General features: G+C 37.8%; 62 protein-coding genes and 2 pseudogenes (2 of these 64 cut by a window edge). 38 read left to right on the top strand and 26 right to left on the bottom strand.

All coding sequences use genetic code 11. The features are described from left to right. The 6 genes and pseudogenes from ACJ5H0_RS06440 to ACJ5H0_RS06415 form a co-directional block, all read left to right on the top strand. Window positions 1-172: pseudogene (locus ACJ5H0_RS06440) on the top strand (sterol desaturase family protein) (it extends 282 nt beyond the left edge of the window). Beyond that, entirely contained in the window at window positions 169-471 is a 303-nt protein-coding gene (locus ACJ5H0_RS06435) for a lycopene cyclase domain-containing protein (protein WP_411248241.1), read from the top strand. The pseudogene ACJ5H0_RS06440 and the gene ACJ5H0_RS06435 overlap by 4 nt, the downstream one beginning before the upstream one ends. Then, on the top strand, window positions 395-877 hold the full coding sequence (locus ACJ5H0_RS06430) for a lycopene cyclase domain-containing protein (RefSeq protein ID WP_411248238.1): 483 nt from the start codon (window positions 395-397) through the stop codon (window positions 875-877). Before ACJ5H0_RS06435 ends, ACJ5H0_RS06430 begins: the two co-directional genes overlap by 77 nt. Before the next feature lie 34 nt (window positions 878-911). Beyond that, a complete protein-coding gene (locus ACJ5H0_RS06425) occupies window positions 912-2195 on the top strand; it encodes a cryptochrome/photolyase family protein (RefSeq protein ID WP_411248236.1) in 1284 nt (427 codons plus the stop codon). Between the two features lie 10 nt (window positions 2196-2205). After that, a complete protein-coding gene (gene hemH / locus ACJ5H0_RS06420) occupies window positions 2206-3234 on the top strand; it encodes a ferrochelatase (RefSeq protein WP_306614648.1) in 1029 nt (342 codons plus the stop codon). 64 nt (window positions 3235-3298) lie between these two features. After that, entirely contained in the window at window positions 3299-3973 is a 675-nt protein-coding gene (locus tag ACJ5H0_RS06415) for a MarR family winged helix-turn-helix transcriptional regulator (RefSeq protein WP_411248231.1), read from the top strand. 582 nt (window positions 3974-4555) lie between these two features. Here the strand turns inward: ACJ5H0_RS06415 and ACJ5H0_RS06410 are convergent. The 8 genes from ACJ5H0_RS06410 to ACJ5H0_RS06375 form a co-directional block, all read right to left on the bottom strand. Further along, the gene (locus ACJ5H0_RS06410; RefSeq protein WP_411248228.1) at window positions 4556-5128 is read right to left on the bottom strand and encodes a YciE/YciF ferroxidase family protein; all 573 of its coding nucleotides are present in this window, start codon (window positions 5126-5128) and stop codon (window positions 4556-4558) included. A 75-nt stretch (window positions 5129-5203) separates the two neighbouring features. Continuing rightward, entirely contained in the window at window positions 5204-6043 is an 840-nt protein-coding gene (locus ACJ5H0_RS06405) for a stress-induced protein (RefSeq protein WP_411248226.1), read from the bottom strand. A 199-nt stretch (window positions 6044-6242) separates the two neighbouring features. Continuing rightward, a complete protein-coding gene (locus ACJ5H0_RS06400) occupies window positions 6243-6839 on the bottom strand; it encodes a Crp/Fnr family transcriptional regulator (RefSeq protein ID WP_306614640.1) in 597 nt (198 codons plus the stop codon). Window positions 6840-6923: 84 nt separating this feature from the next. Beyond that, complete coding sequence (locus tag ACJ5H0_RS06395; protein WP_306614638.1) at window positions 6924-7331, bottom strand: cytochrome C; 408 nt, start codon at window positions 7329-7331, stop codon at window positions 6924-6926. A 5-nt stretch (window positions 7332-7336) separates the two neighbouring features. Then, window positions 7337-7609 carry a hypothetical protein gene (locus tag ACJ5H0_RS06390; RefSeq protein WP_306614636.1) on the bottom strand — a complete coding sequence of 91 codons (273 nt, stop codon included), beginning with the start codon at window positions 7607-7609 and terminating at the stop codon, window positions 7337-7339. A 1-nt stretch (window position 7610) separates the two neighbouring features. Continuing rightward, window positions 7611-8609 (bottom strand): cbb3-type cytochrome c oxidase subunit II, encoded by a 999-nt coding sequence (locus ACJ5H0_RS06385; protein WP_306614634.1) that lies wholly within the window; start codon window positions 8607-8609, stop codon window positions 7611-7613. A 7-nt stretch (window positions 8610-8616) separates the two neighbouring features. Then, entirely contained in the window at window positions 8617-10200 is a 1584-nt protein-coding gene (locus ACJ5H0_RS06380; RefSeq protein ID WP_411248224.1) for a cbb3-type cytochrome c oxidase subunit I, read from the bottom strand. Window positions 10201-10506: 306 nt separating this feature from the next. Next, the gene (locus ACJ5H0_RS06375; RefSeq protein WP_411248223.1) at window positions 10507-10695 is read right to left on the bottom strand and encodes a hypothetical protein; all 189 of its coding nucleotides are present in this window, start codon (window positions 10693-10695) and stop codon (window positions 10507-10509) included. A gap of 220 nt (window positions 10696-10915) precedes the next feature. Here ACJ5H0_RS06375 and ACJ5H0_RS06370 point away from each other — a divergent pair, with 220 nt between their 5' ends. From ACJ5H0_RS06370 to ACJ5H0_RS06360, 3 genes are read left to right on the top strand one after another with little or no spacing between them, the layout of a single operon-like run. After that, complete coding sequence (locus ACJ5H0_RS06370) at window positions 10916-11104, top strand: hypothetical protein (protein WP_273648479.1); 189 nt, start codon at window positions 10916-10918, stop codon at window positions 11102-11104. Window positions 11105-11124: 20 nt separating this feature from the next. Beyond that, a complete protein-coding gene (locus ACJ5H0_RS06365) occupies window positions 11125-11922 on the top strand; it encodes a Type 1 glutamine amidotransferase-like domain-containing protein (protein WP_411248221.1) in 798 nt (265 codons plus the stop codon). Window positions 11923-11974: 52 nt separating this feature from the next. After that, entirely contained in the window at window positions 11975-12823 is an 849-nt protein-coding gene (locus ACJ5H0_RS06360; RefSeq protein ID WP_306614626.1) for a cyanophycinase, read from the top strand. A gap of 160 nt (window positions 12824-12983) precedes the next feature. On the opposite strand, the gene ACJ5H0_RS06355 is transcribed toward ACJ5H0_RS06360, so the two are convergent. Then, on the bottom strand, window positions 12984-13937 hold the full coding sequence (locus ACJ5H0_RS06355; RefSeq protein WP_411248219.1) for a beta-1,6-N-acetylglucosaminyltransferase: 954 nt from the start codon (window positions 13935-13937) through the stop codon (window positions 12984-12986). 303 nt (window positions 13938-14240) lie between these two features. On the opposite strand from ACJ5H0_RS06355, the pseudogene ACJ5H0_RS06350 reads away from it, so the two are divergent. The 3 genes and pseudogenes from ACJ5H0_RS06350 (at window position 14241) to ACJ5H0_RS06340 (ending at window position 16031) form a co-directional block, all read left to right on the top strand. Next, window positions 14241-15144, top strand: a pseudogene (locus ACJ5H0_RS06350) (cation:proton antiporter). Beyond that, the gene (locus ACJ5H0_RS06345; protein ID WP_411248217.1) at window positions 15101-15391 is read left to right on the top strand and encodes a cation:proton antiporter domain-containing protein; all 291 of its coding nucleotides are present in this window, start codon (window positions 15101-15103) and stop codon (window positions 15389-15391) included. Before ACJ5H0_RS06350 ends, ACJ5H0_RS06345 begins: the two are co-directional and overlap by 44 nt. A gap of 187 nt (window positions 15392-15578) precedes the next feature. Next, complete coding sequence (locus ACJ5H0_RS06340; protein ID WP_172279151.1) at window positions 15579-16031, top strand: Hsp20/alpha crystallin family protein; 453 nt, start codon at window positions 15579-15581, stop codon at window positions 16029-16031. Window positions 16032-16156: 125 nt separating this feature from the next. Here ACJ5H0_RS06340 and ACJ5H0_RS06335 read toward each other — a convergent pair whose 3' ends face one another. After that, window positions 16157-16474, bottom strand: coding sequence for a nuclear transport factor 2 family protein (locus ACJ5H0_RS06335; RefSeq protein WP_172279149.1), 318 nt, complete (start codon window positions 16472-16474; stop codon window positions 16157-16159). Window positions 16475-16494: 20 nt separating this feature from the next. Next, complete coding sequence (locus ACJ5H0_RS06330) at window positions 16495-17289, bottom strand: SDR family oxidoreductase (protein WP_172279147.1); 795 nt, start codon at window positions 17287-17289, stop codon at window positions 16495-16497. 123 nt (window positions 17290-17412) lie between these two features. On the opposite strand from ACJ5H0_RS06330, the gene ACJ5H0_RS06325 reads away from it, so the two are divergent. After that, entirely contained in the window at window positions 17413-17787 is a 375-nt protein-coding gene (locus tag ACJ5H0_RS06325; RefSeq protein ID WP_411248214.1) for a winged helix-turn-helix transcriptional regulator, read from the top strand. Window positions 17788-17864: 77 nt separating this feature from the next. Here the strand turns inward: ACJ5H0_RS06325 and ACJ5H0_RS06320 are convergent, their stop codons facing one another. After that, entirely contained in the window at window positions 17865-18338 is a 474-nt protein-coding gene (locus ACJ5H0_RS06320; RefSeq protein ID WP_411249487.1) for a Crp/Fnr family transcriptional regulator, read from the bottom strand. Between the two features lie 315 nt (window positions 18339-18653). Here ACJ5H0_RS06320 and ACJ5H0_RS06315 point away from each other — a divergent pair, with 315 nt between their 5' ends. The 15 genes from ACJ5H0_RS06315 (at window position 18654) to ACJ5H0_RS06245 (ending at window position 32567) form a co-directional block, all read left to right on the top strand. Continuing rightward, window positions 18654-19166 (top strand): YceI family protein, encoded by a 513-nt coding sequence (locus ACJ5H0_RS06315; protein WP_411248213.1) that lies wholly within the window; start codon window positions 18654-18656, stop codon window positions 19164-19166. 256 nt (window positions 19167-19422) lie between these two features. Next, entirely contained in the window at window positions 19423-20244 is an 822-nt protein-coding gene (locus ACJ5H0_RS06310; RefSeq protein WP_172279139.1) for an alpha/beta fold hydrolase, read from the top strand. 27 nt (window positions 20245-20271) lie between these two features. Beyond that, window positions 20272-20760 (top strand): MaoC family dehydratase, encoded by a 489-nt coding sequence (locus tag ACJ5H0_RS06305; RefSeq protein ID WP_172279137.1) that lies wholly within the window; start codon window positions 20272-20274, stop codon window positions 20758-20760. 127 nt (window positions 20761-20887) lie between these two features. Beyond that, a complete protein-coding gene (locus tag ACJ5H0_RS06300) occupies window positions 20888-21799 on the top strand; it encodes an alpha/beta fold hydrolase (protein WP_411248211.1) in 912 nt (303 codons plus the stop codon). A 32-nt stretch (window positions 21800-21831) separates the two neighbouring features. After that, a complete protein-coding gene (locus tag ACJ5H0_RS06295) occupies window positions 21832-22464 on the top strand; it encodes a hydrolase (RefSeq protein ID WP_411248209.1) in 633 nt (210 codons plus the stop codon). A gap of 20 nt (window positions 22465-22484) precedes the next feature. Next, window positions 22485-23873, top strand: a complete 1389-nt coding sequence (locus tag ACJ5H0_RS06290) for an alginate export family protein (RefSeq protein WP_411248208.1) — start codon at window positions 22485-22487, stop codon at window positions 23871-23873. Window positions 23874-23894: 21 nt separating this feature from the next. Beyond that, window positions 23895-24638, top strand: coding sequence for a M17 family peptidase N-terminal domain-containing protein (locus ACJ5H0_RS06285; RefSeq protein WP_411248206.1), 744 nt, complete (start codon window positions 23895-23897; stop codon window positions 24636-24638). A gap of 6 nt (window positions 24639-24644) precedes the next feature. Then, the gene (locus ACJ5H0_RS06280) at window positions 24645-26009 is read left to right on the top strand and encodes an amidohydrolase (RefSeq protein WP_411248204.1); all 1365 of its coding nucleotides are present in this window, start codon (window positions 24645-24647) and stop codon (window positions 26007-26009) included. Then, window positions 25921-26535 carry an amidohydrolase family protein gene (locus ACJ5H0_RS06275; RefSeq protein WP_411248202.1) on the top strand — a complete coding sequence of 205 codons (615 nt, stop codon included), beginning with the start codon at window positions 25921-25923 and terminating at the stop codon, window positions 26533-26535. Before ACJ5H0_RS06280 ends, ACJ5H0_RS06275 begins: the two co-directional genes overlap by 89 nt. Window positions 26536-26547: 12 nt before the next feature. Beyond that, a complete protein-coding gene (locus tag ACJ5H0_RS06270) occupies window positions 26548-26973 on the top strand; it encodes a DoxX family protein (protein ID WP_411248200.1) in 426 nt (141 codons plus the stop codon). A gap of 1 nt (window position 26974) precedes the next feature. Then, a complete protein-coding gene (locus ACJ5H0_RS06265) occupies window positions 26975-27448 on the top strand; it encodes a Dps family protein (protein ID WP_273648465.1) in 474 nt (157 codons plus the stop codon). Between the two features lie 4 nt (window positions 27449-27452). Next, entirely contained in the window at window positions 27453-28118 is a 666-nt protein-coding gene (locus tag ACJ5H0_RS06260) for a YoaK family protein (protein ID WP_172279121.1), read from the top strand. Between the two features lie 159 nt (window positions 28119-28277). Continuing rightward, window positions 28278-30431 (top strand): tetratricopeptide repeat-containing sensor histidine kinase, encoded by a 2154-nt coding sequence (locus ACJ5H0_RS06255; RefSeq protein WP_411248197.1) that lies wholly within the window; start codon window positions 28278-28280, stop codon window positions 30429-30431. A 12-nt stretch (window positions 30432-30443) separates the two neighbouring features. Beyond that, complete coding sequence (locus tag ACJ5H0_RS06250; RefSeq protein ID WP_411248195.1) at window positions 30444-31796, top strand: sigma-54-dependent transcriptional regulator; 1353 nt, start codon at window positions 30444-30446, stop codon at window positions 31794-31796. A 129-nt stretch (window positions 31797-31925) separates the two neighbouring features. Next, window positions 31926-32567 carry a TMEM175 family protein gene (locus ACJ5H0_RS06245; protein WP_411248193.1) on the top strand — a complete coding sequence of 214 codons (642 nt, stop codon included), beginning with the start codon at window positions 31926-31928 and terminating at the stop codon, window positions 32565-32567. On the opposite strand, the gene ACJ5H0_RS06240 is transcribed toward ACJ5H0_RS06245, so the two are convergent. The 5 genes from ACJ5H0_RS06240 to ACJ5H0_RS06220 all read right to left on the bottom strand — a co-directional run bounded on the left by ACJ5H0_RS06240 (window position 32546) and on the right by ACJ5H0_RS06220 (window position 37438). After that, entirely contained in the window at window positions 32546-34105 is a 1560-nt protein-coding gene (locus tag ACJ5H0_RS06240; protein WP_411248191.1) for a sigma-54 interaction domain-containing protein, read from the bottom strand. The two genes, ACJ5H0_RS06245 and ACJ5H0_RS06240, sit on opposite strands and share 22 nt — an antisense overlap. Window positions 34106-34286: 181 nt before the next feature. After that, window positions 34287-34934: a MarR family winged helix-turn-helix transcriptional regulator gene (locus tag ACJ5H0_RS06235; RefSeq protein WP_172279111.1), complete on the bottom strand. Its 648-nt coding sequence runs from the start codon at window positions 34932-34934 to the stop codon at window positions 34287-34289. Between the two features lie 35 nt (window positions 34935-34969). Then, window positions 34970-35668 (bottom strand): SDR family NAD(P)-dependent oxidoreductase, encoded by a 699-nt coding sequence (locus tag ACJ5H0_RS06230; protein ID WP_411249486.1) that lies wholly within the window; start codon window positions 35666-35668, stop codon window positions 34970-34972. 10 nt (window positions 35669-35678) lie between these two features. Next, complete coding sequence (locus tag ACJ5H0_RS06225; RefSeq protein ID WP_172279109.1) at window positions 35679-35960, bottom strand: TIGR03643 family protein; 282 nt, start codon at window positions 35958-35960, stop codon at window positions 35679-35681. After that, window positions 35960-37438, bottom strand: a complete 1479-nt coding sequence (locus ACJ5H0_RS06220) for a cryptochrome/photolyase family protein (RefSeq protein WP_411248190.1) — start codon at window positions 37436-37438, stop codon at window positions 35960-35962. The genes ACJ5H0_RS06225 and ACJ5H0_RS06220 overlap by 1 nt, the downstream gene beginning before the upstream one ends. Before the next feature lie 366 nt (window positions 37439-37804). On the opposite strand from ACJ5H0_RS06220, the gene ribA reads away from it, so the two are divergent. From ribA to ACJ5H0_RS06170, 10 genes are all read left to right on the top strand, one after another. Continuing rightward, window positions 37805-38395 (top strand): GTP cyclohydrolase II, encoded by a 591-nt coding sequence (gene ribA / locus ACJ5H0_RS06215; protein WP_273648457.1) that lies wholly within the window; start codon window positions 37805-37807, stop codon window positions 38393-38395. Between the two features lie 58 nt (window positions 38396-38453). Beyond that, on the top strand, window positions 38454-39875 hold the full coding sequence (locus ACJ5H0_RS06210; RefSeq protein ID WP_411249484.1) for an SDR family oxidoreductase: 1422 nt from the start codon (window positions 38454-38456) through the stop codon (window positions 39873-39875). A 423-nt stretch (window positions 39876-40298) separates the two neighbouring features. Continuing rightward, window positions 40299-42557 (top strand): PAS domain S-box protein, encoded by a 2259-nt coding sequence (locus tag ACJ5H0_RS06205; protein WP_411249482.1) that lies wholly within the window; start codon window positions 40299-40301, stop codon window positions 42555-42557. A gap of 1 nt (window position 42558) precedes the next feature. Then, window positions 42559-44154 carry a response regulator gene (locus tag ACJ5H0_RS06200; protein ID WP_411248188.1) on the top strand — a complete coding sequence of 532 codons (1596 nt, stop codon included), beginning with the start codon at window positions 42559-42561 and terminating at the stop codon, window positions 44152-44154. A 12-nt stretch (window positions 44155-44166) separates the two neighbouring features. Next, window positions 44167-44523 carry a response regulator transcription factor gene (locus tag ACJ5H0_RS06195; protein ID WP_172279099.1) on the top strand — a complete coding sequence of 119 codons (357 nt, stop codon included), beginning with the start codon at window positions 44167-44169 and terminating at the stop codon, window positions 44521-44523. 143 nt (window positions 44524-44666) lie between these two features. After that, window positions 44667-45599, top strand: coding sequence for a hypothetical protein (locus ACJ5H0_RS06190; protein WP_411248186.1), 933 nt, complete (start codon window positions 44667-44669; stop codon window positions 45597-45599). Beyond that, window positions 45593-46219 carry a glycosyltransferase family 2 protein gene (locus ACJ5H0_RS06185; RefSeq protein ID WP_411248184.1) on the top strand — a complete coding sequence of 209 codons (627 nt, stop codon included), beginning with the start codon at window positions 45593-45595 and terminating at the stop codon, window positions 46217-46219. Before ACJ5H0_RS06190 ends, ACJ5H0_RS06185 begins: the two co-directional genes overlap by 7 nt. 40 nt (window positions 46220-46259) lie before the next feature. Then, window positions 46260-46571, top strand: a complete 312-nt coding sequence (locus ACJ5H0_RS06180) for a glycosyltransferase family 2 protein (RefSeq protein WP_411248182.1) — start codon at window positions 46260-46262, stop codon at window positions 46569-46571. Then, window positions 46492-47199 carry a glycosyltransferase family 2 protein gene (locus ACJ5H0_RS06175; RefSeq protein WP_411248180.1) on the top strand — a complete coding sequence of 236 codons (708 nt, stop codon included), beginning with the start codon at window positions 46492-46494 and terminating at the stop codon, window positions 47197-47199. The genes ACJ5H0_RS06180 and ACJ5H0_RS06175 overlap by 80 nt, the downstream gene beginning before the upstream one ends. Before the next feature lie 7 nt (window positions 47200-47206). Next, entirely contained in the window at window positions 47207-49027 is a 1821-nt protein-coding gene (locus ACJ5H0_RS06170; RefSeq protein WP_411248178.1) for an LTA synthase family protein, read from the top strand. 6 nt (window positions 49028-49033) lie between these two features. Here ACJ5H0_RS06170 and ACJ5H0_RS06165 read toward each other — a convergent pair whose 3' ends face one another. From ACJ5H0_RS06165 to ACJ5H0_RS06125, 9 genes are all read right to left on the bottom strand, one after another. Continuing rightward, window positions 49034-50011, bottom strand: a complete 978-nt coding sequence (locus tag ACJ5H0_RS06165) for a YaiO family outer membrane beta-barrel protein (RefSeq protein WP_411248176.1) — start codon at window positions 50009-50011, stop codon at window positions 49034-49036. Window positions 50012-50046: 35 nt separating this feature from the next. Then, a complete protein-coding gene (locus ACJ5H0_RS06160) occupies window positions 50047-50271 on the bottom strand; it encodes a hypothetical protein (RefSeq protein WP_411248174.1) in 225 nt (74 codons plus the stop codon). A 243-nt stretch (window positions 50272-50514) separates the two neighbouring features. Further along, the gene (locus tag ACJ5H0_RS06155) at window positions 50515-51210 is read right to left on the bottom strand and encodes an ABC transporter ATP-binding protein (protein WP_172279092.1); all 696 of its coding nucleotides are present in this window, start codon (window positions 51208-51210) and stop codon (window positions 50515-50517) included. After that, window positions 51204-52550, bottom strand: coding sequence for a DUF3526 domain-containing protein (locus tag ACJ5H0_RS06150; RefSeq protein WP_411248172.1), 1347 nt, complete (start codon window positions 52548-52550; stop codon window positions 51204-51206). The genes ACJ5H0_RS06155 and ACJ5H0_RS06150 overlap by 7 nt, the downstream gene beginning before the upstream one ends. Before the next feature lie 132 nt (window positions 52551-52682). Further along, window positions 52683-53996, bottom strand: coding sequence for an ABC transporter permease (locus ACJ5H0_RS06145; RefSeq protein ID WP_411248170.1), 1314 nt, complete (start codon window positions 53994-53996; stop codon window positions 52683-52685). Between the two features lie 3 nt (window positions 53997-53999). Next, window positions 54000-55148, bottom strand: coding sequence for a TonB-dependent siderophore receptor (locus ACJ5H0_RS06140; RefSeq protein ID WP_411248168.1), 1149 nt, complete (start codon window positions 55146-55148; stop codon window positions 54000-54002). After that, entirely contained in the window at window positions 55054-56316 is a 1263-nt protein-coding gene (locus ACJ5H0_RS06135; RefSeq protein WP_411248167.1) for a TonB-dependent siderophore receptor, read from the bottom strand. The genes ACJ5H0_RS06140 and ACJ5H0_RS06135 overlap by 95 nt, the downstream gene beginning before the upstream one ends. Window positions 56317-56459: 143 nt before the next feature. Further along, entirely contained in the window at window positions 56460-56786 is a 327-nt protein-coding gene (locus tag ACJ5H0_RS06130; protein WP_273648430.1) for a hypothetical protein, read from the bottom strand. Between the two features lie 347 nt (window positions 56787-57133). Then, window positions 57134-57512 carry the 3' portion of an MFS transporter gene (locus ACJ5H0_RS06125; protein WP_411248165.1) on the bottom strand. Its footprint extends 224 nt past the window's final position, so only the last 379 of its 603 coding nucleotides appear in the window; its start codon lies off the right edge, out of view; the stop codon is at window positions 57134-57136.

Genomic DNA, 57512 nt, shown 5'->3' with positions numbered 1-57512 from the left:
TTTTATTCATCAAAGGGCAAAGGTCTTTACTAAGACAAAGAATCCGTATTTCCTTGCCATCAGACGTGCCCATAAACAGCATCATAAACATCTGGGAAAGGAAAGCGGGGAGTGCTTTGGTTTTTTGTGGGTTCCTGTAAAGTATTTTAAAATGTATTTCAATAAAAAATGATGCCTTATACTTACATACTAATCAATTTTTTCACTGTTATCATTTGCTTTTTGGCTTCTTTTGATAAGAGAATACAGTTTCATAAGCTTTTCGGAAAGTTTTTGATTTCCTCTGCTATTGTAGCCATTCCTTTTATTGGCTGGGATATATGGTTCACTGCAAAAGGGGTGTGGTGGTTTGATCTCAGGTACACTATGGGATTTAAGATGGCCGGACTTCCTATTGAAGAGTGGCTGTTTTTTTTTCTGCATTCCCTTTGCGTGTGTTTTTACCTACTACTGTCTGGACAAATTTTTTAATCTGGACTGGGCCAATGCTTTCAATAACCTGATCGTATTTGCTGCCGTTATTATCCTCAGTGTTACAGGACTTCTTTTTTATGACAGAATATATACCCTGGTAACGATCATTGTTACGATTTTCACCCTTTGTTATCTCCATTTTATAGGTAAAAAAGAATGGATAGGGAAAGCAAGCTTTGTGTATCTGGTCTTAATGCCGGGATTCTTTGCTGTAAATGGAATACTTACCGGTTCTTTGATTCAATCTCCGGTGGTGAATTATAACCCTGATGAGTTTATGGGAATCAGAATGGGGACCATTCCTGTCGAAGATGCTGTGTATGGTTACAGTCAGTTTTTGCTTATTATTTATTTCTTTAAAAAACTGACTGAAAGTAAAGAACAGAAAATTCCCAGCTATTAAACAAATACTATACTTTAATTGTAAAAGATACCTCATGGAGAAAGTGAATATTTTTTGGTTCAGAAGAGACCTTAGGCTGGAAGATAATGTTGGGCTTCATCATGCCCTTACCTCAGGGTTAAAGGTTGTTCCTGTTTTTATCTTTGATACTGAGATCCTGGACCGTCTTCCGGATAAAAATGATAAACGAGTAGATTATATTCATCAGGCTTTGCAACGGATGCATCAGACTTTGCAAAAATACAACAGCGGACTTACGGTTTATTATGGTAGTCCCGTCAATGTTTTTAAAAAACTAACGGAAGATTTTACTATTGATGCAGTTTTTTGCAACAGGGATTACGAACCTTCAGCCATACAAAGGGACCAACGGGTAGCTGATCTGTTGCTCAAAAGCCATATTGATTTTAAAGATTTTAAAGATCAGGTCCTGTTTGAAGGCAATGATATTGTGAAGGATGACCTTTCTCCTTATACTGTTTTTACTCCGTATTCTAAGAAATGGAAGGCAAATTTGAAAAACGTAGACACTTTTACCATACAATTGGATCATTTTGCAGATTATAACGGGCCTTCGGAAATCATCTCACTGAAAAAAATCGGATTTAAGAAAACAGACCTTGAATTTAAAGAACCTGAACTGAAAAAGAATATAATAGATTCTTACGGAAAATACAGGGATTTTCCAGCTATGGATCATACGACACACCTTGGGATCGCGCTGCGTTTCGGTACCATTTCGGTAAGGAAATGTATACGGTACGCTGTTAAGCATAATGAAGTCTGGCTTAATGAGCTTATCTGGAGGGAATTTTTCATGCAGATTCTGTATCATTTTCCAGATGTTGTCCATCATTGTTTTAAAAAGAAATATGAAGATATTAAGTGGAGGAATGATGAAAAGGAGTTTGAGGCTTGGTGTGAAGGTAAAACAGGATATCCTATTGTGGATGCCGGAATGAGAGAGCTCAATCAAACCGGATTTATGCATAACAGGGTAAGAATGATCACTGCAAGTTTTCTTACCAAACATCTGCTCATTGATTGGCGATGGGGAGAAGCCTATTTTGCTGAAAAATTATTAGACTATGATCTCGCAGCCAATAACGGGAACTGGCAATGGGCTGCAGGTTGCGGTTGTGATGCCGCACCTTACTTCAGGATATTTAATCCATATGAGCAGACTAAAAAATTTGATAAAGACACTAAATATATCACAAAATGGCTTCCCGAAGATTACAAGGAAGAACCGATTGTAGAACATGCAAAAGCCAGAGAAAGAGCATTAAAAACTTATAAGGAAGCATTAGCAGAATAAAGAAAAAGACATGGCAAAAAAAGGAATTTTATTAATCAATCTTGGTTCACCAAGATCAACGGCGGTAGAGGATGTAAAAGAATATCTGGATGAATTCCTGATGGATGAAAAAGTGATTGATTACCGGTGGATTTTCCGGGCACTTCTGGTTCGTGGAATTATTTTAAATACCCGCCCGGCGAAATCAGCAGAAGCTTATAAAACCGTCTGGACAGATGAAGGCTCTCCACTTATTGTTATAACAAAAAAGATACGGCAAAAGCTGCAAAAGCTCGTGGATGTTCCCGTTGAAATAGGAATGCGGTATGCTGAACCCAGCATTGAAACAGGCATCAGGAACCTGGCTGAAAAGGGAGTTACAGAAATTGTTTTACTTCCGCTTTATCCCCAATATGCGATGAGTACCACCGAAACTGTGATTGAAAAAGCTGAAGAAATAAGAAAGAAAAAATTTCCCCATATAAAGATCAATTACATTCAGCCTTTTTATCATCGGGACCTGTATATCAATTGTCTGGCAGAAAGTATCCGGGAGAAACTTCCTGAAAATTTTGATGCCTTGTTGTTCTCTTATCATGGGGTTCCGGAAAGACATATTTACAAAACGGATCCAACGAAGACCTGCAATATGAATGATTGCTGTTATAAAGATACCCTTCCGAGCCATTCGTTTTGTTACCGCCATCAGTGTTTTAATACCACCGAGCAGGTGATCAAAAAACTGGGATTACCTAAAGATAAAGTGATTGTCTCTTTTCAGTCCCGATTGGGAAAAGACAAATGGATTGAACCTTACACAGATTATACATTAAAAACGATTCCCGGAAAAGGAATTAAAAATCTTGCTATTGTTTGTCCTGCATTTGTTTCAGATTGTCTTGAAACTCTGGAAGAAATTTCAGTTGAGGGAAAAGAACTCTTTCTGGAAGCAGGTGGTGAAAACTTCAATTATATACCTTGCCTGAATGATGAAGACCGGTGGATCGAAGTCATCCGGACACTTTGCGAAGAACAGCTGAATCAATTTTATTTGGTCTAGCTCATAATGGTAAGCTATAGACTTGTATGAGGAATTTGGTATATTTGTAAACTATTTAATTAAAATGAATTACACGCTTATTAAAGATTGTATAGATCTGTTACAGGAGTTTGAAACGGAAGTCCGTTCCAATCCTGATTTATATCCGGGCAATATCCAGGGCTTTAAAACATGGATTTCTGCTCAGGGAAATATGGGGTCAAATTCTTTAGAGGAGCCTTATTGGGAGGGTAAAGAGAACGGAAGGACACCGGAAAGTGCTATCAGTACACTGCTCGTTCATCTGAATCGGTATGCAAAAACCTATTCAAAATCTGCTATTCTTGATTCTGAATTTTCCACCCAGGAAGATTTTATTTATTTAATTAATTTAAAGGCGTTCGGAGAAATGACGAAGATGGCTCTTATCAAGAAAAATATTCATGATAAACCGGTAGGTATGCTTATTATTGCAAGATTGCTGCGCCAGGGACTTATAGAGCAGACGGAATCCGAGGTCGATAAACGCAGCAAATTGATCCGTATCACGGAAAGGGGATTATCGATTTTAGAAAAACAAATGGAAAAGATCCGCCAGGCCACGAATATTGTGGCAGGAAACCTTAATTACAATGAAAAGATGGAACTTATACGTATTCTCAATAAGCTGGATCGCTTTCATTATCCCATTTTTTCACGGAACATCCATTCCGATCAGCTGATCAATACCGTATATGAAGAGTATATATTGAAAGATTAATAATAAACACTTCTACTTCAGCACATTATTTACGGGAATCAAAAAATCAGAGATGTTTTTTGTTTGAATTGATACACAGATAATATAACCAATATGCTGAAAAGATAGTTTGTAAAAAACAATCAACAAGATATACCCATTTAATAACTTTTTGGATGTAATAATATAGGTCGATAATTAGTAAACTGAGGCAACAAATTAATATTGATAAAGCAATTATCTTATTTTTTCTAACACTTATCGTAAGGTACGCAAGAAGTAATGAATAAGGTAAAAGAAGTAAGCCTACGGTTTTAACAAGCCAAATATCTGTTTTTGGACCTGAAACAAATAAGAAACTTTCCAGATGGATCAAGGGCCATATTCCGGTTAGAAAATAATACACGGTCTGGAAAAATGGAATTGTGCGGAAATTTTGCATATAAATACTGTTATCACATACATTCGATGATAAGGGAGGTTTCAAAACCATATAATCTTGCTTTTGTCTTTCTTAAGTATGAAAACCATATTGACTGGTTGTCATATTGGATTTTTCACTGCATTATATTGTCCATTTTTGAAACCTCCCTTCTTTTCACATTAATCTTCCTGTTCAGCGTCAAGATTGATATATGTCTCAGCAATCTCTGTCAGGTTATAGTCGGTATCTTCTTCCTCTTCAAGCGTTTTTTCCAGTAATTCTGCTGCTTTGTTATGTCCCATAGTGACAGCTAACTGAACAAGCCCCCCATAGGTGGCTATTTCATAATGTTCTACTTTTTGGGCAGCAATGATGAGTGCTGCGTCGCGGGTCATACTCCCTTCTTTTGTAGATTTTATAACTTCTTCGCCTTCTTTGATGATTCCTTCTATAGCTTCACATTTTTTCTTCTGTGGCTTTTCTCCAATCAGGTTGAAAACTTTTTCAAGACGGCTTACGTGCTTTTTAGTTTGCAACTGATGATCCTCGAATGCATCTTTGAGTTCTTCTGTAGTAGCAGCTTCCTGCATTTTTGTCAAAGCTTCTATAATGGCTTCTTCTGCATAATAAATATCCTTTAATGCATCGACGAAAAATTTTTTCAGAGAAGATCCTTTTTCATCAGAAGAGGCAGGTGATAATATTTTTTCTACAATATTACTGTCTGTAGTTGTTGTATCTGTTTTTGCCATGATTTAATTTATTAGAATAATTAAAAGGATTACCTCTTTCTCCACAAAAGAGGTAATCTTAAAATATAGGATGAATTATGAATTACGTCCACTTCTGGATCCTGATCTTCCTGAACCTGAAGATCTGCCGCCTCCATGGGAAGCCTCACCTCCCATTCTTGCAATCCTTGTCCGTTCAGCTTTACTCATAGATGCAAATCCTCTTCTTGATGTTCCGTTTCCTGAACCAGAGTTTCTGCTATTTCCTCCGGAATTTGAGCCTCTTCCTCTTCCTCTTCCTGAACTGCTGCTATTTCCGGATCTTGAACCAGAACCGCTACTATTGGATCCTGACCTTCCGGAACCTGAAGATCTGCCGCCTCCGTGAGAAGCTTCACCTCCCATTCTTGCAATCCTTGTCCGTTCAGCTTTACTCATAGATGCAAAACCTCTTCTTGATGTTCCACTTCCTGATGAGGATCTGCCTCTTCCGGAACCTGACCTAGAGCTTGATCCAGAACCGGAACCACCACGGGAATTTCCCCCTGAATTTCCTCTTCCTCCACGGCTGCCTGAAGTAAATCTTCCCTGGCTGTCTCTTTGCTGGTTATTGGAATTCCTTCCCCGGTTACCACCTCTGGAGCCTCCACGACCCCTGTCGTCATCTTCATCGTCCTCATCTTCATCATAATCATCCTCACTATCTTCATCGTCTTCATAATCATCATCGTCATAATCATCATCGTCATCGTCGTCGTCTTCATAATCATCATAATAATCTTCATAGTCCGAAAAGTCATCATCATAATCTTCGTCGTCGGACGCATCATTATAACCATGGTCATAACCTAATTGGTAAACTTCTTCCAAAGTAGATCTGTCTTCATTGGATGAGCTGCTCCTTGAGCTACGGTTGTTTGAATTTCTAGTGTTCATAACTGAATTTTTTTAAATTAATATTTGGTGATGGTTTTACAGATCCGTGACTAGTATTGGATCTGCAAAAAGTTTAAATTAAATCTTTAAGGAAATAGAATAAAAATGTTATTAAAGATGATATTCTAATAACTATTAAAAAAGAATAACAAAGCGAATGTATAAACTTAAATTCACGGGTATTATGACCTGAGTCACTTTAAAAGAAAATTTTTCTATTTTTAATTTTAACAATTTTATTTTTTTCCATATTTTTTATAGTTCTTATAGCAGTTTCAACACAAACACCTGTAAGGTTTGCCAATTGCTGTCTTGTAAGAGGAACTTTAAATGAAAAAGGATCTTTGTATTCCGAGCCGCTCTTTAAATAATCCATCAGATCTATTATCCTCTGTGCCGGACTTTGTGCTGAATTTGCCTGTAGCATAATATGTTGATAATATAGGCGGTCAGCCAGTGCCTTGCATAAAGTATCGTATAGCTGTGGATATGTATTAAGCATACTGAAAAAATTGTTTTTACACAGTCTGAAAATGGTGCAAGGTTCCAGTGCTACTGCTTCCATAGGATACACCTTGTCCATAAAAAGCATGGAATCTCCAAAACTTTGTCCTTCGTAAACTATATTTTGGATAAATTCTTTACCATCCTTTGTGTAATTATTGAGCTTCAATCTCCCTTTTATTACCTGAAAGTAATACATAGGAATTGCTCCTTCCTGGAAAATTATTTCACCTGAATTATAGTGTTTTATTTCAGCACCTGCTGAGTATAAAAGCTTTTCATTGATAACCATAACGTCTGTTTTAATTGTTTTTTATACTTTTCATAATAAAATTGACTCCTGCGCCATCAATAAATAAATACCTGTAAGCTACTATTACTGGATGTTGTAGCTTGTTATTTCATAATAAATAGCCCATCCAATAAACAAAATGACTATGATCCAAATCCAGAAAGGAATGGTTTGGGGCGTTTCACTTCCATTGATGATGAAACTTTTCTGATTCCCTTTGTCATAGGCATTAATCATTAGTGATAAAGTACCATCTACTACGTCTTTATTTTTTAAGCCTTCAATTTTTATTGTAGGCCCGTTGGAAACCATAAAATTTATTTTTCTGATTCCCTCTTTTCCGGATGGGGATCGGCTTACAATTTTCAATGTGTGTTCACCATCCGGCAGTTTCTTCGTATCCAGATCAAAAACGATCGGGGTTTCCAACTCTGCAATTGGGTTGAGATCGTCATCTATGAAAAGAAAAACTTTACTTTTATCTTTTGTCATAACACTTAATTTTCATCTGAGAAAACACTGTACTTGATGTGGTGTTTATTTTTCTCTCCTGGCCTGATCAGGTATTTTACGGAATAGTAAAAGGCTAATATTGTTATCAGGATCACTATACCTACAATAAACCAGTCCCAGTCGCTTTCCGGACCCGTGCCATGGGTCCACTCACGTGTCACTTCAGGTTGTTGAAGTTTACATGCATCACATGCTGCCACATATACTGATAGAAGAGTCAGTATAATACTGAATATCTGTTTCGGAAGATCTTTCATATTACTTTATTTTTTCCATGATTACTTTAATTTCGTCCAGAGTTACCTTCTTTGCATTATTTCCCCAGCTTGTTCTTTCGTGGTTCATAATGGCTGTTACATCTTCCGGGGTAAAGTTTGCGTTAGTACCTACAGGTGGCATTGTTGCAAATTCCGGCCTCGGATCGTAACCTTTCATAATAATGGTGACATATAATTCGAGATCACCCCCTGTCACTACAGGACTTCCTTTCAAGGGAGGAAATGCTCCTGGAACACCTTCTCCACTTGCCTGATGGCAGGAAGCACAATTGGCAGTGAAGAGCTCCGCCCCGTCTGGCAGATTTTCACCATTCTGAGCTCCGCCTTCTTCTTTTTTCTTTTGCTTGTATAAAAAGGCCGGAACAATGGTCTTATCTGTATAGTCAGTTTGCTTTAAAGACTTTAAATATGCAACCAGTTGAAGAGCTTTGACTGTTGCAACAATTTTCTTTCTTTTATTTTTAAGAAATTTTTCAGGAACCTTTACTTCCACATCTCCCGGTTGCAGGTAATCTCTTTCGATAAAAAGAAATTCATACGAAGGCATAATGGATGCCTCAATGGCAGCTCTGGGTTGGTATAAGTGAATCAGGTGCCATTCCGCACTTGGCTGTCTTTCTCCTACATTGGTAAGATCCGGACCCGCTCTTTGTGTTCCCATAAGATTAGCAGTGTTCCGCCAAAAGTCAGTTCTGCGGTTGACTGCAAAATCTGCCGGAATGCTTGGTCTCTTACCAAAAACATTATCCATCTCAACACTTCTTACCTGTTGGGTGTGGCAGGCAACACATCCATTTTCTATGTACACCATTTTTCCTGCCCGTTGTTCATTGGTAAGGACTTTTGCTTGCCTGGGCAGGGGTCTGTTGATTTTTTGATTATCAAGAGCCGGAATAATAGCTATATAAAGCGTCAGAAAAATAAACAGACAAAGTGCAGAACCGAAAAGTATCCTGTGATCATTCAAAAATATCATCATTCATTTTTTAGGTGTTAAACTCATTGTTTGTAAGCTGTTTTTTGACAGCCAGTATTTCCGCAGGAGTCCTTGGAATTTTAATGTCATTTTTTACCCTTACCATTCTGTAAAAATTGTAGGCAAAAATCAGATGTGCAACCCACATCATTGTTCCTCCAATAGCCCTCCATAACCAGAATGGAAACATATTGATCACTCCGTCTATAAAGGGTTTCTTTTTCATCCACATCATTCCGGTTTGAGTTCCGCCTATCATTAATGCGATCACATACATGAGCAATCCGATTAAGGCCAGCCAGAAATGTATGCCTACGAGGACTTTTGGAGGCTCTTTTCCGGTGAGCCTTGGAAGTAAGGTGTAAGAAAAACCCCATAACATAAACGTGATAATTCCATACATGGTAAGATGGGAATGGGAGACCGTAAAGTCTGTAAAATGCCAAAGCAGATTGGTATATCTGAACGCTTCAACAGTTCCCTGAAACGACCCTGTAAAATAAAATATGATCGCCATAAAATAGAAAGGAAGCGTATAACTATTTTTTAACTGATACCATGCACCATTAAATGTGAGTAAGAAATTAGTTGTTCCCGCAGCTACCGGGATTAGCATACCTACACTGGCAACAATAGCCGTAGTCTGTAGCCGCCATGGAATAGCGCTGAAAATAAAATGGTGGGTACCAATTAAAGTATAGAATAAAAGGTGGGTCCAGAAAGCCAGGGCACCCAAGCTGTAAGAATAAATAGGTTTATTAAGCTGTTGAGGAAGAAAATAATACATCAGCCCCAGATTGATCAGCATAAACCACATTCCAATTGCCTGATGCATATAATATCCTTGTGTAATTGTTTCCCCTACGCCGTCCTGCCATATGGGAATGTATCCGACGAGAATAACAATGACAATAAACATAAATCCTGAAATGATATACCAATTCGAAATATAAATTTCCGTAACGGTTCTTTTTACAACAGGCTTGAATAAATTATGTGCAGAAATTGCAACACCTGCTCCAAATGTGATCATAATAGGCCAAATATATTCTCTGTATTCACCACCACCATTATTCACCCCGGCAAATAACGAGATAGTTCCTGCAAGTACTGCTATATTAACCAATATCAGGGACAAATAACCTTGTTTTATATTGTAATTCTCTATATTGCTTACTCTTGTAACTACATAGTATGAAAGCCCTATCATTGCCAGGGAGGCCCATCCCCAAAATACGGCATTGGTATGCGCAGGACGTAACCTCCCAAAACTAAGCCAGCCGATATGCTCTACATCAGGTGCCACATACTTGATCCCTGCATATAATCCGAAAGTAGTCCCGGCCACAAGCCAAAAGATCGCTGTACCTAAGAAATAAATAATCAATTTGCTGAGCTCCGGTGAAATATACTGTTGAAAAGAAGATGTCCTTCTTTTAGTAGGAAAGACACGTAATTCATCTACAGAATTAACATTTTGTATGACACCTTTTTCGTCCCTGGGAGGCAAAGTACCCGAAAGTAGATTCTCCTCAGGCAGAAAATTGATGGCTTTTTCTCTTTCTTCATAAATATGGAGCTCTTCAGCAGACATATTTTGTATTTTTTTTTTGAGTTTCGAGCAATTCTTTCCTCCTTAAAATACGTCCGTAAATAGCCAAAAATTTGAAGATAAGTACTACTAAACCTGCAATAATAATCATTAACATTAATAATAATGTAATTTGTATACCGGTCTGATTGAATAATGAAGATTCTGCCATAATGAAATATTATTACGGGTTGTTAATTGAAAAAATAATTTCTTTATCTAACAAAAAGATATTATGAAAGAATCTGTTACTTTTTTCAAGTACAAATGAAACGTCTTTTTGATTAGATAAAATACTCGTTTAAAAAACTATTTGCTGTTTTTAATTGAATCTACATCGTAGGCTGTACTGTCCATAGGAAGTGTCTGGTCTCCTGAATCCGGGGTGACTTGAGCAGTACCGGAAACCATACTATCGCCGGTATTGATTTTGTCGGTTTGTGTGTCTTGAGGTTGTTGTCTTTCTTTTGTACAACTGACGACGAGGCTACCCGCCAAAACGGTTACTAAAAAAAATGATTTCATAATATTAAATTTTGTGGTGTGTGATTCAAAGGTATAGAGTTCTTAATTTACATCTTTATGATTCATGTCATAATAAATTTATTTTCAATGTGTAGTTTATTGTTTTGGTTAATTTTTTTAATTGTTTTGTGATTTTGATCATATATTTTTCTTTTTTCAATGGCTAGGTTTGCTATTATCAAATCCCATTATTATGAAATACTTGATACAGTTTTTATTCCTGTTGTCGGTTTTGTCGGCATGTACAAAATCTGAAACACAGTATATTGATCAGTCCAATAAAAAAGAGACTGTGAACGACAAAAAATCAGATACGATCCAAACACTAAACGAAATCTCAGACACGACGAAACTTACAAAAGATAGTGCTGTCGTGAGATAGGGAATTAATCACTATTTATTATGAATCCAAAAGGTAGACTTATAATCATGAGAGGTACTGACATGGGTATTTTCCATGATGCTAAAAATGAAGTTACATCACCAGATTTTCCGTCTGAAATTTTCAGCTTCTTGCCAGAGGAAAAGGATAGTCGTCTCGAAATCCTTACAACTTCCAATTCTGGCGGATGCGCTAACGAAAGACTAATTAAAATGCTACAAGCAGAGGGGTATAGCAACTTTGGGATAATAAATGTTCAGCATACCGAAGATTTTCACAATTATTATACAAAGATAAGTGAAGCTAAAGTTGTTTTCTTGGCCGGTGGAGAGCCTGAAATATGGAAAATGATGAAGAGATCAGCAATAATGGAGCTTTTACTTAAGAGGTACCATGATGAGGAGGATTTTACCATTGTGGGAATAGATGCCGGGGCCATGTGCATCTCAAGGGTTATATTAAGTGAAGGAGGAACTGGTACCGGTCTTGGATTTATACATAACTGTATCATAGATACAAAGTTTCAACATGGTGAAAGATGTAAAGGTCTTGTAAAAGCAATCATAGCTAATAAGGAATGCTTAGGCATTGGTTTAAACAGAGGAATGGCATTAATTATTGATAAAGGCTACAAAGTTTCATGTTTAGGTAAAGGTACTGTAATGGTTGTCAATGCCAGAAATATAAAAAATAGAAGATTAAAAGCAGGAGCATCTGTTTATGCCAAAAATTTACAAGGACATATCCTTACAGGAGGAGCCACACTTAATTTATTTAGTGGAAATCGGATAAGGATGATTTACTTCATTATAATTTAAATTTTATCAATAGAAATAATATTCAATAACTACTAATTAAATACGGTTTAAAATGACACCCAAAGGAAAATTACTAATTATAGGCGGTAAAGAAGATAAGGATGGAAATGATCCTGAAATGAAGGGAAAAAATAATGATTTTTCTCCTTATGAGATTCTTAAATTGCTTGTAAAATCTAAAGATGACCGGATAGAAGTGATCACAGCAGCCACCTCTGAACCGGATGATGCAAAGAAAACGTATATGAAAACCTTTCAAGAAATCGGATTCACAAATTTTGATTTTCTTCATATAGCCGATGATCATTGCCATACAGATTATTACTTAAAAAGATTGGAGGCTGCCAAAGCTGTATTTTTTACCGGAGGAGATCAAAACCGTATCTGTGAATATTTAACACAATCCGTTCTCACAGATATGCTAAAGAAAAAATACTTTGAAGAGGAGGATTTTATGATTGCAGGAACGAGTGCAGGAGCAATGTGTATCCCTAAAATAGTCATTCTCGAAGCCATCAACGGGGAAGCTATTCTGGAACATGATATTGAATTAGGTGCCGGGTTGGGGTTTATAGAAAATTGTATTGTCGATACACATTTTGTACATCGGGCACGTTTCGGGAGGCTTGCACACGCCATAATCTTACATCAAAATTGCTGGGGGATCGGTCTGGGGGAAGACACGGCTCTGCTTATAGAAAGAGGGGCTAATGCAAGCTGTTTCGGATCGGGATCAGTGTGGATAATGGATGCGAAAGATATTGGACAAACAAATACGGATAACGTCAAAAAAGGAAATCCTGTTTATGTGGAAAATCTCAAAATTCATATTTTAACAAATAACTGCACATTTAATTTTAATACCAATGTATTTCAGGGTGAAAATTCCGGAAAACAATAGGCAGGGAAACAATTGTACTTCTTCATATCATTAAGTACGCACAATTCTCAAAAGCTAGTCATTGTATCATAATGTAATAATCCTGTATTTTTTGTGAAATGGGTTATAACCCGGACTGCATTTTTTACGAAACAACCATTCCGACTAGCTTTTCAATGTATTATGACCATTTATCGTTATGCTCATCCCTTTTTAGTTCTCTTTCCACCTCGTTCACTTCAGTTAGTGGAAGGTCGTAAGTTTCATCAATATATTTAAGAATATTTTGATGGATCTCATGATTTAACTTTCGGATAAAAAGCTGGTTAGTAGTTTTTAATAATCCGATAAGATGATTTTGGGATTGATCCCTGTTAAAAAAAGATTTTTCAATAGATGCCCTTTTATCATCATTTACAATAATATCTTTAAAAACCGTATTCATGAGCACGGTCTGAAAAAATGATTCTGCAGGTAAGAGCGTATGTAAATAATAATCCTCAAAATCCATTACCCGTTTGTTATTGGTTAAAAAGGAACATGTTTCTCGGGTGAACATAAACCATTTTCCGCCGATATAAGGAGTAACACCGTCCATGAATGCCCTTTTATAAATCATTGAGGAGATTTTATGGGTGAGTTCCGTGAAGTGGTTCTGTATCCTCTGAAGCGTAGCAGGTCTGTAAAACTTCTGATCATAATAAAAAAGATAGTTCCTGCCATTATTTACTGTGAGAAACTGACGGATAATATTTTGTGATTTAAGCGGATAATCTTCTCCGCTTAGGTTGACAAAATAATCCCATTCTGCGTTCACATTAAGTAAGTATTCCATGGCATTAAGTTCTGCCTGAATCATACTGAATCCGCCAGCTACGATATTTATGCTTTCCAGAATATAAACGTTGGGAAAATGTACCAGATACTGCTGGATTTCCTCGGTAAACTCTTCTTTGGCTTTCCGGTCTATATGAACCAGGTAAAACTGATCACGGGTGTAGATTTTTTCGAACATTGCCTTAAATATTTCCGGCTTGTGGTGTACCATGATAAAATAAGCAATTCGGATCTGGGAAGACGGGTTATTATCTGATTTGTGGGATAAAGGCTGCGGTTGTACTGCGGTGGTTTGCATATGCTGGAATTATAAAATTATCCGCTCTTTGCAAACAATTAGATTTATGGGTGTAAGGTACGAATATATTTTTGATAATCAGTTAATTAATGTATGTTGAATGCCTCCCTCAATAAATCTTAGCAGCCAGGAACCATGAAATTTTGACAGTATTTCAGAAAAAATATCATAGCATATCGACTGGTATTTTTTTTTGTTGACTTTCCACATAGCCGGCCAGCTACCTTTACACTGCCGTTTAAACGGATTTTACTTGTTTGAATCTAAAGATTGAAATATTTAAACCCTAATAGTTATAGAGATATGCTTTGGACAGTATGTGTTTTGTGTATGACAATTTTAGGTCTGATGTTTTTGCTGAAAAAACTTAAGCAGCCCTATCTTATCGCTTATATTATTGCCGGGGTATTGTTGGGACCCTATGTTTTCAGAATTGTAGATAAACCAGATGAAATAGAAGTTATTGGCGAGATCGGGATATTGTTGCTGATGTTCTTCATCGGAATGGAAATCAATATTCCGAATAAAAGAAGTCTTATTATTAAGCCTGTGATGGCGCAGAGTATTAAAGTGTTGCTGAGCTTTGTATTTGCCTATCTCCTAGGAGGGATACTTCACCTGGACTATAAAAGTATTCTCCTGATTGCCATCCTTTTCATGTTCAACAGTACAGCAGTTGTTGTCGATTTTATGAAGAGGCATGGAACGTTAAATACCGCCTTTGGAATAATTATACTCAATATCCTGTTATTGCAGGACCTTCTTCTTGCTCCGGTACTGACCCTGCTGAAGTTCTGGAGTGGTGAAGAATTCAACATCTTTAACTTTGTGCTTCCTTTAGCTTTATGCATCGGTATTTTTTTAATATTCAGGAAGGTCAGAAATTTAAGGGAGATCAGAATTTCAAGTACTTTTCTTGAAAATGACCATGATCTGCAGGTTTTTTTTTGGCCTTTTTATCTGTCTTGGCTTTGGTCTTATTGCGGAAACCATTGGTCTGAGTGCCGCATTGGGAAGTTTTATAGCAGGAGTTCTGGTTGGAAAAATACAGGCATTCCACTGGCTTGAAAACTCTTTATTGCCCTTCAAGGTTTTCTTTATTTCACTTTTTTTTTGTATCCATTGGTCTAAGACTGGATATAAATTATCTTTTATCCAATTATATGCTGATTGGTATCGGTACTTTGGTCGTTTTAATAAGCAATAGTATTATGTCATCCGTTTTCTTTCGGATTCTGAACTTCAGCTGGAAAGACAGTTTTTATGGTGGAGCATTGCTTTCTCAGACCGGGGAATTTGGGATCCTGGCACTATCTATTGCCTATAAATCCGATATGGTAGGATATGATCTGTATAAAGCCGGATTAGGTATTACCTGCTTGTCTCTATTATTATCCACCTTTTGGATCAGTTGCGGTGCATTCGTTAAGATTCGTAAATCTGTACGCACTTAAAATAAGAAATGAGAGATATGGGATTACAATCAGGACTCATTTTGTGTCACAAAAATGAAATTTTGACAGAAATTCTGAAAAAATATCACCATTTATCCGGTGGTATTTTTTTTGCTGGTTTTTAGATACAGCTGGCCAGCTGATGTGTTATTAAATAATTGTTAAACTTATTTAAAAAGAGATTACTATGAATAATCTAATGAAAAGAAACGGAAACAGCAATTTAGGCATTTCAAACATCTTTGATGATTTTTTTAGTCGTGAACTTTTTAACTGGGGTAATAACAATTACTCATCTACCAGTACAACCGTACCATCGGTAAATATAAAGGAAAACGGAGATGCGTATGAGGTTCAGGTTGCTGCACCCGGAATGGATAAGAATGATTTTGATATCAGCCTTGATGGTAACCTGCTGACCATTTCATCCATGAAACAGGACAGTAGTGAAACAAAAGAAGAGAACTTCACCCGAAGAGAGTTCAGTTATCAGTCCTTCCAGCGTAGTTTTGAGCTTCCGAAAAATGTTGTTGACCAGGATAACATTAACGCGAAATATGAAAACGGATTGCTTATGCTTACTATTCCTAAGAAGGAAGATGCAAAGCAGAAACCACCAAGAAGGATTGAAATATCATAAAAATATTTAAAAAAATGGCTACCCATGGTAGCCATTTTTTATTAAAAGAGAATGAATAGCAGTATTTACAAACCAAAAAGCTGAAGTGAAATCTCCAGCTTTAATTAATTGTATCGGTTATTATATTAGCCCGTTACTTTCAATGATTGAATATATCCGTCAGACAATTGAAAATGATACTTCAAAACAATAGGGCTGCCAGGAAAGTCTCCTAAAACTTCTGCCGATAAAATATTTTCATTTTCATTATAGTCTAAAGGCTTCATAGTAGCATTGTAATCTTTGTTGGCTTTATCAATCCATTTTTCAATTTCGGTTTTTCCGTTATGTGTTTTGCCTTCATCAAATACTTCTGCATTTTCATTAAAACAATTGGCATAAGCAATACTGTCAAAATTGTTTTGGGCTTCGATTAAATCTGTGATAACTTTTGGTAGGTTCATTTTTTATTTTTTTAAGATGATTAAACTGTTGGCACTGTGCCACCATCGATTACAAATTCAGTTCCGGTTAAATAGCTGGCTCTTGGTGAAACTAGGAAACCTACTAATTCAGCAACTTCTCCCGGTTCTGCGGGTCTGCCGTAAGGTATTCCACCCAATGCATCCATAACACTTTGCATGGCCTCTTCTTCTGTACTATTTGCATTTCTTGCAATCTCACCCAGCCACGCTGTGGACGCCGTTGTATTGATCCATCCCGGTGAAACAGTCAGCACGCGGACACCTTTGGGGGTTACTTCATTTGACAAACTTTTACTGTAATTGATCAATGCTGCCTTTGCAGCTGCATACGGCAAAGTAGAATCATACAACGGCAGTTTACCCTGGATTGAAGCAATATGAATAATAACACCGCTTTTGCGCTCTATCATTTGCGGTAAAAACCCTCTGTCCAGTCTGACCGGAGCAAGCAGATTGGCTCGAAGAGTTGATTCCCAATCTTCATCGTTTAGTGCAATGAAACCTCCCGCAGGTGTTGATGAAGAACCAAGGTTGTTCACAAGAATGTCGAGTCTGCCATAAGTAGACAGCACTTCGCTGATGACATTTTGTGTTCCTTGAGCTGTACTTAAATCGGCCGAAATAAAATGCAGGTTTTCATTTTCTTTTTCAGGCTTGTTTCTCGCTGTAATAATAACCTTTGCACCGGCTTGTAGCAATCTCTCTGCTATGGCTTGTCCGGCCCCTTTTGTTCCTCCTGTTACCAAGGCAATTTTACCTTGAAGTTCATTGTTGTAATTAAATTGATTTTCCATTGTCTAATTCTTTGATACAAATTTCCGAAGTATCACTATTTTAGGCAATAACGGAAAATCGAATTGCATAGGGATAATTTATTCCCCTATTGTACAATTTGGTACATTGGGCTACATTTGTATATGCATGAAAGAAAAATACCTTTGAATTTAAATTGTGGCCTTGACCTTATTGGTGAAGTCCTTTATGGCAAGTGGAAAATCCGCCTGCTATGGTTTATCTATCAGGGACATCTGCGTCCAAGTGAATTACAGCGTAAAATTCCGGATGCATCAAGGCGTGTATTAAATATTCAATTAAAGGAACTTGAAGAGCATGAACTTGTCACTAAAAAAATCTATGCTCAGGTCCCTCCCAAAGTTGAATATTCACTCACAGATTTTGGTAAGACACTAATTCCTGTAATTTCTGTATTAGGCGGTTGGGGCGACGAGAATGAAGATAGACTGAGAAGAGTGATTCTATCAAGAATGGGAGAGCATGATAAACAATCATAGCTTGCTTGATTTAATTATTAACGCTCAAAATAACGTTAACTATTTAATTGGTGATTCTTATTAAATTTTTCTCAAATCTATTTCTGTTTACGGATACGGCTTAAAGTTTCTTTTGTAATTCCCAAATACGATGCAATAAGATGTTGTGGAAATCTTTGTAAAAATGCAGGATGAGTTTTAAAAAGATTATGATAACGTTCTGCTGCGGAAAGGCTTATTGCATTATTGATGCGATTTTGCATCGCTATGCCGTGGTTCATATCCAATCGTTTTGTCAATTCATTTAAAGCCGGAACTTTTGTCATTTCGTTAATGTCTTCTTTTGAAATCATCAACATCTCAGTATCCTCATAGGCTTCAATAGTATAAATGGACGGTTTTGAGCCTAATAGACTTTCTCGATCAGCTACCCACCAGTTTTCCAGATAAAGGTTGATGACATTTTCCTTTCCAGAGTCGTCCACAGAATATTGTTTCATTGCTCCCTTAATGATGAAACCACAGTATTTGCAAATTTCTCCCTGCTTTAGAAAAAACTGTTTTTTTTCAATTTTTTTGTAAACAAATAACTCTCGAATAAATTTTTTGTCATCAGAACTTAATGTGGATGAGCTGTGAGCTTCGATATAACTGAAAAGAATTAAAAAAACTGTCCTGATTGATATTCATAGTTAGGTCCTGAACTGATTTCTTGATTTACGAATTTAATGAAAATTATCTGGTCATTAAAAGTTATTATCAAATCCGTTATCAAAATAAATCATTGAATCAATTTGATGCAAAATATTTATTATCAAATATCAACAACTTCCAGACTTGGATGCCTGTAAATTTGTGATATAAATAACCTTTAAAATATAATTACAATGGCTACAAAATGGAACCTAGACCCAACACACAGTGAAATAACTTTCAAGGTAAGACATATGATGATTTCAAATGTCAAAGGAAATTTCACCAATTTTGATGTGCAGCTTGAAGCAGAAGACGATACTTTTACCAATGTAAAAACAGTAGCAACTATTCAGACAGATTCTATATCTACATACAATACCGACAGAGACAATCACCTGAAATCGGCAGACTTTTTTAATGTTGAAGTACATCCGGTAATCACTTTTGAAGCTTCTGCATTAAGCAATGAAGTAAAGGGTGATCTTACCATTAACCACATTACAAAACCAATTACTCTTGATGTGGATTTCAACGGAATTAAAACAGATCCTTACGGAAATATAAGAGCCGGATTTTCTTTTGAAGGGAAAATCAATAGAAAAGATTTCGGACTTACCTGGCATGCTGCGCTTGAGGGCGGAGGAGTAATGGTAAGCGATGAGGTGAAACTTGCGGGCGATTTACAGTTTGTAAAACAGCAATAAGAATCAAATAGCAAACAATAGAAAAGCCTTTGGAACCTCAAAGGCTTTTGTTTATTTATGATCGGAATTTTAATGGAATTTACTTCCATTGAACTTTCTTTATACAAAACTAAATAATGCAATCATAAAACTACGATATTTCGTAGTTTTTTTTATTATGATATTTTAAATAATATTCTGTAAATCAGGTGTTTTGTTGTTTTGGGTTATTTTTTGGCATTATGCTCATAAGTTTAATTCAAAAAATAATACAACAATGAGCACATTAACATTAAAAGACGGAACAGAAATTTTTTACAAAGATCAGGGACAAGGACCTGTCTTGATGTTTCACCACGGGTGGCCATTATCATCTGATGACTGGGATGCACAGGTAATTTTCTTTTTACAGAAAGGCTACAGAGTGGTTACCCACGACAGAAGAGGCCACGGACGCTCCAGCCAGAATATCTACAATCATACTATTGAACAATACGCTTCTGATGCTGCAGAACTGGTTGAATTTTTAGATCTGAAAGATGTTGTACACATCGGGCATTCAACAGGAGGTGGAGAAGTGATCCGTTATGTTAACAAATATGCAAACGGAAGAGCTAAGAAAGCGGTTCTGATCAGTGCCATTCCGCCGGTAATGGTTAAGAGTGAAAATAATCCTGACGGTGTTCCGATGTCAGTTTTTGATGATATCAGAGAACAGACGATGAACAACAGAAACCAGTTTTATTATGATCTTACTTTCCCTTTCTATGGCTATAACAGAGAAGGAGCGAGTGTAAAGGACGGAGTTCAGAGAAACTGGTGGAGACAAGGATTGATGGGAGGAATTGTTGCTCATTATGACGGGATCAAAGCTTTTTCAGAAACAGATTTAACCGAAGATTTAAAAGCTGTGGATATTCCTGTTTTGGTGATGCATGGTGAGGATGACCAAATCGTCCCTATTGCCAATGCGGCATTAAAATCAATTAAATTACTAAAGAACGGAAAACTGATCACATATCCGGGGTTCCCTCACGGAATGCCCACTACAGAGCATCAAACCATTAATAAAGACCTTTTGGAATTTATTGCTGAATAATTATCATTCCATTCAAATCCAAAATATATGGAAAACTCAAAAACTCACGAAGCGGAATTCAATCCTGAAGATTTTGCTATTGTTCCTGCCCGTACGTTTGACGAACTGAAAGTAGGTGAATTGTTCAGGGCGCCAAGCAGAACTCTTACTGATGCACATGCTTCAGCTTTTCAAACGGTTTCCTGTGATAATCATCCGATTCATTACGATGTGGAATATGCAAAAAGATATGGCCATGAAGCTCCGGTAGTTCACGGTTTGCAGGTATTGGCTTTTACCGCACCGGGCGCGACTCTTTTGCCTCATTACTTCGGAAGTGTTTTTATTGCTTTTTTAGAATTATCATGCCATTTTTTGAAAGAGGTACATTCAGGAGATACGTTGTATTCTTCGTTGGAAATCACCGATTTAACGCCACAGGAAGACAGAGGTATAGTGACCACAAAAGTGAGAGTCTATAACCAAAAATCTGAACTCGTTCTGGAAGGGCAGCATAAATATTTACTAAAAAGATAATTTCTTTTTCAAATCTGCTGTCTTCTTTTTAAATGGAGATCCTTTTAGGGAAGGCAGCTGATTCAATACCACTTTGACATGTTTACAATAAATCTGTCAAAAATCAGCCATTAAAAATATCATCATTATGAAACTAAAAACAATTTTTGGTACTGCCGTTTTATTGTCAGCGGTATTCCTTACCAATATTAACGCACAAAATACGGCAAAATCCACAAAAGCCAGAGCAGAATATATCGAAGTGGAACCTAATGTAAGGCTTCATGTTTCCGACCTTGGAGAAGGTAAGCCGGTTGTTTTAATCCACGGTTATCCGGTAAGTGATGCTTCATGGGAGTACCAGTATCTTCCTTTAATTAAAGCGGGTTATCGGGTTATAGGAATCACTCTGAGAGGGTTCGGACAGTCGGACAAGCCTTATGGAAAATATGATTATGACCAGTTTGCTTCTGATATCAAAACTGTTTTAGACAAATTGGATATCAAAGATGCTACGTTGGGCGGCCATTCTATGGGTGGTGCGATTGCTTTGCATTACGTGGCGAAATACAACAGTGCCCATGTCAGTAAACTGGCATTATTCGCTGCTGCTGCACCTGTTCATACCAAAAAACCGGATTATCCTTATCCGCTATTTACAAAAGAAGATATTACCAAATGGATAGACCTTGTAAGCGTAGACAGACCGGGATTACTGAACACTATAGGTGAAAGATTTGTTTTATCCGCAACTTCTGTTTCACCAGGTATAGGAACCTGGCTTGGAGGGATTGAAATGCAGTCATCCGCTTATGCAATGGAGCAGGCGTTAATCGCTTTAAGAGACGAAGACCTTCGTGGAGATTTACCTAAAATCAAGATTCCGACCCTTATCATGCAGGCAAAACAGGACAAGATAGTGGCTTATGCTTTAGCAGAGCAAATGAACAAAGCTATTAAAGGATCTAAGCTTATTCCTTTTGAAAACAGCGGACATGCACTGTTCCTCGAAGAAAAAGACAAATTCAATGAAGAGTTATTGAAATTTCTTAAACAATAAAATATAAACAATAAAATATCTAAATAAACTTTATGAAACCATCATCAAAACTTCTTTCCCCTGAAAATCATGCACTGGTACTTATTGATTTCGAAGGACAAATGGCATTTGCAACCAAAAGTATTTCTATGAACGAACTGCGTAATAATGTAGCAGTACTGTGTGGAGCATCCAAAATATTCAATGTTCCGACCATCATTACTACGGTTGCAGAACAAAGCTTTTCAGGTCCTGTTTTCCCGGAAATTGAGGAAGCATATCCTATGGCAACCTCAGGGTATATCGACAGAACTACTATGAATACATGGGAAGATGAAGCCGCATATAAAGCTATTACAGCAACCCAGAAGCAAAAACTGGTTTTCGCAGGGCTTTGGACAGGTGTATGTATCGTAGGACCAGCTTTGTCTGCACTTGAGGAAGGCTATGACGTGTATGTCATTACCGATGCCTGCGGAGACGTAAGTGATGAAGCGCATGAAAGAGCCGTACAGAGAATGATCCATTCAGGAGTAAAGCCTATGACTTCCATTCAGTATATCCTGGAACTTCAGAGAGACTGGGCACGTCAGGAAACCTATGGTCCTGTAACTGATCTGATGAAAAAATATGGTGCTTCGTACGGATTAGGAATCCATTATGCTCATCATATGCTGAATCATTAAAATATAATATACCATTTTCAATGTTGAAATCTGCACCTTCAATACTGTTCTTAAAAGCTTTTATCATAACAGTTTTTTTATGTTCTGAAACGTTCTCATCCCAGAGCTTTAAACTTCTGAGGTATGACGAAAATTATGAATATCTGAAAGATTCCACCAAAAGCTTTTATGATAACATTAAATATCTCCCTATCAATGAAAAGAAAGACATCTATCTCTCATTGGGTGGCGAGGCAAGGTATGAATATGTGGATTTCAACAACGAAGATTGGGGAAGGCTTAACATAGGACACAACGACTTTTTTCTCCAACGCTATGATCTTCATGCAGACTGGCATTTCGGGAAAAACTTCAGAATATTCTCACAGATCAGAAGTGCTTTGCAGAATGGGCGGAAAAATGGATCAAGAGGCATTGATGAAGACCAGCTGAGTATTCAGAATCTCTTTCTGGATGCAGGTTTGGTGAACAGGGAAGATCAGAAGCTGACAGTGAGACTGGGAAGACAGGAGATGGACTACGGTTCCGGTAGATTAATTTCTGTAAGGGAAGGGCCGAATGCAAGGTTGTCTTTTACAGGAGCCAAAATCATGTATTCCTATAAAAATGTTTCTTTAGATGCTTTTGCGATGATGGCAGACTCTGTCAGGACCGGAGTTTTTGATAATACCGTTTCAAAGCAGCTTAATCTTTGGGGACTTTATTCCAAAATTATTATTCCTGAAGCCGGAAATCTGGATCTGTATTATCTCGGAATCCGTAGAGACGAATCTGTTTTTGAAGCCGGAACAGCAAGAGAAAAGCGTCACACAGTTGGCGGAAGACTCTGGAAATATGGCGGCGGATTTATCTATAACCTGGAAGCTGCCTATCAGTTCGGACGCTTTGGAAACGATAATATTAGTGCCTGGACGGGATCTGTGGATGTAGGATATCTCTTTGAAAACGTTAGATTCAGCCCAAGCATCAATCTGAGAAACGACTATATATCGGGAGATCATTCAAAAAACGACGGAAAGCTCAGTACATTTAATCCTTTATATCCGAAAGGTGGCTATTTCGGCTTCAGCCCGCAGGTGGGGCCTGTCAATTTAATTGATATTCACCCGTATATGACCCTTGATCTGGCTTCCAGACTCAAAATGCAGCTGGATGTTGTCTTCAACTGGCGATATTCCCTGAACGACGGTGTCTACCGGCCAAGCGGAGCATTGAACCGTCCCGGAAGCAGCTCAGATAAAAGGTATATCGGAACGGCTTATTTAACCAGCTTTACCTATAATTTCAACAAACATTTCTCTTTGGTGAGCGGACTTCAGTATTTCCACAAAGGACCTTTTATTGAAGATATCATTCAGGATGCAAAAAGCGGTGTTTTCTGGAATATCCGGCTGGGATTCAAATTTTAATCATTACTAAATCATTTTATTATGCAAAATTCAATTTCAAAATATATCAATTGGTCAAAAACACTCTTTACAGCATTGATGTTGGCAACTGCGGGAACCCAATTCGTTTCAGCACAGGCTGCTGCAGAAAAAACAGCTATTGGAACCTCAAAAACATGGGGAACTGTTGACGGAATTTCTGTTGTAGGGCTGGTGCAGGGACCTTCTGCTGCCAAAGCAGATTTACAGATCGCCTGTGTTTTCGAGTATACGGAAGGAGATATTTTTAATCCGCCAGCGCTTCCCAAAGAACTGAACGGAATGGTTCATCTGGATGAGGCATTAAAAGGAATTATTACAGAAGTCCGTAAAAAAGGACAGTTCAAAGGACACGCTTTAGAAACCTTATTAATTAATCCTCCGAAAGGAAGCCTTGCCTCCGGAAAATTGCTGTTGATAGGCTTGGGTAACAGAAACTCTTTCGATGCCGAACTGATGAAAGAAGTAGGAAGTGTTGCCATGAGAGAAGCTTTGAAACTACAGGTACATACCGTATCCTTTGCCAGTGATATCAAAGATGCCGGAATTGATTCTCCAACCGCCTTAGTGGCAGAAAATGTGGTTTTGGGCGCTTTTGATGCCTACCGTACCCAGTCTTATTTAAAAGCTCAGCATTTATCCGATACAATGAAACTAAAAAAACTGATTCTGCTGGCCGGACCGTCATTTTTCACCGTTGCCGGAGGAGGACTTCAGGAAGCTATTTCAAAGTTGAACACCAAATAATTAAAGATGAAAGCAGATCTTATCATATACAACGGAAAAATACACACTTTCAATAAAGAAACTCCGGACGTTTCTGCAGTGGCCATTAAAGACGGGAAAATTATCGCGGTTGGAAATGACGGATTGGCAGACCAGTTCGCAGATGAGGCCACAAAACTGATTGACCTTAAAAAGAAAAGAGTAGTACCGGGAATCAATGATTCTCATATCCATTTGATCCGTGGCGGATTGAATTACAATCTGGAATTAAGATGGGACGGCGTTCCCTCACTGGCCGATGCGCTCAGAATGTTAAAAGACCAGGTAGACCGTACGCCTTCTCCGCAATGGGTTCGTGTTGTAGGTGGATGGTCCGAATTCCAGTTTGCAGAAAGAAGGATGCCTACTCTGGAGGAAATTAATGCTATCGCCCCCGAAACACCAGTTTTTATTCTGCATTTATACGACAGGGCATTGATGAACAGAGCTGCATTAAAAGCGGTAGGATTTACCAAAGATACTCCGGCTCCGGCAGGCGGACATATTGAAAGAGATGCTAACGGTGAACCCACAGGGTTGATTATTGCCACACCCAATGCCATGATCTTATACTCAACACTGGCAAAAGGCCCGAAGCTTTCTTACGAACACCAGCTGAATTCCACAAGGCATTTTATGACAGAACTGAACCGCTTCGGAATTACCAGCGTTATTGATGCCGGCGGAGGATTCCAGAACTTTCCGGATGATTATCAGGTAGTGAATGAACTGAATGAGGAAAAACAGCTTACCGTAAGGATTGCCTATAATCTTTTTACCCAGAAACCTAAACATGAATTTGAAGATTTCAGCGATTGGATCGACAACGTAAAATTATATCAGGGCGATGATATGTACCGCCACAACGGGGCAGGAGAGATGCTGGTATTTTCTGCAGCCGATTTTGAAGATTTTCTTCAGCCAAGACCTGACCTGCCTGAAAACATGGAAGCAGATCTCGAAAAAGTAGTCCGTTTACTGGTAGAAAACCGCTGGCCATTCAGACTTCATGCAACCTATAATGAAAGCATCACCCGTTTTTTAAATGTTTTTGAAAAAGTAAACCGGGATATTCCTTTTAATGGTCTTCCATGGATTTTTGATCATGCAGAAACCATTGATGAAAAAAATATAGAACGTGTAAAAATGCTTGGCGGAGGAATCGCCATCCAGAGCAGAATGGCTTATCAGGGAGAATATTTTGCAGACCGTTATGGTTCCGGCGCCGCAGAAAGTACACCACCCGTAAAAAAAAATGCTGGAAATGGGAGTTCCTGTAGGTGGAGGCTCAGATGCCACAAGGGTAAGCAGCTACAATCCGTGGGTTTCCATGTATTGGCTGACCGCAGGTAAAACTGTTGGCGGACTTCAATTGTATCATGAATCAAAATTGGACAGATCAACCGCATTGGAACTGTACACAAAAGGCAGCGCATGGTTTTCTCAGGAACAGCAGAAAAAAGGTGATATCAGGGTAGGAATGTTTGCCGATCTGGCAGTTCTTGATCAGGATTATTTCACGGTTGATGATGAAGATATCAAAAATATTGAAGCGGAAATGACCATTGTAGACGGGAAAATAGTCTATGCAAAAGGAACATTCTCATCTTATGCACCACCATCTATTCCTGTGCTTCCGGACTGGTCTCCCACCAATCTTTACAACGGATATTACCCTGCAGGCGGACATTTTCAGAAAGAAATTGAGAAAAATGCGAAACAGGATTTAAAAGCCCCGCTGACCTCACAAATTCACAGCTGTGCAGGAAGCTGCGATATTCACCATCATAACCATAACCAGGCAAGAATGAGCAATGTGCCCGTTAATAATTACCACACATTCTGGGGAGCTCTAGGCTGTTCGTGCTTTGCCTTTTAACTATCAATACATATGGAAATTTTAAAACAGATCCTTTCATCGGATTTAGGCTCACCATGCAATGATGCTTCATTTCTGGTTTTCCGGTTACTCCTTGCGATTCAATTGTTCAGAGTGCATGGCTTAAAGAAATTCAGACTGGAAAACGGACAAAGGGAAGTGATTCCCAATCCTCTGGGATTGCCTGATCAACTCAATGCCATAGTCGCTTCATTTGCTGATCTGGTGGTTCCGTTTCTGATTATTTTAGGATTGGGAACCAGACTTGCGGTTTTACCGACCATTGGTGTGACGGCTATCGGATATTTTGTGGTTCATAGAAAGGATTCATTGGAAGTGCGGGATGTTCCTTTTATGTACACCCTTTCCCTGTTACTGATTCTTGCATTGGGTGCAGGAAGATATTCACTTGATTATTACTTATTAAATATTTTATAAAATGAAAACTTCAATCGGAATTAAAAACGAAAATTTAGCAAAAGTTGCTGAGGTACTGGTTACCACTTTAGCAGACGAATTTGTATTGTATACCAAAACTAGAAAAGCACATTGGAATGTCGAAGGACCGGATTTTTACAATAAACACCTGTTTTTTGAAGCACAATACGGGCAGCTGGACGACATCATTGATGATCTGGCTGAAAGAATCAGGACGCTGGGACATTATGCACCGGCTACTTTAAGGGAATATCTTGAATTAACCCATTTGTCTGAGCACCATCTTGAATCGAACGACAGCCTGACTTACATCAGAGCGCTTCTTTCCGACCACGAAAGTATCATCATTCATCTTCGTGAAAATATTGAAAACTTCGCTGTGGAATTCCGTGATTCAGGGACAAGCGACTACATTACAGGATTACTGGAAGCCCATGAGAAAATGGCCTGGATGCTCCGTTCACATTTAAAATAGAAAAATGGAAGTAAAACATAATATCGGTTTTGTCACCTTATTGTTAACCATGATTGCCGGATACTGTGATACCGTGACATTTGTAGCGGCAGATGCCCTTTTTTCGGCACATGTTACAGGGAACTTTATTGTATTTGCCTATCAGTTTGTGAAGGGATCGGATATTCATGCCTGGGTAAAGCTGCTTACTTTTCCTGTCTTTATTCTCGCGGTTATGGCAGGAGGGAAGATTGCCGGGAAAGTTATCAATCATTACACGCTGTTATTCTGGGAAGGAACATTGCTTTTTTTAGCCGGAATTATTGTTGCCGTTCTCAGTTACTACGGAACGTTTTCAGAAGTTATGATGTATACTGTGGCTATGATGACCGTTTTTGCGATGGGGCTTCAGAATGCTTTTGGGAAACTCTATGCAAAGGAAACCCATGGTCCTACTACCATGATGACAGGAAATGTAACCCAGGCTTCCCTGGATTTTGGAACGCTTCTGTCAAGTGGCTTTCAACACCCTGAAGCCTGGGCAAGCCTGAAGAAGCAGTTGGTTACCATACTTGGATTTCTGATAGGCTGTTTTTTAGGGGCATATGCGGGAAAACAATTTGGACTCGAAACATTGATTTTACCGGGGCTGGCCATGATCATCTGCTATTTTTATCACCGTAAAAACTAGTACGGGACTATGGCAAAATACGGTATAAAATATTACCTTTAAAAAATGAATTTCAGGCTTTATTTTTTATCTAAAAATCTATTTAAAGTAGTATATTTTTCATTGGTTTTTATGTTTTCATGGAGTATAAAAGCACAAATCCAAGAAAATCCTGCACTGTTGAGAAAACAGATTTCCTCTTCCCCCAATATTGCTCAGAAAACCGCTTTATTGTTGCGGCTGAGTAACTATTATATTAGTAAAAAAGGAGAGTTGAAGGCTGATCTCGACAGTGCCGCTATTCTGAACAGACAGGCAAAAGCACTGAATATGAAATCCGGAGATCCGATGTCTGCCGGAAAGCTCATATTTCTGGATGCTAAACTAGATAAAGAAAGAGGCAGTAAAAACATTGCTTTATCCAAAATGAAAGAAGCACTTGCTTATTTTGAAACCCATCAATTTAAGGAACAGACCGGAGAGGCATATAACGAGTTATCGTATATGTATGACAATAAACCCGAGTATTTTGATACTAAAATTAGACTGAAAGAAAAAGCATTGGAACTTTTTAAAAATTCAGGATCAAAACTGAATCAGGCAGGCGTCTTAAAAGATCTTGGAGAACTATATTATATCAAAGAAAATCCTGATAAAGCGCTCGGTTTGCTCAGGCAATCCCTTTCTGTTTATCAGTCGGTGAAATTCAGAGAATTACAGAGTGTTTATAACCTTATTTCCCAGGTTGAAATTCAGAAGGCGGATTATGGGGAAGCGCTCCGTTATGGTCTTCTGGCAGAAAAAACAGCAGAAAGCGTAAATGATTATTCTTTGCAGATGTGTTCTATTTACAGCAATATCGGAATGGTGTATTACTATCTCCGCCAGAACGACGATGCCATGAGATATTGGGAAAAATCCTTAGCTACTGCTAAAAAAAATAAAGATAACAGCTACATCAGAACCGTTGCCAATAATATTTCTACGATGCTGATCAGGCAGAAAAAGTTTAAGCAGGCTATTACCATGATAGAAGAATATAGAGAACGTTACCCTATCGTAGACCAGGATTTTGAAATGTCAGAAAATTATATCCTGTTCAGCACCTATACTATTTTAAAGCAGTTTAATAAAGCCGAAGCCTACTACAAAAAACTGGTCGCCTATTACGGTGAAAATGCAGAAAAGAACAATCAGCAGGCTTCATTGCTGCGAAGCTTTGTTTTTTATCATTACCAGACCCGGAACTTTGATAAAATGTACCGCGAAGCGAGGCTTTTTGATTCGATAGCCAAAAATAACGGAAATGATATGCTTCGTTCGGAAAACCATTTAATGTGGTTCAAAGCAGATTCCATACAGGGAAAATACCTGGATGCTATACAGCATTATCAGCTGTACAAAAAATTTTCCGATTCTGTTTTTAACGGCGAAAAAAGCAAGCAGATCAACAGTCTTAAAATTCAGTTTGAGACAGAACAGAAAGATAAAAACATTCAGCTGCTGACCCAGAAAGCAAAATTGCAGGATATTAAGATTGCGAATGATACATTTATCAGATATGTTTTCATTGGAAGTATTCTGGCGCTGATCCTTTTTGCTGCTTTGCTGTATAACCGATCAAGATTAAAAAGCAATGCCAATAAAAACCTGGAACTGAAACGTAAGCAGATTGATGAACAAAACGAACAGCTGAAAAAATTACTTGCCGAAAAAGAATGGCTCTTAAAAGAGATCCATCACAGGGTCAAAAACAATCTGCAGATTGTGATCAGCCTGCTGAATACGCAGTCTGCTTATCTGGATAATGAAGATGCCCTGATGGCCATCCAGAACAGCCAGCACAGAATGCATGCTATGTCCATTATCCATCAGAAACTTTATCAGTCTGATAATCTTTCGATGATTGATATGTCATGGTATATTTATGAGTTGATCAGTTATATCAAAGAATGTTATTCGTATGACAAAAAAATTAATTTCACAGTGGATACTGATAAAGTGCTACTTGACGTCGCCCAGGCGGTTCCTATGGGATTAATTGTTAATGAAGCAGTCAATAATACGGTAAAATACGCGTTTCCGGATGACCGGAAAGGTGAAGTTTCCGTCTCATTCAAAAATACGGATGACCATCTTTGTGAACTGATTATATCAGATAATGGAGTAGGGCTTCCCAATGATTTCAATATTGAAGAAACGGAATCTCTGGGAATGAACCTGATGCGGGGGCTTACTGACCAGTTAGACGGGACCTTCCATCTCGAAAATAAAAGTGGATTAAAAATTACAATTACATTCAGAAGAAATACAGAAATAACTCCTTCCAACTAAAGGCTGACTATCATGAAAGAAAAAATATTAATTGTAGAAGATGAATTTATTGTAGCCAATGATCTGAAGCTGATGCTGATGAAAGCCGGTTACCAGATCACAGGAATCGCATCTTCGGTGGTTCAGGCCAGAAAACTGATTGCAGACAGCAAGCCGGATTGGGTACTTCTTGATATCATTTTAAAAGGAGACCTCACAGGAATTGATCTCGCCTGGGAACTGCGTGAAATGAATCTGCCTTTTCTTTATATTTCAGCCAATACCAACCAGTCTACTCTGGAAGCAGTGAAAGAAACGCAGCCCTACGGATTTATGGTAAAACCTTTCCGGGAGCGTGATATGATTGTTATGCTTGATATTGCCAGATACCGTTATGATATGGAAAGAGGCTGTGAACTGTGCACATATAACGGAAACAACGAAGTGATTGAAGGAATTATCGGGAAAAGCAAGGTACTTCAGGATGTCGTTGAAAAAATAAGGGTAGTAGCTCCTACAGATACGTCTGTTCTGGTGGTCGGAGAGAGCGGAACCGGAAAAGAAAAAGTGGCACATTCTGTCCATGAGCTTTCAGACCGTAGCGCGCATCCTCTTGTTGTGGTCAATTGTGCTGCATTGCCGCATGCACTTATCGAATCCGAGCTTTTCGGGCATGAAAAAGGAAGTTTTACGGGTGCCAATACATTGAGGATCGGAAAGTTTGAGCAGGCCAACGGAGGAACCGTCTTCCTGGATGAAATAGGGGAACTGCCACTGGATTCACAGGTTAAATTACTGAGAGTTTTACAGGAAAAGGAAATTGAACGGCTTGGTGGAAATAATACAGTTAAAGTAAATGTAAGAATTGTTGCAGCGACCAACCGCTCCCTGGAAAAAGAAGTGGCGGAAGGAAGATTCAGGCTGGATCTGTATTACCGTTTGAATGTTTTCCCTATTGAATTGCCTTCGCTGAGAGAAAGAAAGGAAGATATCGTATTGCTGGCCCATTTTTTCCTGAATAAATATGCCGCTGCTTCGAGAAGAAATATCACTTCTATCAGTGAAAAAGCATTAGAACAGTTGCTGAATTATCACTGGCCGGGAAACATTCGTGAGCTGGAGCATTTGATCGAACGAAGTGTTCTGTTGGCCAAAACCGCAGAAATAGAAAGCTTTGATCTGCCCAAAATCATTGAAAAATCTTCTGAAATGCCAGGCCAGCTAAAATCATTGGAAGATATGGAAAGAGATCATATTATGAGTGCGCTTCAGACTTCCAATGGAAAAGTTTCCGGACCGGGCGGTGCTGCAGAGCTGCTGAAAATACAAGCTCAGACTTTATACTCCAAAATGAAAAAATTAGGAATTGACAAAGGCTATAAATAATCACGGGCAAAGCTAACCGGAGACCATATTTTCATTCATTTTTTTAATCATAATTCTTCAAATAATTGAGGACAAAATCATTATGCCTTTACTACGCAGAGTATCAGATAATAAATCAATCAGGTAATTATGGAAAAAGAAACACTCAGAATAGAAGGATTCAGTGATGGCGTTTTTGCAATAGCCGTTACGCTTTTGGTATTGGATCTTCATTTCCCTGAAGAGCATTCAATACAGAACGGGAACGATCTGCTGGTCTTTCTGAAGAATCAATGGCCGGCATTTCTGGCATTTATCCTTTCATTTTTCAGCATTTTCATCATGTGGGTAAACCATCATAAGATCTTCAAACAGATCTACAGTCGGAATTCCGCAATTATGTTTGCGAATGGACTGATCCTTTTTCTTGTTTCAGCAGTTTCTTATCCTACCGCTTTGCTGGCAAGGTATTTTGACGGTGAAGCTTCCTCTGTTGTTGTGGCACTCTATACCGGTATTTTTGTTCTGATCAATCTTGCTTACAATTTATTATGGTTTCTGGCCACCCGGAATAAAAAACTTTTGCGTCCCGGTATTACCGATGCTTCTATAAAAAAGATCCATAATAATTACCTGTTCGGGCTTCCGATTTATGTGATTGCATTAATCCTGTCGTTCTGGATCCCGGTCTTGTCGCTGCTGATCATTTTAGGCCTTTGGATTTTCTGGGCTTTGTCTTCCGGGAAAATAGAAATGGAGCTTGACAAACATTATTCAGATCCCTTGAAATAGTGTTTTTTTTCTATTCCGAGTTTCTGCATTTTGGATATCAGAGTTGTGGGAGGCAATCCCAGTAATTTTGCAGCGCCTGTTTCGCCAAAAATGCGGCCATTACATTTTTTGATTATTTTTAGAATATATTCCTTTTCGAATTCCTGCAGTGTTTTAACCTGAAAATCCTGATCTGTATTTTGGTAATCAATCACTTTCGGAAGATCCATTTCCCTGATCATATTTCCTTTTGCCGTCAGCATGCTTCTTTCAACCATATTTTCCAGTTCACGGATATTACCGAGCCATGGATTGGCAATCATCATTTTTGCCACGTTCTGAGAAAAACCGGTAATCTTTTTGCCTGTCTTAGGATAGAGTTTTTCAAGGAAATAGTCAGCCAGTAAAGGAATATCCTCTTTTCTTTCCCGTAAGGCAGGAAGATGGATAGGAAAAACATTCAGTCTGTAAAAAAGATCGCTTCTGAACCGTCCTTCCGCCACTTCTTTTTCAAGATTCCTGTTGGTGGCCGTAATGATCCTTACATTCACTTTTATTCTTTTGTTTCCCCCGATCCTTTCGATTTCTTTTTCCTGAAGAACCCTCAGAAGTCTGGCTTGCAATTCCAGGGGAAGTTCACCTATTTCATCCAGAAAAATGGTGCTGTTGTGCGCCTGTTCAAACTTTCCTTTCCGCTTTTCGGTTGCTCCGGTAAAACTTCCTTTTTCGTGCCCGAAAAGTTCAGATTCTATCAGATTGGCAGGAATGGCCGCACAGTTTATTCTGATCATCTTCTTTCCCGAAAATTCTGAAAGTTCGTGAATAGCCTTTGCTATAAGCTCCTTTCCTGTACCCGTTTCTCCAAAGATGATGACATTGGATTGTGATGGAGCTACCTGTGAGATCTGTTCAAAAATAGTCTGCATTATTTCACTTTGTCCCACAATTCCATGGAAACCATACTCACTTTTCTTTTCTTCTTCAGTTTCTTTAGGAAAGATCTGGATATTTTCCTGAAACGCTTTCAATTGTTCCTGAACATCAATATTATGAAGAGTAATGGAAACCTGGGTAGAAACGCCGTTTAAAATCCTTTCCGGAATAGCATCTCTTGAGATAAAATTTCTGTAGAAAAGGAAAAGCACATTTTTATTTTCATTAACAGCAGGCAAACCTAATCCCACAGCCATTCGCATTCCCGAATTTCTAACTTCGGTAAAACAGGAAGGAAGTGATGACAATTCTTTAAGATCAAAAAACAGGGGTTCCGCGGAATCAAGGCATTTTTTTAAATACGTATCAATTGCATGATCTATAGTATAATTTTGATTTTCAATCCCACTGATGAGCATTTCAATAGTCCCTCTGTAATCCATGATGATCATACAATCATTAAAGCCCAGTTCAGTTTTGAAAGAGGTATTGAGAACAGAAAGAAGTTGTTTTTTGTTTAAAACGGTAGAAAAGTCTTTGGCTAAACGGACAATGATAAGCTGTTCTTTCTGCATGTCCTGCAGGCGTTTCATCATTTCTGCATTAGGATCAGAAGGCTTGCTCATAGAAAATTCTTACTTGAAAATTTAAAGATAGGAAAATTGAGAAAAAGATCTCATTTAAAGAAACAAAAAAGCAACCTCGAAGAGAGAATCTTTATTTGGTGGTTTAGCCTTTACAACCGGTGTCGGTCCGGGAATAGGCGATTTAAGGAGATCATGGTTTAAACTTCACGTAATTCTGGATCTAGTCGAATGCTTCAGTAATCTCGTCAATATTAGAATTTTTATATTGAAAGTAAAGATTAGAATGAAAATCATTAAGCTTTCTGAGTAATTCCAGAAATTCATTTTTTTCATTATTTTCAAGCTTTCCGGCAAGAATTCTTGAAGTGATATTTACTTTTTTAACAGAACGGTGGAAATAATCTTCTCCTTTTTTAGTGATGTTCAGACGTTTGCTTCTTTTGTCTTCGCTGTCGTTTTTTTCTTCAATTAAACCGTATTCCAATAAACGCTTGATAATTTGAGTCCCCGTCTGTTTCTCATGTCCGTTTCTTTCAATGAGCTGAATTTTAGTCAGGTTTGGTTCATCTTTCAGTCTATACAGATAGGTGAATTCTTCATTGGCTAATTCAGGAAAGTCATTAAGTCCTTTTCTAATAAGTTGCTTGGAATATCTTGCCAAAAGCAGAACCTGTTTGCAGATTTCATTTTCGGTAAAAGCAACCTGATGCTCTTCATTTTTAAAAAGCTTTGTAGGGCTTTCTTTTCTGTATTTCTGATCATTGAGCCAAAGACGGAAATCCTCAGTGGTAGAATGAGGTTTACAAGCTTCGGAGTTTTCAAATTCTTTTACCTGATGAAGCAAATCAATGAAAAAATCGGTATTCATGGCACAAATTTAATCTAAAAATATATCTTTTTACGTTAAAGTTTCACACTTCCCATTCCACCGTCGATTCCAAAAATCTGGCCCGTAATCCAGGAAGATTTATCGGAAATTAAAAAAGCTGTCATTTCCGCAATTTCTTCGGCATTTCCAATTCTTTGCAGAGGATGCCTTTTAGCGGATGCTTCCTTTTTTTCAGGAGTTGATAAGAGGTTTGAGGCGAGCTCAGTATCTGTCAAAGAAGGGGCAATGGCATTTACCCTGATTTTATGTGCCGAAAATTCAGCCGCTAAACTTTTGGTAAGGCCTTCCACCGCGTTTTTGCTGGCAGCAATTGAAGAGTGAAACGGCATTCCCAGTTTTGCCGCTACAGAACTGAAAAGTACAATAGAGGCACTTTCAGATTTTTTAAGATTCGGTAAAAGCTTTTGAATAACTTTCACTGCTCCTATCACATTAATTTCAAAATCACTCTTGAACTCATCTATGGAAAGCCTGTTAAACGGTTTAAGATTAATGCTTCCGGGAGAGTACACCAATCCGTCTACAACTTCAGGAAAAGTAATTTCATCTAAATTTCCGGAAAGAATATCCATTTGATGGAATGTTATATTAGCGTGATTTACCCCGGGATTTATTGTTCTTGAAATTCCTATGATTTTATTTTGTTCGGAAAGGATTTCTGCTGTTGCATGTCCAATTCCTTTTCCACATCCGACGATGACAATATTTTTCATGATTACTCTATTATCTTTTAGAAATTTTATTGTTGCTAATGGTTCTTTGTCTACTGCATTTAAAGCGAATGATATCTTCATTTCGCTTTTTTAAATGTTTTTGACTCACGCCGGAATTCACCCTTGTTCTCCAAAGTTTAAAACTCGATTCTTTTAATTCAGCACGCATTATTTCAATCACTTCAGATTCTCTGATCCCAAACTGAAATGCTATAGCTTCAAATGGAGTACGGTCTTCCCAGGCCATCTCGATAATCCGGTCCCTTTCCCGTATGTTGAAATTTTTATTCATTATTTCAGATTTTCAATAAATGCTTTTGCTCTTTTTATATGCTCTTTCCGTTGCTCTTCCGGCATTTTTTCAAGCGTTCTCAACATCATGCCCAGCCTTGGGTTTTTGGCGAAAAAATCCTTGTTATCATTGATGAAGTTCCAGAAAAGTGAATCCCATTGTTCTGCCCATTCTCCGTTAGGATAATCGCTCATTTTTTTGATGTAATTGCTGCCACTGATGTAGGGTTTCGTACTCATTTTGCCACCATCCGAAAAGGTGCTCATTCCATACACATTCGGAACCATTACCCAGTCATAAGAATCAATGAACATTTCCATAAACCACTGATATACTTCATCAGGATCGAATTGGCAGAGGTTCATTAAATTAGCAAAAATCATCAGCCTTTCGATGTGGTGTGCATAGCCGGTTTTTAGAATTTTCTGAATTGAGCTGTCAATTGGCTGGATTCCCGTTTTAGCGGTATAAAAAGATCCCGGAAGTTTTTGCTTGTGTTTCCAGTAATTTTTATTCCGCTGATGCACACCCTGATAAAGATAAACGCCCCGGACAAATTCTCTCCACCCCAAAATTTGTCTAACAAAACCTTCCAGTGAGTTTACCGGAATATCATTTTCCTTTGCAAAGGAAATGGCTTTTTCCAAAACATTTTCCGCAGTTAAAAGTCCTACATTCATTAATGGAGAAAGAACACTGTGATGCAGAAAATATTCTTTCTCCACGATGCTGTCTTCATAAATGCCAAATTCCGGAAAACGTATTTCCAGAAATTGCTCAAGCCACTTTTCAGCTTCTTTGAAAGTTGTAGGATAAAGCTGTTCATCTGTAAGAATTCCGTAATTTTTTGAAAAATGTTTTTCGGTATATTCTTTCGCCTCTTCATAATATTGATTGTTTTTCGGGAAATATATGAAAGGTGCTTTTTTATTTTTAGGATATTTTCTTCGGTTTTCCGTATCATAGGTCCATTTTCCTCCCAGCGGTTTTCCTGCCTTCATCAGGATATTCCGGGTGATTCTCTGCTGCTTGTAAAAATCAGTCTGATGGTATGATTTCTTCCCTTCAAAGTAATCTTTCAGCTCTTCTTTGGTATTCAAAAAAAGAGAGCTGTCATGAATTTCAAGATCTAATTTGGTTTGTCTTAATCTTTTTTCCAGCCAATTATCACAAACATCTGTCGTTTTTATAGTTTTAAAATGGTCGTTTTCCAGTTTCAGAATTAAGTTTCTGATGTCTGAGTATTTTGATGAACTTTCGATATATTCAACCTCAAAACCGGATTTTTTCAATGTATGTTCATAGAACTTCATTGTCGCACGATGAAAAGCTATCTTCTGTTTATGAAACGCATATTGCCTGAAAAATAAGAATTCCTCTATCAAAAATACCGGCTGATCTTGGATAAGGTAATCAGTATCCTCAAAAAGCTGATGCGGAAAAATCAGTTGAGCGGTATGTTTTATTATTTTAGCCATAATCGTCTGAATTCTTGCTTAGGGTTGTAAAGTTTTGCCTGTTCTCCGGATTAATAGGCCGGTTGTTATTTTAACTCTTGAGAGCCTTGATGGTCTGCATTTTATCAATGCTCAATTTTATTTTATTTCACCTTGTCAAAAAAATTAATTTCGAAAGGTTGTACTTAGTGAAACATTGATCCGGGACTTCTCTTTCATTTATTGTAACTTTTTGGTATTCAATATATAATTCAGTTTTTTTTTCCTGTGTGATATTGGATTTTCCTGCACAAGAAAATGTATTTATCTACAAATTTAGTAAATAATTTTATTTTTATTTAAAATAAAGTATAAATTTGTACTATATGATTTTTTAATTTTTAAATTATGTTGACAATACAAGCGCAATCGAATATTCCAACTGATTTTGGAATGTTTACTGTTTATGCATTTTCAGAGTTCGAAGATGATTGGAATCCGAATCTGGTTTGGGTGGCGGAAAATACAGATTTTAGTACTGCGGTGAATGTGCGTTTTCATTCGGAGTGTATCACCGGCGAAGTTTTTCATTCTAAAAAATGCGAGTGCGGGCAACAGCTGGATGCTGCTATGAAATATGTGCATGAGAACGGCGGAATGATTATTTATCTGCGTCAGGAAGGTCGGAATATCGGAATCATCAACAAATTGAGAGCTTATGCACTTCAGGAAAAAGGCTTTGACACGGTAGAAGCTAATCTGAAACTGGGATTACCGGCTGATGGCAGAAATTTTGATATCGCGATAGAAGTGCTGAAGATTTTAAAAGTAAATGAAATTAATCTGCTGACCAACAATCCTGAAAAGCTGAAATCTCTTGATAACAGTGGAATTAAGCTAAAGAATAGAATTCCGCTGGAAATAGAGTCGAATGAGGTCAATGAAAGTTACCTGGCAAAAAAGAAAGATTATTTCGGACATCTTTTAGAAAAGGTATAATTTTTTCTTTCACCGGCAAACATTGTCAAACCACCAAAGCCTAATCCTATGAAAAAAAATTCTGCTCACCGGCGCAACCGGATACATCGGAAAAAGAATGATCGACGTTATCGCTGCTCAGGGTTATCGGGTTATCTGTTGTTGCAGAGATAAAAATCGTTTTTCCAAAAGTGTCGATATTAACGATAGTCAGGTGGAAGTAGTGGAAGTAGATTTTTTAAAACCTGAAACCCTGGAAAATATTCCGAAAGATATTTCAGGAGCGTATTATCTTATGCATTCGATGAGCAATAGCAATGATTATGCTGAAAAAGAAAAAGAATGCGCTGTTAACTTTTCCAATTTTATTGAGAACACGGAATGCAAACACATCATTTATCTTTCGGGTCTTGTCAACGAAAAAGAATTATCCCAACATTTAAGTTCCCGGTTTGAGGTTGAAAAGATTCTTATGCAATGTAAAATTCCTGCCACGGTCTTAAGAGCCGGAATTATCATTGGATCAGGAAGTGCTTCTTTTGAAATTATAAGAGATCTGGTAGAAAAATTACCCATAATGATCGCTCCAAGGTGGCTTCACACAAAATGTCAGCCGATAGGAATTGCCAACGTTCTTGATTTTCTGATTTTTACATTATTTAAAGAAAAGGCCTATCGTAGAAATTTTGATATAGGTTGTGATAATGTGTTGACTTATAAAGAAATGCTCTTGGAATTTGCTAAAATCAGAGGGCTGAAAAGAAAGATTTTTACAGTTCCTGTAATGACACCCAAACTGTCCTCGTATTGGTTGTATTTTATTACTTCAACATCCTATAATTTGGCTTCCGCACTGGTTGGAAGTATGAAAATTGAGGTGGTATGCAGACCAGAAAGCTTACTGGAAATAAAACAGATTACGGGTGTTCAGCCATTTTCATATGATACAGCCTTAAGAAGAACTCTCGCTAAAATTCAGGATAAGGAAATTATATCAAGCTGGAAGGACAGCTTTATCAGCAGCAGAAGTGATTCCAATCTGAAAAATTATCTTGATGTCCCAAAATATGGATGCTTTACGGATCTAAGAACTGCAGAATACGATGATCGTGAAAAATGTCTGGACCGGGTTTTTTCTTTAGGAGGGACAAACGGCTGGTACGGGCAAAGCCTATGGAAAATACGAGGGTTTTTGGATCTATTGATTGGTGGACCCGGATTACGGCGTGGGAGGACACATCCCGATCAACTTCACGAGGGTGATGCTTTGGATTTTTGGCGTGTTTTATATGCAAACAAAGAAGAAGGAAAACTTATTCTCTTCGCAGAAATGAAACTTCCCGGTGAGGCATGGCTCATGTTTAAAACTTATAAAGGAAAGCTCTGGCAAAAAGCGGTTTTCCGGCCGCATGGACTGACCGGGAGATTATACTGGTATTCTGTCTTACCATTTCATGGGATTATTTTTAAAGGTATGGTAAGGAGATTAGCAAAAGAGTGACTGTTTTAAGTTATCAACTCAAAATGAATATTGTCGCTCAATCTGTGATTACAGCAACGAATTTTAAAATTAAAAACATCGAAGAATGTAATCTTTGCATGAGGTCTTGTGACCTTGATGAGATTGTTATCAAATAATTTTATCGACAATTGGCTCCGATTGAATGAGTTAAACCGGAATGGAAATGTAATAATCGTTTTATCAGATATTTTTATTGAAGATTAAATTTTCCGCAACTGTAATTTTGAATATTTGTAATCGTAATGTACTATTAAATAATATTAATTGAATATACTGACGATGTTGTAAAAAAATAGTTTCCCATAATGATTTTATAACTATATTTAACATAAAACAAAATATTAGTTAATGTTATGGGGAATTATCCAGTGCCTAATAATGAACAGGGGAGAGTAAAAAAAACTGGAACTATTTGATCTTCTGAATCTGCCAAAGGATCCTCAATTAGATATTTTTGCAGAAACTGCTTGTCTGGTTACCGACTGTCCCAGCTCTCTTATTGCTATTATGGAAAGTGATGTCCAGATGATACAGAGCTGTATTGGGATTTCTTTGGATAGTGTGGAGCGTGAAAATACACTTTGCCAGTATTCTATTGCAAACGGAGATGTGTTGGTGATCCCTGATACGCTCGCTGACGACAGATCATCCGGGAATTCTATAATTCTGGAAAGTGGTATCCGTTTCTATGCAGGGGTACCGCTGATAGATGATGAAGGATTTGCATTAGGTACACTGTGCGTTATTGATTTTAAGCCTAAAAACCTCTCAGATAACCAAATAGATACTCTGAAAAAAATTGGAGAAGCTATCACCAATTTATATATCAGCAAAAAAAAGAATAAACAGGCTGAATATTTCCAACAGACCTTTGATATTTCCAATAACCTGATTTGCGTTCTTGATAACAAATTTATCCTTAAAGAAGCAAATTCCACCTTTGAAAAAATATTCGGCATAGCTCCAAAAAAAGCAGTTAATCAGAGTTTTTTAACGATTATAAAAAAGCAGGATGACGATTGGCAACTCAAACTCGAAAGCTTTCTTAAGACAGATGAGGAACTGGTTTTTACTACCTCTACAAAAACTGATGACGCTGGTGCTATAATTATAGAATGGTACCTGAAGCAAAACCATGACCATTCTGAGATTTTTTGTTTCGGCATTAATATTACCCAGCATATCGAAGAAAAGCGCCAGCTTGAAAGTTCCGAACGCCGTTTTAGAAGCTTCTTCGAAAATGCCATCGGGTTGATGAGCATGCATGATATGGAAGGAAATATTCTTGAGGTGAATCAAAAAGGTAGAGAAACCCTGCATTATTCTGCGGAGGAAGTAAACGGTTTAAATCTGAAAGATCTCGTTCCTGAACAAAATAGTTCTTTGCTGGAAAAATATTTAGAACGGATCAATCAGAACAAGGAAGATTTCGGAACAATGATCCTCAAGTCAAAAGAAGGTGAAGAACTGATCTGGATGTACCATAATCTTGTGGAAATTGATAAAGACGGAAAACCGTATGTGGTAAGTACAGCGTTGAACGTAACGGAAAGAATGAGCCTGGAAAGGGATCTTCTTTATGCCAAGAAAATGCTTGAGCAAACGAGCTCGGTCGCTCAGGTGGGTGGCTGGGAAGTCAACCTTAAAAATAAATCTGTAATCTGGTCCAAAACAGCAAAAGAAATCCATAAAATAGATCAGGAATTCCAGCCCGACTTTGAAAATGCAATCGGTTTTTATAAAGAAGAAGATAAACAAAAAGTTGAGTTCTTATTTAACCGGGCTGTTTCAGAAGGTATTCCTTATGATGCGGAATTTCAGCTTGTCCGCAATGATGGAGTTACGATCTGGGTAAGAGTAAAAGGAATTCCGGAGTTTGAAAACGGAGTATGTACCAGGGTGTACGGAATCATTCAGGATATTGATGCTTTTAAAAATATATATCTGGAACTGGAGAAGAAAGAAGCAATGATGCAGTCTTTTGCTACTTATGTTCCCGTTGCAGTAGCGATGTTTGATAAAGAACTTAATTATGTTTCGGTAAGTACAAGCTGGAAGGAAGAATTCAATATGAATAATATGGAGCTGATGGGAGAGAATATTTATACCATTTCTCCTAACGTTCCTGAAGAAAGAAAGGCCATCTACAAAAATGCTTTAGAAGGCAAGGTCTATAAAAATGATGATTTTGCCATTGAAGTTCCACATAAAGAAGGCATCCAACATTATAACCTGGAAGTAGGACCATGGTATCTTTCTGATGGCGTAATAGGTGGAATAATTGTCTCTGTACAGAATATTACCGATATTGTAAAAACTAATGAAGAACTCAAAAATGCAAAGAAAATGGCGGATATTGCAAGCAAAGCAAAGTCAGAATTTCTTGCCAATATGAGTCATGAGATCCGTACACCTCTGAATGGAGTGATCGGATTTTCAGATCTTCTTTTGAAAACTCCTCTCAATGAAATACAGACTCAATATCTTAATTATATCAATGAATCGGGGGAAAATCTACTCAATATAATTAATGATATCCTGGATTTTTCGAAAATAGAATCTGGAAAAATGGAACTCCTTATCGAAAGATCGAATGTTTATGATTTAGTTAGCCAGGTCATCAATGTGATCCTTTATCAATCACAGAAAAAAAAACATTGAGTTGCTACTCAATATTGAACAGGGATTGCCGAAAGTACTTTGGCTTGACGAATCCAGAATGAAACAGATTCTCATTAATCTGTTGGGTAATGCCGTTAAATTTACACATCGTGGCGAAATTGAGCTTAAAGTAGAAAAGCTGAATATCACAGGACAAAATATATCATTAAGATTTTCCGTAAGAGATACCGGGATAGGTATTCCGCTTGAAAAGCAGCAGCATATTTTTGATGCCTTTACCCAGGAAAACAGTTCCATCAGCAAGCATTACGGGGGAACAGGACTGGGACTAACGATATCCAATAATATTCTGGGCTATATGGGAAGCCATCTTTCCCTGAACAGTATACCGGAAAAAGGATCCGTATTTTTCTTTGACATTGAAGTTCCCTATGAGGAATCTGAAGGTATTGAAGAAGAAGAACTGAAAATAGAAAAAGTTCTTATTGTTGATGATAATGAGGCGAACAGGATCATTCTCCAGCACATGCTGGCCTATAAAAATATTGGGTCAAAATTAGCAGCCAACGGGATGGAAGCTTTGCAGATTTTATTGGATGGAGAACATTTTGATGTTATTTTGATGGATTATCATATGCCCATTATTTCAGGGTTGGAAACTATTGAGAAAATTAAGGAATTATTTGCTCAAAAAAATGAAACTTCACCCCTGGTTATCCTTCATACTTCTTCGGAAGAGCATGATGTACTCAACTCTTTCCGGCAAGAAGAAAATTCCTACTTCCTGTTAAAACCTATAAAATCAGAAGAACTCTACCGAACTTTAAAACGTGTAGTACACGATCATGTAAAAGAAATACCGGCAGCTGATGAGCAGGAAGCAGAAAATTTTTTATTTCCACCGCATCTTAAGGTTTTACTTGTTGATGATAACCCTGTGAATATGGTTCTTAACAACAAAATGATGAAATCTTTGATTCCCGATGCTGAGCTTACAGAATCGGTAAATGGACTGGAAGCAGTGGAACAATGTAAAAACAAACATTTTTCGGTGATACTGATGGATGTCCAAATGCCGGTAATGGATGGTATTGAAGCTACTAAACAAATTCGTCTTCTTCCAGGATATCAGGATGTTCCGATCATTGGTGTAACAGCAGGAACCATCATCGGGGAAAAGGAAAAATGCATCATGTCCGGAATGAATGATTTTCTTCCGAAACCCCTGAGACAGTCGGATCTTTTGGAAATGCTAGAAAAATACATCTCCGTTCAAACAATAGAAACCGGAAATACTGTAAAAACTGAGAAATATCTTGATCTGAATCTTCTCAATGATCAAACGGGGGACGATGATGATTTTAGAGCGATTTTCCTGGATCTGGTAATCCAACAGCTCTCTGAGGCGGAAAATAATATAAGAACTGCATCGGCTGAAGAAAACAGAGATGAGTTGAAGAAAGTCCTTCACAAACTAAAAGGTACAGCCGGAACTGCCGGATTGATAAAGCTGGCAGAAACTGCTTTATACTGGGAAAAGAAAGCGGATGAAACTATGGATTTCACCTCTTTACAGCAGGAAATTATCAATGAAATAACAATCGGATTAAATTTAATAAAAGGTTTAATAAAATAAAAACAAAAGACTATGTTGATTCTGATCGCTGAAGACGATGAACTGATTCTAAAAACGATAGAACACAAATTATTAAAAGAAGGGCATGAAGTAATCCTTACCCGTAATGGTAAAGAAGCCATCGAAACCTTAAAAGAGAAAGATGTAGACCTTGCCATCACCGATATCATGATGCCTTTTGCTTCAGGAATAGAAATACTTTCTGCCATACAAACCATGGGAAAGGAGATTCCTGTCATTATGCTATCCAGTATGGGGCAGGAAGAGGTGGTACTAAACGCTTTTGATCTGGGAGCTTCTGATTTTATTGTAAAGCCGTTCAGTCCCAATGAATTGATGTTGAGGATAAAAAGATTTACCCCTAAATAATAGAACGATGCTGCTAACCACTTCTGTACATTTTCTGTTTCTTATCTTCCTTGGGATGTTGTCTCTCGTATTGTTATTGATTACAGGGATTCTTGTTTACAGTTTTTTTTCGGTACAAAGAATCTGTGAGAATCTCGGGGTGGATGAAGGTTATTAATCAAAAAATATCGGAAGTTATTGTTTATGAAGATGAAGAAGTTGCTCTTGATCAGAATTTTGTACTTCTTTCCAGGAGTCCTTCATTTAGAAATCTATTCCTGCAAAAACTGGTAGATTCCGAAAAGAAATTTTCAGGGGCTGCAAAAATTAAAATTAAAAACCTATTTAAAGAATACAATCTCCGGCAGGAAGCCGCTAAAAAGCTTGATCAGAAAAAAACATATCTTATTGCCGGAGGGATACAGGAACTTACGGTCATGAACGCAATGGAGGACCTTCCCAAAATTTCCTCTTTTTTATCCCATCCTTCCGCACAGGTCTACCAGGAAGCGCAATATGCCATGGTAAGCTTTAAAGGTTTTGAAGGATTGGATTTTTTGAGTACCGCTTCGGGGATAATTTCAGAATGGCAACAGCTCCGGCTGCTTCTCTCCATTACCAGCATACCTGAAAACTCAGGAGAAGCTATTGAAGGCTGGCTTAGAAGTTCAAATAGCTCAGTTATCATTTTTACTTTAAAGTTGGTAAGGAAATTTCAATTGCTTTCTTTTTATCCGATGGTGGCCGATCTTCTGGAGCATTCATCAGTTGAGGTCAGAATACAGGCCGTGCATACGCTTTTGTCATTGGAAGATCCCTTGACCATTCAGTTCCTTACAAAAGTGTATCCCAACCAGCCTTATGAAGTCCAGCTTGAAATTCTTCGTGTGATGAAAGTCTCTAAGGATCAGTCCTGTATAGGCTTACTCAAAAAAGAATTATTGGAAAATATCAATACAGGGATTAAGTTGTATGCAGCGGAAGCTCTTGCTGCATTGGGATATAAGGAATACTTATCAAAACTTTCGGAAGATGAAACGTCGTCCGAAGAATTAATTCAAATTATAAAACACGCAGTCCAGGAAAAAGTATGTTAGAATTCTCACACATTATCTATGAAGTTGTTATATGGTTATTCCTGCTGTATGGGACGGCAGTAGTTATTATTTACGGCTGGGTCGGAATATATGCGTTAGGAGCTGTAATACGTTATAAAAAAGAAAATACATTTACCGATTACAGCATTATTGCCGCTAATCCCAATTCGCCTACCTTCAGCCTTCTCGCTCCCGCTTATAATGAGGGAATGACCATTGTAGAAAATGTAAGGTCCCTGTTATCTCTCTATTATCACAACCTGGAAATTATCATCATTAACGATGGAAGTAAGGATGATTCCATGCAGAAACTGATCGAAGCTTATGAGCTTGAAAGAGTGTCTTTTTTTGTACAAGGTACAATTGAAACCAATAGAATAAAAGGCATCTATAAGAGTAAAAACCAGGCTTTTAAAAAGCTTATTGTCGTAGATAAAGAAAACGGAGGTAAAGCTGATGCCCTAAATGTAGGAATTAATGTTTCTTCAGGAAATTATCTGGTGTGTATTGATGTGGATTGTATCCTGGAGCAGGATGCCATTTTAAAACTGGCAAAACCGTTTCTGGAACAAACTGATAAAAAAAATTATCGCCTGCGGAGGTGTGATCCGTCTCGCTAATAATTGCGTTATTGAAGATGGAAAAGTAGTAAGTGTAAATATGCCAAAAACGCTCCTCGGTAAAACCCAGGCGTTGGAATATATCCGTGCTTTTGTTCTTGGAAGAATGGCATGGGCGCGGGCATCGGGATTAATCCTGATATCCGGGGCCTTTGGAGTTTTCGACAGAAAAATAGTTTTGGAATGCGGTGGATATGATAAAACTACGGTAGGAGAGGATATGGAGCTGGTAGTCCGTATGAGAAAGTATATGGAAGAAAAGAATGAGCCTTATGAAGTTCTTACAATTCCTGATCCGCTTTGCTGGACGGAAGTTCCTGAAAGCAAAGATATCCTTAAAAAAACAACGTAACCGGTGGATGCGGGGAACCATCGAAACTTTGTGGAAACATCGGAACATGATGTTTAACCCAAAATACGGAAAGCTGGGCATGGTAAGTCTTCCTTATTGGTTTTTCTTTGAATTTCTAGGTCCCTTGGTTGAATTTTCTGGATATATAATCTTTGTAATTTTCCTTTTATTAGGAATTATCAATTGGCCGTTTTTCGTGATTTTGTTTGCCCTGGTCGTATCGATGGGATTTCTTTACTCTATTTATGGGATTTTGGTGGATCTTGTTAGCTATCAGGTTTATACCAAAAGGAAAGATTTTCTAACCTTGATCGGTACTGCGTTTTCAGAACCGTTTTATTTCCATCCCATCGTGGTGAAAGCCGGGGTAAAAGGATTTATAGATTATTTTAAAAAATCCCACGGTTGGGGTGAGATGACAAGACAGGGGTTTAATCAGAATACCAAAAATTTACCTTTAAAAGAAAGAATATCCGCGATTCTTAATAATGGGTTGAAAAAACTCGGAATGGTATCAGCCGTTTTTTTGCTTTTATTTTTGGTAGGGATCACAGCAGAATGGCTTTGGTACAGATATTCTTTTCCAAGTCTGAATCCTTCTTCAATTGCAGGAAATCTTTTTTTTTGAAAATATTTTGTTTGCGTTTAAACTGATATTTGGCTTTGGAATTATTTATTTAATTATCAATTCCGTAAAAGAGAATTGGGCCAACTTATCAGCACTTGTCCTATTCGGATTGGTGACCGTAGTACAGTATATTCTGTTTTTATATTTCTCTGAGACCCAAAATATGCTTGGGGCAGATCTTTTTTATTACAACAAAGATGAGATCAAACAGATTTTAAGAGCAAGCGGAATGCTTAATTTAAAAAATATTGCACTATTGATCGTTTTGATTGCGATATGTATCATTCCATTATGGATGGCCGTAAAATCCGCTTTGAAGTCGAAATATATCGGGATCGCTTTTTTAAGCCTTGGCCTGATTGCTTTTTTTGTTCCCAATAATATGTTTCAGTCAAAGGAATTAAACCAGACAAATAATACCTTCGGCCAGACAGCTTCAAAGAGTAAATGGAACTATTTCTTTATCTCCAATGAAGAGAATTTTATCAGCGATCACCCGGAAATCGGAGAAATAATTAATGGGGAAGAAAGCTTTACAGCCGATGCTGAAATGCTCGACAAGTCATTTCCTTTCTGGAGAAAAGAGGATACTCCCGATTTTTTGGGATCTTATTTCAACAGATCCGATGAGGTTCCAAATCTTGTATTTATTGTGATGGAAGGTTTTGGACATGCATACACCTCTCCTAAAGGTTATGTCGGAAACTTTACGCCGTTTCTGGATTCTTTGTCTAATAAAAGTTTATATTGGGAGAATTGCCTTAGCTCTGCAGGAAGAACATTCGGAGCCTTACCTTCGCTTACAGGATCACTTCCTTTCGGAAAAAACGGATTTCTGGAAATTGAAAAAACACCGGAAAATTTTAACCTTTTTAATATACTGAAAGCCAACGGATTTGAAACGGGATTTCACTACGGCGGAAATTTGTTGTTTGACGGATACCGAAACTTCCTCGAGTACAGTAAAGTAGATCATATTGTAGACATTGGATCGTATGGAGGGGCTTACAAAAGACTGCCGGCAAACAATGGAGACAGTTGGGGATATGAAGACCAGGCCGTTTTCAGAAAGATGCTGGAAACCCAGAAATTACAGCAAAGGCCTTATTTTAAAATGCTTCTTACCCTTTCCACCCATAATCCGTTTCTGATTAATAACAAAGAATATTATGAAAAACTTTATAACGAAAGGTTGCAATCCAATCTTTTAAATCCGGAGCAGAAAAAATGGGCGGCGGGCTTTAAAAACCAATTGGTTGCTTTGCTTAATGCAGATGATGCTTTGAAAAACTTCTTTGAAAACTACAGTAAACGTCCGGATTTTCAACGTACGATTTTTGTTATTACAGGAGATCATAGTATGCCGGAGATCACACTGGAGTCTAAGATTGACAGGTTTCATGTGCCGTTACTGATTTATTCACCATTACTGAAGGAAACAAAACGTTTTCACAAAACGGCAAGTCACTTTGATGTTGCTCCTTCTATTGTAGCCTATTACAGAAATAATTATAAACTCCGTACGCCATCTACTGTTACATGGGTAGGACGGGGCTTTTCTCCGGATCTTCAACCAGGAAAAGCGGGAATCCCTATGATGCAGAGTAAAAATATGATGGCTGATTTTGTTTCAGATCAATATTATCTTCACGACGGGGAGTTGTTTACCCTTGAAAACTCAGAGGAAGAACCTTCTAATGATGCTTCTGCCCTGAATATGATCAATGGGCGTTTTAACCAGTTTAAAAGGATGAATTCAAGTTTTTATACCACGAAGAAACTAATGCCTGATTCTGTAGTTATTAATTTTATGAAAAAAAATAAATAAAACAGTCTAAAATTTTCTTGTGTAGCCTAGAGTAATATCAAACTGGTTTCCTTTTGTATTTGGAAGGTATTCCTGGTTGTAATACATGGTTCCCACAGAGAATATATTGGATTGTACTGTAAAATTATATTCAGCACCTACTTTAAAAGTTTTAAGCTTAAAAGTTTCATTTTCAAGAAGGTTATTTCGGTTTTCTTCAGGGCTTATTCCCGTGCCGATCTGAAAGCCAATATAATCCTGAGCACTTTTCGTATAATAGCGTACTGTTCCGGTATAGGAATGCGAGATATTTTTGTTATCCGGCGTAATGTAGGTTCTTATATTAAACCAGAAATTCTTGTAATATTTTCCGATAGATGCTGTGTACATCCAGATGCTGTTGCTGAAATAAAGCTGTCTGTATCCGATTTCTCCTTCGAAACTCTTAGGAAGATTAGCATACAGGGATACTCCTGTGCGGTATTTCGGGAAAAGCCCGACATCATTGGAATAGGCACCTCCCACATACAAGTAAAATGTTTTTGATAACCGTGGATAAGCTTCCAGCTCAATCTGGGTACCGTCTTGAGCAAATTTGTTGGCATAATTCCCTCTGATAATCACGGCTCCAATAGGGGTAGCCCTTTTATAGCTGATCCCTACAACATGCCAGTCATCATCAAACTGCTTATCAAAATGGGAATAGTTATAAAGAATGCTTATAGCGTTTTTAGAAGTAAACTCTTTCACTTTTACGGCAAGGCTGTTGGCTTCTGTGTTTTTCGGATCGATGGCTAAAATGGATTTAATGGCTTTTTCGGATTCAATATAATCTTTGTCCGCATAATTTACTTTCGCTTTTAAAAGTAAAAGCGCTTCAGATTGCGGATGAAAAGACAACCCTTTGTCGAGGATCTCTTTGGCCTTACTATACTGGTCATTCCAATATTCTAAGGATGCATAGGCAATAAAGTAATCTTCATCCTGTATATTTTTTTTTTCCAAGCGCCTCAAAAACGGTTCTTGCAGACTCCGGATCCTTATTCCACGTATAAACTCTTCCTAAAAAAAATTGAAATATCGGTATAATCGGGGGCTTTTTCCAGGGCTTGTTTAGCCAATACAATAGAGTTGGTATAATCCTTATTTTCAAACGCAGCAGTTCTTGCTTTTGCAAATAATTCGTCGGCTGACAGATTTTGCTGCGCATGTATTTGTAACGGAAATAATATCAGAAGAACTAAATAGCCAAAATATATTCTCATTGAGGTGAAATTCTTAATCAATATAAAGACGAATTGTATCTTTAACAAATATATTAAACTTTTTTAAGTAATTCATTGTAATTATTTCCATTAAATAAGGGCCGTAAAGTTGATAGGAGCCCTTGTCTCTCCATCTTATTACTTATGAGATCAAAGCATTCATAAGATTCTTGTAAAGAAAGATAATACAGAGAAAGTTACAATACATATTCAATAATGTATTTCAATTAAAATTCAAAATAATTAGATTGTTTTCAAATACAGTTCCTTCAGTTCTTCAGCTGAAAACGCTTTGGATGGAATATTTTGGACCAGTTCTCCCTGTTTCATAATTCCGATATTGGTAGCAACACTTACGGCGTTGAAAATATCATGGGTGGCCATTAAAACAGTTCGTCCTTCTAGGCCTAGCATTCTTACAATTTCTGTAAATTCAGCGGTGGCAATCGGGTCGAGTCCGCTGGTCGGCTCATCAAGGAGCAGAACTTTGGCATCTTTAGCGAGAGCGATAGCAATTCCGACTTTCTGCCGCATTCCTTTTGAATAACCTCCCAAAGGTTTATTATGAGCAGTTTCCTGTAAACCGGTTTGTTGTAAAAGACCAGAAAGTTCTTCTTTATTATAATTAAATCCCGCAATTTTTGAAAAGAAATCAAGATTTTCAATTCCAGTAAGATTCGGATAAAGTAATACAGTTTCAGGAATGTATGCCAGGTGTTTTTTAATTTTTTCGGGATGATCTTTTACTGAAATATTGTTAATGAAGGCATCACCGGAAGTAGCTTTAATCAGGCCTAAAAGAATATTGATAGTTGTACTTTTACCGGCTCCGTTCTGTCCGAGAAGGGCAAAGATTTCCCCTTCCTGAATTTCAAGATCAAGAGATTTTAAAGCGGTAAAATCGTTGTATTTTTTGTGAAGTTTGATGGTTTTTAACATAGCTTTCTGAATTTGTTTTGTGAAAGGATTAGCAATAAAAAAATTAAAATGAAATAGGGAAGAAGCAAGCTGAAAAGATTAATTTTCTCAGAGTCCGTAAAGATTTTTACAGTCTGTTTTTTCCAGTCGATCATTTTTCCGTTTATATTTTCAAAAATATAAGGATAGAAATACAGCCTTTGTTTCTCGTGGAAATTTTTCAGGCTTTCTGTATAATTTAGCTGATTTTCCATTCCTGTTCCGGCAAAATTGCTCTGAACCCATTGTGTCTGAATATTCGGTAAAATATACCCTAAGTAAACGGCTGCGTTGTTTCTTTTCCGCATTTTTTCATGATATTGCTTTGAAGAAGCCGCTGATTCCACATCCGCCATGTGCTGCATTGCGTAATACCAGGCGTAAGAAAAGTCGCTGTTTTCCGCAAGCTTGTATTGGCTGAACTGGGGATAGATTTTATAGAATTTCTGCATTGTAGGAACTTTCGGTTCATCCCACTTGTTGTGATAACCTTCCCGTTGTTCTATTTGTGCCTGCAATCCTTCTTTTACAGGAATCAATTTCTGTATCATTATATTTGCAGTCATCGGAATTACAAAATTCATGCTCAGCCAGAAAATCACCAGGGTTAAAGCATTCCACGAAGAGGACTTCTGATAACCAATAATCCATCGGCATAAGGCAAACCAGAAAGCCAAATATAGAAAACCGGACAAAGCAAAAATAGCGAAGGCCGGATCTATCGGAATTTTAATGTAAAAAAGGGCAGCAATTAACAATAAAAAATAAACCGAGCTTACGGCCAGGAAACGGATCAGCAACTTAGCATCAATCAGCTTTCTTACATTTTGACTTTGCACCGAAAGTAATTTCCAGGTTCCTTTTTCCTGGTCTTCGGAAATGATATTGTAGCACAAAGCAATAATCACGAGTGGAAAAAGAAATATCATTACAAAAGAGAAATCAAAATTTCCAACCGCCGCATTCGCAGGGTTGAAAAAATCGGAATTGTTTTTCTGTTCTTCCAGGTTTCGTATCGTAACGCCCTGAATGGAAGGGTTCAAATCTCTCAAACCGATATTTAAAGCAGCCAGTCTGGGGATTTCATTCACGAGATTAAATTTCACATAATAGAGTAAAAGACCAATGTTATCGCTGTGTAATTCCACATTTTTAGCGATGCTGTTTTTTTGATAGGTTGCACTTTTAGCCATAATTTCTTCATTCCTGTCCAGAAATTTTTTACCGGTGTACAAAGAGCATAAACCGGCAAAAAGAAGAATCAACAAAGAAATAATGTAGGCTTTGTTGCGGTAAAACTGTTTAAATAAATAATGATTCATTAGATTAATTTTAAATTTTTTGCACTTAATTCAATCATCAGAACACAGGCAAGGAGCCAGAAAAGAATAGCAACCAGAGGAAGAATCTGGTTACCCAGACTTTCTTTAACTGACGTAAACTCATACTGAAAATCAGGAAATTCCTGCCAGTTTTTTTTTACTTACCATTGCCTGTTTTTCACCTTTTTTGGGTGGGGTGTTACGGATGTGTTCAATCTGTAAATCATTCATTCGCTGGGCGAGTGTATAGCGGTATTTCTCTGCCTGATTCTGAAATTGCCGGTACGCAAAATAATCTGTTCCCGAAGCGGTCATTGAAAGATTTTTAATCGCCATCACAGGATTGATGAAACCGAAAATTTCATTCAGTTTTTGCTGTTGATCGTATTGGTCCTGAAGTCTTTTTAAATGATCAACATAGAGTTTTGCACTGATTCTTTCTCCTTCTTTCATCACAATTCCACCGTAATTAACCGGAAGTTCATCCGTTGTTTTCACACTGTATTTTGCCAGAAGCGAATCTTTAATGTGTTTAAAATGCGGATCGTTGGGGTTGTGGCTGTCGCCTACTTTCATAATATCTTCTTCTACCTGGGTTTCAAAGGCAATTCTTGATGGAGTAGGATAGAGGTTCTGCGCTGCAAACTGAATTCCTTTTGGTAAAAAAATCGACAGGATTATCCACGAGCCAATTAAACTGATTAAGGCGGATGACGAAGCTTTGCTTTTTGCAGAAATTAAAACCGTCAATGTACTGAAGAAAAAATAATAGATCATATACGCCGGAAAAAGGACCAGTATTCTTGATAAAATATCAGTAAAACGGCTTGATTCAACCATAAGTCCAGCCACTAAAACGATGGCAATCACAGGAATCAGAAACAATAAAGAAAACTGCCAGAGACCAAGGATTTTTCCCCATACAATAGCTCGTGAGGAGGCCCCCTGAACGGTAAGGATTTTCAGTGTGGCCTCTTCTCTTTCACCGACAATCAGGCTAAAACCGAGAAATAAAATAATCAAAGGAACAATTGCCTGCAGAATGAATGCTGCACTGAACGCTCCGAAACGTAAGAGAGTCCCTGAACTTCCGGCTTCCGAAAGGTTAGCGGTATTTTGTTTATGGGCTTCAAGGAAAATAACATTTCCAAGGTAATCGTCCAATCCGTTATCAAAAATACTTAACGGATGCCCGATTCTGAAAACGAGATAACCATAGTGGGCCATCCTGTGCGGATGCTTGTCAGGCCTGTGCTCCCAGTTTTCACGGGTTTCTTTACGGTATTCCTTTATCTTTGAATAAGTTTCACCGTATTTTGTAAAACCTATTCCAATGCTTATAAAGCAGAACAGGAGAACAGTAATGGCAATGAGCAGGTTTTGTTTACTTTTAAATAAATCCTGCCGGGTTTTTCTTACAATGAGTTTCAGGTTTGAAAAAGCCATGGTTTAAAATTTATAAGTTGCTGTAAATAGATAATTTCTTGGGGCACCGGGGAACAGTCTCAGGTAATTTTGAGCGCCTATCCAATACCTTGTATTGGTAATATTGTTCACATTCAAAGCCAGCTGAAGCTTAGTTTGCGGTACGGAATAATAAATTGCCACATCCACGGTAGTATAAGCGGGAAGTTCGAAACTTCTGGTGAACCAGGGAATTTTTTTACTTTGATAGAGCATTCCCGCACCCATTCCGAAGTCTTTTAAAGGCTGAATGTTGGTAAAATTATACCTCGTCCAGATATTGACGGAATTTTTTGATGTATTTTCTTTAGCTAAACCAATTAAAGCAGGATTGGAATCATCCAGAACTTTTGCATCAATATAGCTGTAACCAGCATAAATGTGCCATTGCGGAAGAATATGACCCGTAAACTCAGCCTCAAAACCACGGCTTCTGTCTGCGCCACGCTGGATCAGTTGATCAGGCTCCGCAGGATTATTGGCGTTCATCAGGATATTTTTCTGATTGATTTCATAGATGGAAAAAGTGGCATTAATTTTTCCAAAAAGCTTTGTTTTGACCCCGAATTCTTTTAGATCGGAAAGCAGGGGTTTGTACAATGAGGCGGAAATTGCACCTGTAAAATTTACTGTTTGCGGCATCAGGGTAACCGTATTGGATTGTGGCTGATACCCTGTAAGATATGTTGCGTATATGTTTGTATTTTCTGTGATGCTGTACGTCAGGCCGACCCGGTAAAGCATCTTCTGATTTCTGAAAGAACTTTCTTCCGCTTGCTTATAATGGGTAATATCCTGAAACCATTCCTGTCTGAGTCCCGCCAGAAGTTTAAACTTTTTCCACGTGAGTAAATGTTGTACATATGCTGCATGAGTAGTTGTTAAAGCCGTTGGTAACGGGTTGATGATATTCAAAACAGTATAGTTATTCCCCTGATGGTTTGCCGCTCCGGGCGTCAGGTCGAATGGGCTCACATTGGGGGTGGGAAATATAATGCCATTATAAACCGATGTCTGATATAAAGCAGCATTGGCTGGATTATAAGATGAGCTTACTGTTCCATCCTTCATCATGAAACCTCTTGCGGCATCTTGTTTTCCGCCGCTTTTTTTTCTCCCAGATATGGCTGTCATATCCTACTAACGTCTGATGTTCAAGGGATCCTGTTCTGTAAGTGAAATTAAAATAGGCATTAATATTATCTACCGACCAATGCTGAATTCTTTCCATATACTGCATCATCACCAGGCTGGAAATCTGGTTATTGCTGATATCCGGCACAAAAGAATTTGTGGTCCTCGTTTCATGGATGTCTTCGTTCCAGAACTGTTTCATATAAGAAGCATTAAAGCTGATGTTTTTATTGAAATGGTGGGCTAGGCTTCCCATCAGAGTAAGATCTTTTGTTTTAAAATAGTCACCCGGAGCCCCCAGATTTAAACTAACAGGAGTACTGTTGAGATCGGTTTTTCCGGCAACTGCTCCAAAGATAGGCTGTCCTCTATCGAGGTTTCCGTTCATTTCGTTGTAAATCATTTCTACATTCACCGAAGTTCTATCATTAGGGATAAAGGAGATCGAGGGAGCAATTAAAATTCCGTTATTTTTTACATGATCACGAAACGATTGGGCATGCTGATGGGCACCGTTGAAACGGTATAAAAGCGTTTTACTGGTATTCAAAGGTCCGGTTACATCTGCGGAAAGGCGATAGGTATCAAAGCTTCCTCCCGATAAACTTACTTCGTAACGGGAATTTGCCAAAGGTTTTTTAGTTACCATGTTGATGGTTCCTCCTGGGTCTACGCTGGACATGGTAATACTTGCCGGACCTTTAAAAACCTCTACACGCTCGATATGTGGGGTCATCGGCTGAAGAAAATAATATTGCCTGGTGCGCATTCCATTAATGATCTGGCCTTCTTCATTCTGGCTGATTCCCCGGATGCTGTACTGATTATAAAAACTTACATTGGAAACGCCTGCAACATTTTTCAGTACATCTCCCAGCCTGAACGCCTGCCTGTCGTTGATGAGTTCTTTGGTAACCGTATTCAGCGTGAGCGGAAGATCTTTGTTTTTCATCGCAATCTTAGTGGCCGCAAATGAATAATCGGAAATATAATCTTTGGATTTTCGCCCTGTAATTTCTACCGTCTGAATAGTGACGGGAATTGAATCTTTTTTAATTTTCTGAGCATGGATCACACCTGAGAATATGATACAACCTAAGCCTGCTAAATGAAAAGTTTTAGTGGGAATAAAATGTATGATTCCAGGATTATAAGCATTAAATGACATAAATAGAGAGTAAAATAGGTATAATTAAATACCTGGTGAGTAAAGAATATCTTATTCTGCTTTTAAAATAAAATATCCCAAAAAGACAGTTACTGCAGATAACAAATCTGTAGCTAAAAGAGTTTAGTTTGAAAAACTAGAAATCAGGAGAGAACGGGAGGAGCCCTGGAAGAGAAAAAATCAAGGAGACAACGGTATGATACGGCCTTTGGCTGAGGTATTTCGTTATCATTTGAATCGTTTATAGCAAAATTTAGATTCTGAATTTCCGGAAGAAGACTTGTATTCATCTGCAAATGGAGTGCACATTGGCAGTCGTCCTGGGAAACTGTAGGGGCTTTTTCCTTTTTAGAATCATCTTTGGTGACAATCTTGGTTGTTACATGTTTCGCATGTTCAAGACATATGCTTATTCCACTGACGTTCGAAAGAAAGATCAGTAACAGAGAAAAGGTAAAAAAGATTTTCAATGTTTTTTGCATAAGAAGCGGTAAAAGTAAGGATAAAATTTTATAAAATGAAACTTTGTTGCAATATTGAATGTTGCCAGCCTGGAAATAACAAGCAAAACATAAACTCTATGTTCGAGTAGTTGCTTGTTGGATATAGGAAAAGACCTTCTTATAGCAGTATTAAATGCTATAGGGGATAATAGTTTGAAGAAGGGAAAGCGCAAAACCGTAGAGTAGAGCTTGTGAAAAAATAATATAAATGCTGCAATATCGGAGAATTGTAGCTATTTGGCTTAAAAAATCCCAACGCAAGCTGGGATTTTTTTATTGAAGTTTTATTAAAGAATAATTCTTATCATCCGGTATTATTCGCTTTTAGGAATATCAGGTTTAATAAAAAAGACACATGCGCCGGCAGTCAGAAATAATATTCCGGAGACCATAATGGCTGAAGAAGGATTACTATTCAGAAAGAAATTAAAAATAGTCCCGAAAGACAGGGTCTGAATCAGCATGGGAATAACGATCATCATATTGATAACGCCCATGTAGATTCCCCTTTTCCGGTGAGGGATAGAAGGGGAAACGATGGAGTAGGGCAAGCCCATCATGGAAGCCCATCCAATTCCAAGAGCCACCATTGGGATAAGAATAGCATATTCATTCCTGATAAAAGGTAACGTCATTATTCCGAATCCTGTAAGGAATAGACAGAAAATATAGGTGTTTTTTGAACTGAACTTT

The sequence above is a fragment of the Chryseobacterium proteolyticum genome, from assembly GCF_046591535.1.
GTDB classification, from domain to species: domain Bacteria; phylum Bacteroidota; class Bacteroidia; order Flavobacteriales; family Weeksellaceae; genus Chryseobacterium; species Chryseobacterium proteolyticum.
Note: the sequence above shows the minus strand (reverse complement) of the source record. Positions and strands in the feature narration are given on the sequence as shown.

Excerpts from the sequence above, each read along its gene's own strand:
- ACJ5H0_RS06435 (WP_411248241.1), top strand. The coding sequence starts at position 169 with ATGATGCCTTATACTTACATACTAATCAATTTTTTCACTGTTATCATT.
- ACJ5H0_RS06425 (WP_411248236.1), top strand. The coding sequence starts at position 912 with ATGGAGAAAGTGAATATTTTTTGGTTCAGAAGAGACCTTAGGCTGGAA.
- hemH (WP_306614648.1), top strand. The coding sequence starts at position 2,206 with ATGGCAAAAAAAGGAATTTTATTAATCAATCTTGGTTCACCAAGATCA.
- ACJ5H0_RS06415 (WP_411248231.1), top strand. The coding sequence starts at position 3,299 with ATGAATTACACGCTTATTAAAGATTGTATAGATCTGTTACAGGAGTTT.
- ACJ5H0_RS06410 (WP_411248228.1), bottom strand. The coding sequence starts at position 5,128 with ATGGCAAAAACAGATACAACAACTACAGACAGTAATATTGTAGAAAAA.
- ACJ5H0_RS06405 (WP_411248226.1), bottom strand. The coding sequence starts at position 6,043 with ATGAACACTAGAAATTCAAACAACCGTAGCTCAAGGAGCAGCTCATCC.
- ACJ5H0_RS06400 (WP_306614640.1), bottom strand. The coding sequence starts at position 6,839 with ATGGTTATCAATGAAAAGCTTTTATACTCAGCAGGTGCTGAAATAAAA.
- ACJ5H0_RS06395 (WP_306614638.1), bottom strand. The coding sequence starts at position 7,331 with ATGACAAAAGATAAAAGTAAAGTTTTTCTTTTCATAGATGACGATCTC.
- ACJ5H0_RS06390 (WP_306614636.1), bottom strand. The coding sequence starts at position 7,609 with ATGAAAGATCTTCCGAAACAGATATTCAGTATTATACTGACTCTTCTA.
- ACJ5H0_RS06385 (WP_306614634.1), bottom strand. The coding sequence starts at position 8,609 with ATGATGATATTTTTGAATGATCACAGGATACTTTTCGGTTCTGCACTT.
- ACJ5H0_RS06380 (WP_411248224.1), bottom strand. The coding sequence starts at position 10,200 with ATGTCTGCTGAAGAGCTCCATATTTATGAAGAAAGAGAAAAAGCCATC.
- ACJ5H0_RS06370 (WP_273648479.1), top strand. The coding sequence starts at position 10,916 with ATGAAATACTTGATACAGTTTTTATTCCTGTTGTCGGTTTTGTCGGCA.
- ACJ5H0_RS06365 (WP_411248221.1), top strand. The coding sequence starts at position 11,125 with ATGAATCCAAAAGGTAGACTTATAATCATGAGAGGTACTGACATGGGT.
- ACJ5H0_RS06360 (WP_306614626.1), top strand. The coding sequence starts at position 11,975 with ATGACACCCAAAGGAAAATTACTAATTATAGGCGGTAAAGAAGATAAG.
- ACJ5H0_RS06355 (WP_411248219.1), bottom strand. The coding sequence starts at position 13,937 with ATGCAAACCACCGCAGTACAACCGCAGCCTTTATCCCACAAATCAGAT.
- ACJ5H0_RS06345 (WP_411248217.1), top strand. The coding sequence starts at position 15,101 with ATGCTGATTGGTATCGGTACTTTGGTCGTTTTAATAAGCAATAGTATT.
- ACJ5H0_RS06340 (WP_172279151.1), top strand. The coding sequence starts at position 15,579 with ATGAATAATCTAATGAAAAGAAACGGAAACAGCAATTTAGGCATTTCA.
- ACJ5H0_RS06335 (WP_172279149.1), bottom strand. The coding sequence starts at position 16,474 with ATGAACCTACCAAAAGTTATCACAGATTTAATCGAAGCCCAAAACAAT.
- ACJ5H0_RS06330 (WP_172279147.1), bottom strand. The coding sequence starts at position 17,289 with ATGGAAAATCAATTTAATTACAACAATGAACTTCAAGGTAAAATTGCC.
- ACJ5H0_RS06325 (WP_411248214.1), top strand. The coding sequence starts at position 17,413 with ATGCATGAAAGAAAAATACCTTTGAATTTAAATTGTGGCCTTGACCTT.
- ACJ5H0_RS06315 (WP_411248213.1), top strand. The coding sequence starts at position 18,654 with ATGGCTACAAAATGGAACCTAGACCCAACACACAGTGAAATAACTTTC.
- ACJ5H0_RS06310 (WP_172279139.1), top strand. The coding sequence starts at position 19,423 with ATGAGCACATTAACATTAAAAGACGGAACAGAAATTTTTTACAAAGAT.
- ACJ5H0_RS06305 (WP_172279137.1), top strand. The coding sequence starts at position 20,272 with ATGGAAAACTCAAAAACTCACGAAGCGGAATTCAATCCTGAAGATTTT.
- ACJ5H0_RS06300 (WP_411248211.1), top strand. The coding sequence starts at position 20,888 with ATGAAACTAAAAACAATTTTTGGTACTGCCGTTTTATTGTCAGCGGTA.
- ACJ5H0_RS06295 (WP_411248209.1), top strand. The coding sequence starts at position 21,832 with ATGAAACCATCATCAAAACTTCTTTCCCCTGAAAATCATGCACTGGTA.
- ACJ5H0_RS06290 (WP_411248208.1), top strand. The coding sequence starts at position 22,485 with ATGTTGAAATCTGCACCTTCAATACTGTTCTTAAAAGCTTTTATCATA.
- ACJ5H0_RS06285 (WP_411248206.1), top strand. The coding sequence starts at position 23,895 with ATGCAAAATTCAATTTCAAAATATATCAATTGGTCAAAAACACTCTTT.
- ACJ5H0_RS06280 (WP_411248204.1), top strand. The coding sequence starts at position 24,645 with ATGAAAGCAGATCTTATCATATACAACGGAAAAATACACACTTTCAAT.
- ACJ5H0_RS06275 (WP_411248202.1), top strand. The coding sequence starts at position 25,921 with ATGGGAGTTCCTGTAGGTGGAGGCTCAGATGCCACAAGGGTAAGCAGC.
- ACJ5H0_RS06270 (WP_411248200.1), top strand. The coding sequence starts at position 26,548 with ATGGAAATTTTAAAACAGATCCTTTCATCGGATTTAGGCTCACCATGC.
- ACJ5H0_RS06265 (WP_273648465.1), top strand. The coding sequence starts at position 26,975 with ATGAAAACTTCAATCGGAATTAAAAACGAAAATTTAGCAAAAGTTGCT.
- ACJ5H0_RS06260 (WP_172279121.1), top strand. The coding sequence starts at position 27,453 with ATGGAAGTAAAACATAATATCGGTTTTGTCACCTTATTGTTAACCATG.
- ACJ5H0_RS06250 (WP_411248195.1), top strand. The coding sequence starts at position 30,444 with ATGAAAGAAAAAATATTAATTGTAGAAGATGAATTTATTGTAGCCAAT.
- ACJ5H0_RS06245 (WP_411248193.1), top strand. The coding sequence starts at position 31,926 with ATGGAAAAAGAAACACTCAGAATAGAAGGATTCAGTGATGGCGTTTTT.
- ACJ5H0_RS06240 (WP_411248191.1), bottom strand. The coding sequence starts at position 34,105 with ATGAGCAAGCCTTCTGATCCTAATGCAGAAATGATGAAACGCCTGCAG.
- ACJ5H0_RS06235 (WP_172279111.1), bottom strand. The coding sequence starts at position 34,934 with ATGAATACCGATTTTTTCATTGATTTGCTTCATCAGGTAAAAGAATTT.
- ACJ5H0_RS06230 (WP_411249486.1), bottom strand. The coding sequence starts at position 35,668 with ATGAAAAATATTGTCATCGTCGGATGTGGAAAAGGAATTGGACATGCA.
- ACJ5H0_RS06225 (WP_172279109.1), bottom strand. The coding sequence starts at position 35,960 with ATGAATAAAAATTTCAACATACGGGAAAGGGACCGGATTATCGAGATG.
- ACJ5H0_RS06220 (WP_411248190.1), bottom strand. The coding sequence starts at position 37,438 with ATGGCTAAAATAATAAAACATACCGCTCAACTGATTTTTCCGCATCAG.
- ribA (WP_273648457.1), top strand. The coding sequence starts at position 37,805 with ATGTTGACAATACAAGCGCAATCGAATATTCCAACTGATTTTGGAATG.
- ACJ5H0_RS06195 (WP_172279099.1), top strand. The coding sequence starts at position 44,167 with ATGTTGATTCTGATCGCTGAAGACGATGAACTGATTCTAAAAACGATA.
- ACJ5H0_RS06190 (WP_411248186.1), top strand. The coding sequence starts at position 44,667 with ATGAAGGTTATTAATCAAAAAATATCGGAAGTTATTGTTTATGAAGAT.
- ACJ5H0_RS06185 (WP_411248184.1), top strand. The coding sequence starts at position 45,593 with ATGTTAGAATTCTCACACATTATCTATGAAGTTGTTATATGGTTATTC.
- ACJ5H0_RS06180 (WP_411248182.1), top strand. The coding sequence starts at position 46,260 with ATGCCAAAAACGCTCCTCGGTAAAACCCAGGCGTTGGAATATATCCGT.
- ACJ5H0_RS06175 (WP_411248180.1), top strand. The coding sequence starts at position 46,492 with ATGAAGTTCTTACAATTCCTGATCCGCTTTGCTGGACGGAAGTTCCTG.
- ACJ5H0_RS06160 (WP_411248174.1), bottom strand. The coding sequence starts at position 50,271 with ATGAGAATATATTTTGGCTATTTAGTTCTTCTGATATTATTTCCGTTA.
- ACJ5H0_RS06155 (WP_172279092.1), bottom strand. The coding sequence starts at position 51,210 with ATGTTAAAAACCATCAAACTTCACAAAAAATACAACGATTTTACCGCT.
- ACJ5H0_RS06150 (WP_411248172.1), bottom strand. The coding sequence starts at position 52,550 with ATGAATCATTATTTATTTAAACAGTTTTACCGCAACAAAGCCTACATT.
- ACJ5H0_RS06145 (WP_411248170.1), bottom strand. The coding sequence starts at position 53,996 with ATGGCTTTTTCAAACCTGAAACTCATTGTAAGAAAAACCCGGCAGGAT.
- ACJ5H0_RS06140 (WP_411248168.1), bottom strand. The coding sequence starts at position 55,148 with ATGACAGCCATATCTGGGAGAAAAAAAAGCGGCGGAAAACAAGATGCC.
- ACJ5H0_RS06135 (WP_411248167.1), bottom strand. The coding sequence starts at position 56,316 with ATGTCATTTAATGCTTATAATCCTGGAATCATACATTTTATTCCCACT.